Raw genomic sequence first — 56,012 nt, forward strand, 5'->3', positions numbered from 1 at the left:
CGGCGAGCGGCCGTCCCGCCCAGTCGGTGCACGTCACGCTGGCCGGCGCGCACACGGCGTACGCCGGGAGCTGTCCGCCGCCGGACGCGCAGGCACCCGCGTTCACGGCGACGTTCACCGTCGGGCGGCTGCCGGCGCGGGTGGAGTACCGGTGGGTGCTCGCGCACGGTTCGCTCTCCGACCCGGGATGGAAGACGCTGACGTTCCCGGCGGACGGCGGCAGGAGCAGGCAGGCGCGGGTGACCGTCACCGCGTACGCCGACGGAGGGACGGTGGAGAACGGGATGAGCGTGGAGGTGCGTGCTCCGGTGCGGACCACGTCGAACGCGGTGCCGTTCTCGGTCACCTGCACGACTGAGGCGGAGACCCCGTCGGACGGGGCCTCCGCCTCACCTTCGGGCTCGCCCTGAGAGTTCACTCCCACGGGTCGGCCCTGGAGGAGCCTTGGTTGACGGCCTCACCCGCCCGGCTCAGGCCGCGTTGGTGAGCAGCGGCAGATAGCCGCTGGACTGGCCGGTCGCGGTGGGGTGGTACGACTCGCCGATGTCGAGCCAGTTGACGCTGTGGAGCCAGGAGCTGCTGGAGCAGATCTCGTGGCCGGTGAACGTGGTGCGTACGTCACCGAAGACGAAGTTGTGGTCGAGGGCGCGCTTCTGGACGGCGTTGTCGAGGTAGTCGGCCGCGTCGTTGATCGCGGACCGCTTGGTCTCGGAGAGGCCCAGGCACGCCTGCCCGAGCTTGTAGAAGCGGGGGTAGCCGATGACGACGACCCGGGCGGAGGGGGCTCTGGCGCTGATCGCGTCGTACACGGTGTCGAGCTTGCCGGGGAGCGTGGAGTCGACGTACGCCCTGGCGGTGTTGATCTTGGCAAGGCAGGTGCTGTCGGACGAGGTGACACAGGTCGTCATGACGTCGGCGAAACCGGCGTCGTTGCCGCCGATGGTGATCGACACCAGGCCGGTGGAGGAGTTGAGCGAGCCGAGCTGATTGGCCAGCACGTCGCCCGTCTTGGCGCCCGAGCAGGCGTTGAAGGCGAAGGAGGACGGGCTGTGGGCGGCGTTCCACAGGTACGGGTACGCCTTGGTGCTGCGGTCGCAACTGCCGCTGGAACTGATGTAACTGCCCGATCCGACCCCCGAGGAGTAGGAGTCGCCGAGCGCCACGTAGCCGCCGGTCACGGCGGTCGAGGAGGCCTGCGCCGTGGCTGCCCCGGTGAGGGAGAGGCCGGTGGCGAGGAGGAGCGAGGTCACGAATCCGGTAAGTCGGGAACGTCTCATGGAACCTCCCTTTAGCAGGATCTCTGCCGTAACTGTCGTAGCAACTACGCGTGTTGACTGGAAGTGTCCATGCCAAGAACTTTTTCGATCTCAACGACTTCTCACGACCTCTCGACGCAATCGCCCCAGGAAGTTCACCGCCCGGCGTATTGCGCACCCGCGCCGCCCCACCCGCCCGACGGGCCGTCAGCCAGCCCCGCGGGCAGGCCCGGCGCATGCCTCACGGCGGCTCGGGGGCCGCACGCCCGGGGAAGGAGGGCGTCCCGGCGGCACCCCCGAGCGGGGCGCCGTGCCGACGACACCGAGGCCCCCCTCCTGCGCTCATGACGTCTCGTCACGGATGACCGCGACGGTGGGAACCGGGCTCACGGCGGTGGGGGGAACACCCGACAAGGGGTGGAAATGCCGTGCACCGAGGGCATCGGTGCCGGATCATGGCGGCATGTCTGCGAACCCACACGACGCTCTGCCGATCCGGCTCCACGTCGACGACTCCGACTCGCCGTCCGACGTCGTCGACGCGCTGTTCCTCGGCCGCTTCGCGACGGGCGAGCAGCCGTACTCCCACGCGGTGAACATCGACCGCGTGCGCTCCGGCGCGACCCTGCTGCCGGACGGCGCCCGGGTGCTGCGGGCCGCCCGCGACGACGACCGCAGCGCCACCCTCGCCGAGGGCGACGGCTGGACGCTGCTGGTCTCCCGGTGGAACCGGGGCGCGGACATCACGGTGACCGCGACCAGCGCCGAACTGGCGAAGACGGTCCTGGACCGGGCGACGGACGGCGCGGCCGACGAACCCGAGCCGCAGCCGGAGAACGTGACCATGGGCTTCTGGTACGTCTCCCCGCGCCGCGGCCCGCACCGCACCACGCGGCAGATCTCGGCGGGCACCTGGGACGAGGTCCGGCCCAACTACACCGCGCCCGTCGCGGACGCGATGGACCGCCTGATGAAGACGACCCCGGAGGACATCGCCGGCCGTCTGCTCCTGCTGCACGGGCCGCCCGGCACCGGCAAGACCTCCGCGCTGCGCACGCTCGCCCGTTCCTGGCGCGACTGGTGCCAGGTGGACTGCGTACTCGACCCGGAGCGGCTCTTCTCCGACGTCGGCTATCTGATGGACATCGCGATCGGCGAGGAGGACGCGGCGGGCAAGGGCCGCTGGCGGCTGCTCCTGCTGGAGGACTGCGACGAGCTGATCCGGGGCGAGGCCAGGCACACCGCGGGCCAGGCCCTGTCCCGGCTGCTCAACCTCACCGACGGCCTGCTCGGCCAGGGCCGCAACGTCCTGGTCGGCGTCACCACCAACGAGGACCTGGAGCGGCTGCACCCGGCCGTCGTACGGCCCGGCCGCTGTCTGGCCCGCATCGAGGTGGGCCCGCTGACCCGCGCCGAGGCGGTCGGCTGGCTCGGCACCGAGGAGGGCGTCGGCCGCGACGGCGCCACCCTGGCCGAGCTGTACGCGCTGCGCCGGGGCACGGCGCCGACGTCGGTGCCGGGGGCCCGGGAGGGGGCGGACGCGGGGCTGTACCTGTAGCCGGAGGCTCTCCGGTCCCGGCGGACCTGTGGGCGGCGGCCTCCGGTGCTTTGATGGCCGTATGACCGTGTTCGTCGGCACGTCGGGATGGCAGTACAAGGACTGGCGGGACGTCGTCTACCCGGCGGGGGTGCCGGCGCGGCTGTGGCTGGAGGAGTACACGCGCCGGTTCCTGACCGTGGAGATCAACAACGCGTTCTACCGGCTGCCGACCTACGACAACTTCGCCGCCTGGCGGGTGCGGGTGCCGCCGGACTTCGTGGTCGCGGTCAAGGCCAGCCGCTATCTGACCCACATCAGGCGCCTGAAGGACCCCGAGGAGCCGGTGCACCGGCTGATGACCCACGCCGCGGGTCTGGGCGACCGGCTGGGCCCGGTCCTGCTCCAGCTCCCGCCGACCCTGCGCGCTGACCCGTCCCTGCTGGACGCCTGCCTGGCCTGCTTCCCGCCGGGCGCACGGGTCGCCGTCGAGCCGCGGCACGACTCCTGGTGGACGGCCGAGGTGCGCGAGGTGCTGTCGTCCCGGGGCGCCGCCCTGTGCTGGGCGGACGTCCTGGCCCGGCCGGTCACCCCGCTGTGGCGCACCGCCGGCTGGGGCTACGTCCGCTTCCACCAGGGGCGCGCGCATCCGTGGCCGCGCTACGGCAGACGCTCCCTGGAGACCTGGGCGGACCGGATCGCGACGACCTGGCCCGAGGGCGAGGACGTGTACGCGTACTTCAACAACGATCCCGGGGGCGCGGCGGTGCGGGACGCGGTGACGTTCGCGGGGGCGGCGCGCCGGGCGGGCCTGGCGGTGACCCGGACGCCGGAACCGGCGGGGGTGCGCTGACCCGGGGCCCGCCGTCCGGGTCGGGCCGGGGAGACGCCCTCTAGGGGGCGTCTCGCCGATCTTCGTGGATCAGGCCGCGGCGTCCGGTGCGGTGCCTCGGCGTGCGGTCGAGTCGCCGTCGTACCGGGCGTACGTGGGCGGTTCGGGCGTGCGGCGAGGTGCCGTGCCGGACGCCGCGGACCCGCGAAGACCGGGGAGACGCCCCCTAGTCCCCGTAGGCCGCGCGCAGGGCGTCCCGCACCGCGGCCAGGGCGTCCTCCTCGCCCAGCCCGAGCCGGTGCGCCCGCTCCGCGTAGGCCTGGGCGGCCGACGCGGCCTCGCGCACCGCGGCCGGGCCGGCGGCCGCCACGACCGTGCCGTTGCGGCCCCTCGTCTCGATCACCCCGTCGCCCTCCAGCGCCCGGTACGCCTTGGCCACCGTGTTCACCGCGAGCCCCAGCGACTCGGCCAGGCCGCGCACGGTCGGCAGCCGGTAGCCCACCGGCAGGGCCCCGGACCGTGCCTGCTCGGAGATCTGCGCCCGTACCTGCTCGTACGGCGGCGCGCTGTCATCGATGTGGATCTTCAGGCTCACAGGGCCGATTGTCCCGCACCCGGCGGAAAATGGGAGGCACCCCCGGGGCCCCGGCCCGTACGGTGCCTCCCCATGACAGTGATCGTGCGCGACCTGCGCCCCGACGACCCGGCCGACATCGAGGGCTACGCCCGGGTCCGCCATCTCGCCCTGCCGTACATCCTGTTCACCCCCGAGTCGGTCCGCCACCTCGTCACCCACAGCCATCCCGACGCCCGGTTCCGCCCGCTGATCGCCGTCGAGGACGGCGAGGTGATCGGCGTCGCCGGGGTCTCCCTGGCGTACGACAGCCCGGAGCCGGGCCAGGGCCTCCTCAACGTCTACGTCCGCCCGGACCGGACCGGCAGGGGGGCCGGCCGGCTGCTCGTCCGCGCGGCCGAGGAGCACCTCGACGCCGTCGGCGCGACCACGCTGTACACCTGGGTCCTCGACGAGCCCGCCAACCGCGCCTTCGCCGAGCGGAACGGCTTCACCGTGGGCCGCCCGGCCCACTTCCTCCGTCTCGACCTGACCGACGGCACCCTCCCGCCGATCCCGGAGGCCCCGGCGGGCGTCGAGCTGCGCACGGCCGCGGACTTCGCGGACGACCCGCGCCCGCTGTTCGAGCTGGAGGCGGCGACGGTGGCCGACGAACCGGGCATGGTGCCCATCGAGTTGAGGGACTACGACGCCTGGCTCGAGCAGAACTGGCGGCATCCGCTGCTGAACCACGAGCTGACCACCGCCGCGGTCGTCGACGGCCGGCCGGTCGCCTTCACCGTGGCCTACACCGACGGCGGCGGCCGCTACGTGACCGCGATGACGGGCACCCTGCGCACCCACCGCGGCCGCGGCCTGGCCAAACTGGCCAAGATCCACTCGCTGCACCGGGCCCGGGCCGCCGGCGTCACCGAGGCCTTCACGGGCAACGACGCCGGCAACGACCCGATGATCGCGGTCAACAAGTGGCTCGGGTACGAGATCTGCGCGACGGAGGTGCGCTATGTCCGCCCCGCCGGCTGACCCGGCCGGCCGGGTGGAGGTCGTCCTGGTCAAGGGCGGCCGTACGAAGATCCGTTACCCGGCGGAGCTGCTGCACGAGGACGGCGTCCGCGTCTCGGTACGGGCCCCGTGGGCGGGCGAGGGCGTGCGCGACTTCGGGTTCGTGGGCTTCGAGCCGGGCGACGTGTTCACCGAGCACTACTGGCTGGACCGGTGGTACGCGGTGAAGGAGGTCCGGGCCGGGGACGGCACCCTGAAGGGCTGGTACTGCGACATCACCCGGCCGGCCGTCCGGTCCGGCACCGAGCTGGTCGTCGAGGACCTCGACCTGGACCTGTGGTGCTCGGCCGACGGCCGGGACGTACGGCGGCTGGACGAGGACGAGTTCGCCGAGAGCGGGCTGGCGGAGCGGGACCCCGGGGCCGCGTCGGCCGCCGTGGCCGCCCTGGACGAGCTGGAGACGCTGGCCCGCGAGGTCGGCTTCGGCGACCTGCCGGCCTGAGAACCGCGAGGGCCCCGCAGGGCCCGCACCCCGCTACACGGTCGCCAGCACCGCGTACCGCTCGTCGTCCACGGCCTTGCCCCACAGCACCGGGTAGCCCGACAGCCGCTCCACGCGCGCGCCGGAGGTCAGCGGCTCCAGCAGGGACACGAGCCGGGCGGCGGGTATGCCCACCGGGCTGAGGGTCCCCCAGACGCCCTCGACCAGCACGAACCGCCCTCCGGGCCGCAGCAGGGTGCGCCAGTGGCGCAGGACGCGCGCGGGGTCGGGCAGCGTCCACAGCACATGCCGGACGAGGACCACGTCATGGCTCCGCTCGCCCACCGGCGGTGACGCGGCGTCCCCCCGGAGGACCGCCGCGTCGCGCCCGGCGAGCTTGGCGCGGGCCAGGTCGACCATGGCCGGGGAGCTGTCCACCCCGGTCACCCGGTGTCCCTGCTCGGCGGCGAGGAGCGAGAGGCTGCCGGTGCCGCAGCCGAGGTCGAGGACGTCGGCGGGGTCTCCGGGCAGCCAGCCGCGCAGCCGGTCCGCCCAGGCGGCACGCACCTCGGGGGCCCGCAGCCCGTGGTCGGGCTCGTCGTCGAAGGCGGCGGCCTGCGCGTCCCAGTCCGTCCCGGTGTCCGTCGCGGCCCGTCGCTCACTCTCGTTCGTCATGTACCGCAGAGTGACATCCGCCACTGACAATCCGGCATAGATGAGCAAGTCTCCCCAAAAGTGCCTGTCTCCGTGGCGACGCGGAACCCGGTGGGCACCGTGAGGAGGCAGCCATGCGCCGTGTGACCGTGCAGAAGCCGCTGAAGAGGACGGACAGCCGCCGGCTCCGGGAAGAGGCGGAGGAGCGCCCGGCGGGGCGTCCCGAGGTGCGCAAGGACATCGCACGCACCTGGTGGCCCGACGGGTAGCCGGCCCGCCCCCGCCGGCCCGGCGGACGGCGGCGGCCTCAGAACCTGGGTTCGGAGAACTGGACCTGGACGAGCTCGGCGGCCTCCTCCTCCGTCTCGACGGAGGGCGGGGAGCCGGCCAGCGGCTCGTTGGCCGTCTCCTTCATGCACAGGACGGCGACGACGCCCACGAGGGCGGCGGCCGTGGCGTAGTAGGCCGGCATGAGGTTGGTGCCGAAGACGCCGATCAGTGCGGTGATCACCAGCGGGGTGGTGCCGCCGAAGAGCGACGTCGAGATGTTGTAGGACACCGCCAGGGAGCCGTAGCGGACGTGGGTGGGGAAGATCGCCGGGAGCGCCGCCGACATCGTGCCGAGCATCGCCACCAGGGAGAGGCCCATCAGGACCAGGCCCAGGGTGATGAGGACGACGCCGCCCTGCCGGATGAGCAGGAAGGACGGCACGGACAGGAGCAGGAACCCGAGCATGCCCGTCATCAGCAGCGGCTTGCGCCCGAACCGGTCCGAGAGCCGTCCGACCTGGTTGATGACGCACATCTGCAGCACCATCACCACCAGCAGGATCAGCAGCCCGTGGTCGGTTCCGTAGCCGAGCTCGTCGGACAGGTACGTCGGCATGTACGACAGCAGCATGTAGTCGGTGATGTTGTACGCCGCGACGAGCGCGAGGCACAGCACCAGCGGCCGCCAGTGGCGGGTGAAGATCTTGCCGAGGTCTCCGGCGGCCGAGGTCTCCACCGCGTCGGCGGCCTCGCTCGCCTTGACCTGGCCGCCCTCCAGCTTCTGGAAGGCGGGCGTCTCGTCCAGCCGGAGCCGCAGGTACAGGCCGATGAGGCCGAGCGGAGCCGCGACCAGGAAGGGGATGCGCCAGCCCCAGCTCAGCATCTGGTCGTCGCTGAGGAGACTGGTGAGGACGACGACGAGACCGGAGGCCCCGACGTACCCGGCGAGCGTGCCGAACTCCAGGAAGCTGCCGAAGTAGCCGCGCCGCTTGTCGGGCGCGTACTCGGCGATGAAGGTCGACGCGCCGCCGTACTCCCCGCCGGTGGAGAACCCCTGCACCAGCCGGAACAGGATCAGCAGGGCCGGCGCCCAGAGACCGATGGCGGCGTGCGAGGGGATGAGGCCGATGGCGAAGGTCCCCACCGCCATCATGATCATGGTCGCGGCGAGGATGCGCTTGCGGCCGAGCTTGTCGCCGAGCGGGCCGAAGACCATGCCGCCGAGCGGGCGTACGAGGAAGGCGACCGCGAAGGTCGCGAACGAGCTGAGGAGCTGGGCGGTACCGCTCGCGGAGGGGAAGAAGACCTCGCCGATGGTCGAGGCGAGATAGCTGTAGATGCCGAAGTCGTACCACTCCATCGCGTTGCCGAGTGCGGCTGCCTTGGTGGCGCGCTTGACCGCGGCCTCGTCGGTCACCGTGATGTCGCTGCGGCGGAGCTTCGGATGCCGTCGTCGCTCGATCGCGCGGAACAGCGTCCGGTGACGCCTGACCGCAGCGTGGTCCACGGACTCGTCGTGGTCGGTCGCCGCCATGAACATGTTCCTTTCGCCGTCCTACCACCTCCGCCTGCACCGATCTCCCGCGCTCAAACGACCCGCTTCGCCGCGCGTTCACCCGGTCGCCCCGCGTCATGGCCGCGCCGGCGCCGGGCGGTTACCTGAGCCCAGCCTCAGCACTCCCTTAACGCCGCCATAAGGATCTCCCGGAACGGCTCCCGGCAGGCGATTGCGCGGCGTCCCGGGGCTAGCTTCGGAACACCCCCACGGGATCCGCCACCCCCGGACGACCGTTCCAAGGAGCCCCCGCATGCCCGCACGCCGCAAGGCCGCCGCCGTCACCGTCGCCGCTCTCGGCATGACCGCGCTCGCCGCGGTGCCCGCGTCCGCGCACGGCTCGATGGGCGGCCCGGTCAGCCGGGTCGCGCAGTGCTACGCCGAGGGCCCGGAGAGCCCGGTGTCGGCCGCGTGCCGGGCGGCCGTCGCGGCGGGCGGCACCCAGGCGCTCTACGACTGGAACGGCATCCGGATCGGCGACGCCGCCGGCCGCCACCGGGAGCTGATCCCCGACGGCGAGCTGTGCAGCGCCGGGAACGAGGAGTTCAAGGGGCTGGACCTGGCCCGCGCCGACTGGCCGGCGACCGGCGTGCACAGCGGGGCGTACACCTTCAGGTACCGGGTGACCGCACCGCACAAGGGCACCTTCACGGTGTACGCGACCCGGTCCGGCTACGACCCGGCGAAGCCGCTCGCCTGGTCCGGCCTGGACCTGGCGCACCCGGTCGCGACGGTCACGGACCCGGTTCCCTCGGGCGGCTTCTACACGTTCACCGGCACCCTTCCCGAGCGCACCGGCAGGCATCTGCTGTACGCGGTCTGGCAGCGCTCGGACAGCCCGGAGGCCTTCTACTCCTGCTCCGACGTGGACTTCGGCGGCAGCGGCACCGGCACCGGCGGTACCAGTACCGAGGGCGCCACCGGCAGCGACGCCACCCCCGCCCCGAGCGCCTCCGCGCCCTCCGACGAGCAGATCGAGGCGGGCTCCGGCAGGTCGACGGTCGAGCACCACGGGCACGGGGACGACGACGCGAGCACGTCCGCACGGCCCACCGCGGCGGTGGCCGCGGCGAGCCGGCCCAAGGCCGCCGGTGGCGCGCGGAACCTGGCCGAGACGGGCGCCGCCACCCGCACCTCGTACGTCGCGGTCGGCGGGGCGGCGGCACTGGCGCTCGGCTCGGCGGCGCTGTTCCTCTCGGTGCGGCGGCGCGCGGCGGGCGGCCGGCCGGGACGCTGAGCCGGCGAGGACTCCGGGGCCCGTCCGGCGGCTCAGGCCGGACGGGCCCCGGCGGCACGTCAGTTGAAGACCGACGCGCAGGTGGTGGCCGTGGCGTGGGCCGGGTCGAGGGCGTTGGCCACCTCGTGGAAGGCGATCCGGTCGACCAGCGCGATCGCCACGTGCTCGGACAGGTCGAGCGGGCACAGGTCCTGGAGCAGGACGTTGCGCACGTCCGGGCCGCTCAGGTACTGGTTGCGCCAGGGAGTGGCCACCTCGTCGTACTTGGTGGCGATGACGGTGTAGCGCACTCCGGGGACGGTGTCGCCGCCCGCGTTGAGCTTGGTGAGGAAGGCGGAGCCGGCGATCTGGTCGGCGAGGCCGGGGGTGTTGGACTTGATCAGGTCCGCGGCACCCGGGAAGTAGGGCAGCAGGTTGGTCAGTCCGCTCAGGTCGGTGCCGTGGTTGTCGGGGGCGAGGCCGACGAGGGCGTTCACCTTGGCGGCGCCGCCGAGGAACTTCAGGTAGTAACGGGGCATCATGCCGCCCTGGGAGTGCCCGACGAGGTCGGCCTCGGCAGCGCCGGTGGCGGCGAGCACCTTGTCGACGTAGGCGGCGAGCTGCTCGGCCGACTTGTCGATGGGGCCGAGGCCGTGGAAGAGGGGGACGCCGGGCAGCTGGCCGTAGTCGAGGGAGAAGACGCAGTACCCGCGGTGCTTCAGGTACGGGGCGAGGGAGAGCCAGTTGTCGACGGAGTTGCCCAGGGTGCCGTGGACGAGGACGACCGGGCGGGGATGGGCGGCGGAGGGCTTGCAGGAGTAGTCGTTCCAGCCCGAGCTGGGGGCGGTGTCGGCGTGCGCTGCGGCGGCGGGGACGACGGCGACGGCGGCGGTGAGGAGCAGCGCGGTGAGGGGTCTGAGCACTCGCTTCCAGGGCAGCATCGTGTGATCTCCTTGCGGCTCAAGGGAGGTGGGGTGGACGACCTGTCCCTGTGATCCGGATCACGAGGATGCTGTTCACTCGTCAAGTTACGGGCGAGTAGCTCACGTGTGAAGTTACGCGTCAGTAAAAACTTCCAGTGGTAACCACGGGCGCACCCCCGGACCCCCGCACCCCGCACTCCCGAGCCGACGGACCGTCACCAGGCAGGCCGCACCGGGCCGTGGGGCGCGATCCGCAGCAGGCGCTCCCGCAGTGCGGCGATCTCCCCCTCGCCCAGCCGCTCGGCCCACGCCCCCACCACCTCGGCCGCCGCCGCCTCCGCAGCCCGGGTGCACTCCCGGCCCCGCCCGGTGAGCACGACGAGCCGGGCCCGCGCGTCCACGGGATGCGGGCGCCGCTCGGCGTACCCCTTGCGCACGATCTCGTCCACGAGCTGACTGGCGGCCTGCTTGGTCACCCCGAGGTGCGCGGCGAGGTCGGTGACGGTGGCGCCGTCCGGCGCGAGCCGCGCGAAGGCGAAGCCGTGGGCGGGCCGAAGGTCCGTGAAGCCGCGGGCCACGACCCCGTCATGGATGCGCTGGGTGAGGTCGCCCGCGACGGCGAGCAGGGCGGCGGACAGGGCCATGGCTTCGGAGTTCTGCACGCAGGCATTGATACACCCTTGACGAACAGGTCAAGCAGATTGACCATATAGTCAACCTGCTTGACCATTTGAAACGGAGACCACCATGCCCGTAGTCCGCTCGTCCGAGGCCGTGACCCACGAGATCCACGGCGCCCGCTTCGTCTCGTACGCCACCCCGCTCACCGGGAGCAGGGAGCTGTGCGCGTGGCGGGGCGAGATCCCCGCCGGGACGAGGGCGCCGGCCCACACCGTCGACCGGGAGGAGATCTTCCACCTGCTCGTCGGCGAACTGCTGATCACCCTCGACGGCGAGAACGAGCGCGTGCGCGCCGGTGACACGGTGATCGTCGGTGCCGGCGCGACCCTGACCGTGGAGAACCCCACCGACCACACCGCGCTCTCCTGGGTCACCACCTCGGTGGGCCTCACGGCCCGGCTGGCCGACGGCACGGTCATCACCCCGCCGTGGGCCAACTGAGGCGGTGACGCCGGGACCTCAGGCAGCCAGCGTCCCCGGCATCACCGCCCGGGGCCCGAACTTCGCCCGGGCGCGGTCCGCGACCTCCTCGATGCGGCGGACCTTCTCGTCCACGGGGTCGAAGGTGAGCTGGCGGGCGGCCTGATCGGCGGAGGTCAGGCCCTCGGCGCGCAGGGTGAGCGCGCGGACCCGGGCGCGCTGCAGGCCGAGCGCCTCGTACATGCCGTAGGCCGCCCTCGTCAGGGCCGCGGAGTGCGCGGTCGGTTCCGCCAGGGTGCGACTGCGGGTGGTCGAGGTGCGGTCGGCGTAGCGCACGGTGAGGGTCAGGGTGCGGCAGACCTTCTCCACCGCGCGCAGCCGGGCCCCGATCTCCCCGGCCGCCGACAGCAGCGCCCTGCGGTGCCGGCCGGGGTCCAGCTCGTCGAGGTCGAAGGGGCGTTCGGCGGCCAGGGACCGGGAGACCGTGTTCGGCACGACCCGGCCGCGGTCGACGCCGTTCGCCTTCTCCAGCAGTTCACGGCCCGCCTTCGCGCCGATCAGCCGCTGGAGCGTGGACAGGGGCGCGCCGGCCACCCGGCCCAGCGTGTCCAGGCCGTACTCGCACAGGGTGCGGGCGGTCGCCGGGCCCACGCCTGGCAGCGCGGCCACGGGCCGGCCGGCGAGGAACTCCGCGACGGCGTCCGGCTCCCCGGGGACGGCGCGGGTCACCCCGGGGCGGGCGTCGCGCAGCGCCATACGGGCCAGCATCGGGCCCGGTCCGGCGCCGATCACGCAGTCGACACCGTGCAGCGCGAGGGCGCGGACCCGGATCACCGAGGCCAGTTCCACCGCGCTGCGCCCGAAGTAGCGTTCGGCGCCCCGGAGATCGGCCAGCGCCCCGTCCGGTGGCAGCGCCTCCACGACCGGGGTGAACTCCTCCAGCAGCCCGAGCAGGCCGGGCAGGGCCGCCTCGTACATCGGCGGCAGCTGGAAACGTACGCAGAGGATGGTCATCCCGCACTCCCCGGACTCTGGTGCCACAACTTCCTTCCCACCGCGGGCCCTTCGCCCGCGGGGCGCAGATCGGCCCAGGGGTGCATCTCGTACCCCGTGGGCATGCGGATGGTCCGGCCCTCCATCGGGTCGCGGGCCGCCGAACCGGCCGGCCGGGGCGGTCCGTCCGAACCGGCGGTACGGGCCCGGGAGGGATCGCCACCGTCCTGCGGCGCGGGGCCGTCCGCGGCGCCGCCGGGCGGCCCGGCGAGGAGGGCGGCGACCCCGTCGAGGCCCTCCTCGCGGCGCACCTCCAGCAGTTCGGCGAGGTTCCAGGCGGCCGAGCCCACCACGCTGAGACTGCGCGGACCGCGCCGCTGCACCACGCCGCGCACCAGCAGCAGCCAGGAGTGGAAGACGGTGTGCGCGCAGGCGTCGTGGGAGTCGTCGAAGAAGGCGAGGTCGACCAGGCCCGTGCCGTCGTCCAGCGTGGAGAAGATGACCCGCTTGCCGGACCGGACGGGCGGGGTCTGGGTGGCCGCCTTGGCGCCCGCCACCAGCACCGTCTCCCCGTGCCGGGCATCGCGCAGCCGGCGCGCGGACACCACGCCCAGCTCCTCGAGGAACTCCCGGTGGTCGTCCATCAGATTGCGCGAGGCGTCCATGGACAGCACACCCAGCTCGGCGCTGAGCCGCTCCTCCGGTGTCAGGTCGGGCAGGCCCGCCGGGGCGGTCTCGCGGCCGCCGGCGAGCGGGAGCTGGCCCCCGCCGCCGCCCCGGGCGCCCCGGTGCAGCTCGGTCAGGTGCAGTTGCAGGTCACGGCGGTTGGCGCCGAACGCGTCCAGCGCGCCCACCTGGGCCAGCCGCTGGGCGAGCGGTCGGCTCGGGCGGGCCCGCTCCCAGAAGTCCAGCAGGGAGGCGTACGGCTGCCCGGCCGCGATCCGCTCCGCCTCGGCCTCGCTGATGCCGTGCACGTCGCAGAGGGCCAGCCGCAGTCCCCACACCCCCGATTCAGACACCAGTTCGATCCTGTGTGCGACTCCGGACACGTTCACGTCCAGCGGCAGGACCGGCACCCCGCGCCGCCGCGCGTCCGCCAGCAGCAGCCGCTTGGGGTACATCCCGGGGTCGTGCGTGAGCAGCCCGGCGTAGAAGGCGGCCGGGTGGTGCGCCTTCAGCCATGCAGACTGGTAGGTCGGCACGGCGAAGGCGACGGCGTGTGCCTTGCAGAAGCCGTAGGAGCCGAAGGCCGCGACGATCTCCCAGGTCCGCCGGACCGTTTCCGCGTCGTACCCGTTCGCCGTCGCGGTCTGCGTGAACCACACCTTGATCCGCCCCTGCGACTCCGGGTCGGACAGCCCGCGCCGGACCCGGTCCGCCTCGCCGCGCCCGCAGCCGGTCAGGACGGAGACGATGTCGATGACCTGCTCGTGGAAGACGACGACCCCGTAGGTACCCTTCAGCGCCGCCTCCAGGTCCGGGTGCGGGTAGCGGACGGGCGCCCGACCGTGCCGCGCCTCGATGAACGGCCGCACCATGTCGGCGGCGACCGGTCCCGGCCGGAAGAGGGAGATGTCGACCACCAGGTCGTGGAAGGTGCTCGGCTGCAGGCGGCCCACCAGGTCCCGCTGGCCCGGCGACTCGATCTGGAAGCAGCCCAGCGTCTCGGCGGACCGGATGAGCCCGTACGTCGCCGGGTCGCCCGGCGCCACCGCGTCCAGGTCGATCCGCTCCCCCGCGGCCCGCTCCACCTCCGCGACCGCGTGCGCCATCGCCGACTGCATCCGCACACCCAGCACGTCCAGCTTGAGCAGTCCGAGGTCCTCCACGTCCTCCTTGTCGAACTGCGACATCGGCAGCCCCTCGCCGCTGGTCGGCACCACCGGCGTGCGGGCGAGCAGCGAGGCGTCGGACAGGAGCACCCCGCACGGGTGCATGGCGACTCCGCGCGGCAGCGCGTCGAGTCCCTCGACCAGCTCCCAGAGCCTGCCGTACTTCTCCTTCTCCCCCGCCAGCGCCTTCAGCTCGGGCAGTTCCTCCAGCGCCGCGCGGGCGTCCCGGGCCCGGATGTGCGGGAAGGACTTGGCCACGCGGTCGATCTCGGCCGGGTCCATGGACAGCGCGGCCCCCACGTCCCGGATGGCGTGCCGCACCCGGTAGGTCTCGGGCATGGAGACGGTCGCGACCCGCTCGGTGCCGAACCGGCCGATGATCGCCCGGTAGACCTCCAGCCGGCGCGCGGACTCCACGTCGATGTCGATGTCCGGCAGGACCACCCGCTCCTTGGACAGGAAGCGCTCCATCAGCAGCCCGTGCTCGACCGGGTCGGCGTGCGCGATGCCGATGAGGTGGTTCACGAGGGAGCCGGCGCCGGAGCCCCGGGCGGCCACCCGGATCCCCATCCCCCGCACGTCGTCGACCACTTGGGCGACCGTGAGGAAGTAGGAGGCGAACCCGTGGTGGGCGATGATGTCCAGCTCGCGGTGCATCCGCTCCCAGTACTCGCGCCGGCCGCCGTGACCGAGCCGCACCATCCCGGCCGCCGCCCGCGAGGCGAGCGCCCGCTGGGCGGTGCGGCGGCCGGCGCCCACGAGATGCGCCTCGGGGAAGTGGACGGTGCCGATGCCGAGGTCGTCCTCGGGGTCGACCAGGCACTCGGCGGCCGTGGCCCCGCTCTGCTCCAGCAGCCGGTGCGCGGTGTCGCGCCGGTAGCCGGCCGCCTCCACGACCCGCTCGGCTACCGCCAGCATGGCCGGCGCGTCCTTCAGCCAGGCCTCACCCGGGTCCAGCTCCCCGCGGGGGTCGATCGGCACCAGCCGGCGGGCGGCGTCCAGGACGTCGGCGACCGGCCCCTGACCGGGGTCGGCGTAGCGGACGGCGTTGCTGAGCACCGGCCGGACCCGCTGCTCGGCGGCGAAGCCGACGGTACGGGCGGCCAGTCGCAGGGAGCCGGGTCCGGTACCGGCGCGGCCGTGCCAGACGGCCTCCAGCCGCAGCGCGTCACCGTAGACCTCGCGCCAGGGGGCGAGCAGCCTCGCGGCCCGGTCGGGGCGCCCGGCGGCGAGGGCGCGGCCCACGTCCGAACCCGGCCCGAGCAGGACGGTCAGGCCGTCGCCGTGGTTGCCGGACCAGGGCAGCAGCGGTGCGCCCTCGGCCTCGTGCGCCGCGGTGACGATCCCGCACAGGTCGGCCCAGCCGCGGGCGCCGTCCCGGGCGAGGAAGGTCACCCGGGGGGCCGACTCGTCGACGAAGGCACCGCCCCGCACCGGAGTGCGGCGCCTCTCCCGCCGGGCGGTCTCCGGCCCGGCCACCGCCAGGTTCACGCCGAACAGCGGGCGGACACCCTCCCGGGCGCATGCCTTGGCGAAGCGGACCGTCCCGGCGAGGGTGTCGCGGTCGGTGAGGGCGAGGGCGTCCATGCCCCGCTCCCCGGCGCGCCCGGCCAGCCGCTCCGGGTGGGAGGCGCCGTACCTCAGGGAGAACCCGGAGACGGTGCGCAGATGCGCGAAGCCCGGCACACGCACCTCCCGCACTCGTGAGCCCCGAACGGCTCTCGAACATCAGTTCCCTACTCCGTCACCCACCATACCCCTATTCTCGAACAAGTGTGCGACATCGCGAGGACCCCCTCCCACCTGCGCAAACACCTGCGACCGGGCGTCGGAAGCACGAAGTCCCGCCCCCTCGCGCGCGGGGGCGGGACTTCGACGGCGGACGCCGTGCGGATCAGCCGATCTGCGAGCCCGTGGCGGACAGCGCCTCGGTGACCGGCTGGAAGAAGGTCTCCCCGCCGGAGGTGCAGTCGCCGCTGCCGCCGGAGGTCAGGCCGACGGCCTTGTCGCCGGAGAACAGCGAGCCGCCACTGTCCCCGGGCTCGGCGCACACGTCGGTCTGGATCAGACCGCTGACCGTGCCCTCGGAGTAGTTGACGGTGGCGTTCAGGCCGGTGACCGTGCCGTCGTGCACCTGGGTGGTCGAACCGCTGCGGGTGACCTTCATGCCGACGGTGGCCTCGGCCGCGCCGGTGATCTGCTGGGCGGAGCCGTTGTAGAGGTCGACCTCGCTCGGGTGGTCGACCTGGGCCGTGTACTTGACCAGGCCGAAGTCGTTGCCCGGGAAGCTGGACTGCTCGTTCTGGCCGATGACGCCACCCGAGGAGTCGGACCAGCTGGAGATGGACTCGGTGCAGTGCCCCGCGGTCAGGAAGTACGGCTGACCGCCCTTGACCACGTTGAAGCCGAGCGAGCAGCGCCCGCCCCCGCCGCTGATGGCGTCGCCGCCGGCGATGAAGGGCTTGTACCGTCCCTCGGACCGCTTCAGCTCGGCCTTGCCGCCGAGCCCGTCGACGACCTTGCCCAGCCTCGTCCACTCGGCGCCGGACACCGTTCTGTCGGCGGTGACGACGACCTTGTTGGTGACCGGGTCGGTCGCCCAGGAGGTGCCCGGGATGGTCGCGTCCCGCTTCAGCGTCGAACGCGCGCCGTCGAGTGCGGCGAGCGAGTTGGCGACGACTCTGGCCTTGGCGCCGGCCGCCTCGACGGTCCTGGCGGCCGTGGCGTCCAGCACGTTGACGACGAGGCTCTTCGCCCGGGCGTCGTAGTAGCTGCCGGCCGTGCCGGAACCGAGGTCCCGCACGAGCGTGGAGGCGAGCTTTCCGGCCGCCGGGGCGGACAGGATCCGCGCCTGCGGGGCGGACTTGGCGGGCTCACTGGCGTTCGCACTCTGGAAGGTGACACCCGCGGCGACCAGTGCGGCGATTCCCGCGCCGGCCACGGCGATCCGCCGCCTGGGTATGCGTCGGTGCTTCAACTCACGTCCTCCTGTGGGGGATCGGCTCCGCGGATTGTGGGGACCGCGCGGGCCGGAAGGCTGGTTGACGGGCGCCCACTCTTCCGAACGGCACAGGGAGCACACAAGGTCGACTTCAGGACGCGCGCGCGGAACACGCTTACGCTCCGGCTCGCTTGAGGGTTCACGATCACCCCAGGGAATTCGCACTGCAAACACCCGGTGCGAGCAACGGCTCTGCGCACAGTGACCGTTGCCCGTGGCCGGAATTCGATCCTCCGCATCGCGGCCGCCGGAGGCGGGCAGACGAAAGCCCCCGCACGCGGGAAGCGTGCGGGGGCCCGGTACCGTCACGTCGCCGTCACGGCCGCGTCCGGCCGTGGGGACACGGAAGGCCGTCCCGTCCTAGTAGACGTGGACTCCGTAGGCGCTCAGCGCCTCGGTGACCGGCTGGAAGAAGGTCGTGCCGCCGGAGGTGCAGTCGCCGCTGCCGCCCGAGGTCAGACCGTACGCCGTGCTGCCGCCGTACAGCGGGCCGCCGGAGTCGCCGGGCTCGGCGCAGACGGTGGTCTGGATCAGACCGTAGACGATGTCGCCACCGCCGTAGTTGACCGTCGCGTTCAGCGCGGTGACGCGGCCGCTGTGGGTGCCGGTCGTGGATCCGCGGCGGTAGACGGTCGTGCCGACCGAGGGCGTCGCGGCGCTGGTGATGTCCTGGCTGCCCACGGCACCCGACTTGGTCACCGAGCTGTTGGTGTAGCGCACGATGCCGTAGTCGTTGCCGGGGAAGCTGGAGCCGGCCGTGGAGCCGAGCGTGGTCGAGTGCGAGGAGTTCGACCACCAGGTGCCCGCGCCGTCGGTGCAGTGACCGGCGGTCAGGAAGTAGTAGTTGCCGCTGGAGTCCTGGACGTTGAAGCCCAGCGAGCAGCGCCAGCTGCTCGCGTAGATAGCGTCGCCGCCGGAGATCAGCTTGTTGAACTTGCCGGCCGTGTGCTTGACGACGAGGGCGTCCGAGTTGCTGCCGGCCTGCCGCTTGATCTTGGCGATCTCGGCCTGGGACACCGTGCTGTCGACGGTGACGACGACGCGGTTGGTCTTGGCGTCCACCGCCCAGGCCGTGCCGGGGACGTCGGCCTGGAGGACGGAGTCGCTCGCCCTGGTGAGCTGGTTGGCGCTGAACGTGTGGGCGTCGCTGGCGTTCGCGGTGGGGGCGGCGAACGCTGCCGCGGCCAGGAAGCCGGTCGCCACGGCGGTCAGCCGGGTCCGTCTTGCGATACCGCTGCGGGGAGTGGTGCGCTTGATCCTCACGTTGCATTCCCTCCCAGGGGAAGTCGAGGGCCCGCGTGGGGTCGGGGCCCGGTGAGGCGCAGTCAGGGACTCGTTCGGGGTACCGAACAACGCTCATGACCCTGACAAGCGCTGAGGGGGAGTATTCGGCCGAACGGCCGGTCGGCACAAGGGTGCCTTTCGGCCGTCAAGCTTTGAACCACCTATGCGCGGCCGCCCCTTGACACCGGGTCAGGGGCCGGACCGCCGGCGCCCGACGCCCCCGGCCCGGCACCGGCGGAACGGAGCCGGTTTCGGCCAGGGTGAAGGCGGGTTCACCGGCGGGTACGAGGCCGGGCCCGGACCCGCCGGCGTCATCCCTCCACTGCCGGGCCGCCGGACACCGGCGGCGGCGAACACCTCACCGTCACCATCGGCCGCCCCTGTCCCGGGCATGGCCGGAATTCATCCCTCCGGATGGTCCCCTAGCAGTCGCAGCACGAACAGCACTCGCAGCACTCGCAGGCCTCGCAGCACTGGCAGGCCTCGCAGCACGAGCAGTCGCAGTTGCCGCACCAGCCCTCGCGCCTCTTCCGGGACCAGGGGCCCTCGTACTCGTCGGCGCAGCACACCTTGCAGGTGCAGCACAGCCCCAGGGCGGCGGCACACCCGGCCCAGAAGCCCCGCTTGTCCGGACGCGGCGGCCCGCCCCCGAAGGGGTTGCCGTACGGGTTGCCCGGCGCCGGGGGCACCTGGTGCCCCGGGGGCGGCCCGAAGGAGGCCTCCGGCGCGTGTCCGCACGCGTGGCCGCCGAACGCCCGGTCCACCGAGCGGCTCAGCTCGTGCGCGAGCAGCAGGTGGACCAGCCTGCCGTCGGCGAACTCCGCCTCGCGCAGCGCCAGCCGGATGCCGTGCAGGGCGTCGTCGGCGAGCCGGCGGGCCTCGGTGAGGGAGGTGCCGGTGGCGGTGAGCGGGTTCCAGGCGCCGGAGCGCGCGTCCGCCTCCCGGTCCTCCACGGCGTCCAGCAGATGGGCGAGGCGGCCGAAGAGGCGGCCGGCCTCGGCGAGCGGCCCGGCGTTGCCCGGCCGCCCGGCCAGCACGGCGGTGTGCGCGAAGGCGGCCGCGGTCGCCGTCTCGGTCGGCTCGGTGACCGTGAGCAGCGGGGTGCCGTGACCGGCCAGGGCCTCGATGCCGGTCTGCCGGTCGACGGCGTCGACGAGGACGCCGGTGTCGAACCCGACGGCGGCGCCGCTGTGCGCCCCGGCCCTCCCCCAGCTCGCCGCGACCCGGCGCGCCGCGAGGGCGACCGGCCTGCGGGCCAGCAGCCCGTCCCGGTCGGCGACGTGGTCGCGCACCTTGGCGGAGGCGAGGACCAGTGACACGGCGGCGGCGAGCCGGGCGCCCTCGCCCTGGGCGACGGACGCCGTCCGCATGCCGCGCAGCGCGCACGGCCCGGCGGTGCGCCGGGACCCCTCGACCGGCCCGGCCTGAGCCTCCGTCAGGACGGATATCAGCAGGCCGTCGTAGTTGGTCACGACACGCGCGAAATGTCCGTGGTCACGGCGCAGGGCGAGACACAGCCCGCACAGGTGCGCCATCCACTGGGTCCTCAGACCCTCCCCCAGCCGATGACTGCACGGCCGTACGATTCCGAACACGTCGATCCCCCGTGATGCGCCGCGATGTCGAGCCGGGGCATCGTATCGGCCGACTGTCGGCTCGTATCAGGTATGCCGTTCACCCATACGCTCCGTGCATCACCCGTCCGCCGACGACAATCATATTTCACTCACAGTCAGCAGCCGTATGAGTCACAACCCTTGGGGTACCAGGGCTCTCGACGTATCCGCTGTGCACCAGTACCGTCACAAACCCCCCGCGCGGCGTCTATCCACTTGGCGCACCGTCCGCATCATGGATGACCATAGGGATGCCGAAAGCAAGAAGACCGCTGTGAGAGGAGGCGTCCATGGGATCGGTACGCAAGGCGAGTGCGTGGCTCGGCCTCGTCGACGACAACGATGACGAGCGTTACTACGACGACGACTACTCCGAGGGCACCGAGTCCGCGGACGCCTGGGTCACGGACCCCCGGGTGAAGGTGGCCACGGACACGGCCGAGGAGAAGGGCCGCCGGATCGGCACGGTCACCCCGGACAGCTTCCGGGACGCCCGCGCCATCGGTGAACTGTTCCGGGACGGCGTCCCGGTCATCATGAACCTCACGGCGATGGAGCCCTCCGACGCCAAGCGTGTGGTCGACTTCGCGGCCGGGCTGACCTTCGGCCTGCGGGGCACGATCGAGCGGGTCGCGAACCGGGTGTTCCTGCTGACGCCCTCGAACACCGAGATCGTCAGCGGTGAGCCGGCGGCACGCCGCGAGGACGGTTTCTTCAACCAGAGCTGAGGCAGGGCCGCTCACCGGCCCTGCCTCCTCCGGAGGCTCACCGGAAGGCGTCGAGCCCGGTGAGCGCCTTGCCCAGCACGAGCTGGTGCATCTCGACGGTGCCCTCGTAGGTGAGCACCGACTCGAGGTTGGTCGCGTGCCGCATGACGGGGTATTCGAGGGAGATCCCGTTGGCACCGAGGATCGTCCGCGCCGTACGGCAGATCTCGATGGCCTCGCGGACGTTGTTGAGCTTGCCGAAGCTGATCTGCTCGGGACGCAGGCGGCCGGCGTCCATCCGCCGCCCCAGATGGTGGGCGAGCAGGATCCCCTTGTGCAGTTCCACCGCCATGTCGGCGAGTTTCGCCTGGGTGAGCTGGAAGCCGCCGATGGGCCGCCCGAACTGCTCCCGGGTCTTCGCGTACTCCACGGCCGCCTCGAAACTGCTGCGCGCCGCGCCCATGGCGCCCCAGACGATGCCGTAGCGGGCGTGCGAGAGACAGCCGAGCGGCCCGCGCAGACCGGTGACCTCCGGCAGCACCGCGCCCGCGGGCAGCCGTACGTCGTCCATGACCAGCTCGCTGGTGACGGAGGCGCGCAGCGACCACTTGTGCTTGATCTCGGGCGCCGAGAAGCCGGGGCTGTCGGTCGGCACGACGAACCCGCGGATGCCGTCCTCGGTCCGCGCCCAGACGACGGCCACCCCGGCCACCGACCCGTTGGTGATCCACATCTTGCGCCCGTTGAGCACCCAGTCGTCGCCGTCGCGCTTGGCGTGGGTGCGCATGGAGGCGGGGTCGGAGCCGTGGTCGGGCTCGGTGAGCCCGAAGCAGCCGATCACCTCACCGGCGGCCATCCGCGGCAGCCACTCCAGCTTCTGCTCCTCGCTGCCGAACCGGTGGATCGCGTACATCGCGAGCGAGCCCTGCACGGAGACCAGGGAGCGGATGCCCGAGTCGGCGGCCTCCAGCTCCAGACAGGCGAGCCCGTACTGCACGGCCGTGGCGCCCGCGCAGCCGTAGCCGGTCAGGGACATGCCGAGCGCGCCGATACCGCCCAGTTCCAGGGCGAGCTCCCGGATGCCGGGCAGCTCGCCCTTCTCGTACCAGTCGGCGACGTACGGCAGCACCCGGTCGGCCGCCCAGCCCCGGACGGTGTCCCGGATCGCCAGGTCCTCCGGGTCGAGCAGGTCGTCGATCCCGAGCGGGTCGGCGGCGTCGAACGGGGGCAGCTTCGCGGACGCGGACATGGGACACCCTCCGGAACACTGGAACTCACCAAAAACTAGCAGCGCTAGTTACGTCTCCGGGTGACGTTACGGTGCAGTGTCCCGCACGTCCAGAGCGGGAGTCAGGCCGACACCTTCGGCTTCTGCGGCTCGCGCGGGGAGGGCACCGCCCCCACCGCGGGGATCTCGTCCGCGCCCTGCTCGCCGCACTGCATGATCCGCGGCAGCCGCAGCGCCATCAGCGCGCCCAGCAGCAACAGCGCGGCGCTGACCAGCAGGGTCACATGCAGCCCGTGCACGAAGGAGTCACGGGCGGCCCGGCGCAGGGCCTCACCGGCGGGCCCGCCCAGTCGTCCGGCGACCTCGTAGGCCTCGCCGAGCGAGTGGCCGGCCTCCCGCGAGGCGCCCGGGGAAACCCCCGGCACCGACGCGAGGCCCGGCGTGTAGGCCCGGTTCATCACGCTGCCGAGCAGCGCGATCCCGATCCCGGCACCGAGCTGGTACGAGGTCTCGCCGATCGCCGCCGCCCCGCCGGCCTGCTCGGCCGGGGCCTCGCTCAGCATCGACTCGTAGGCGCCGAAGAGGGTGGTCTCCAGGCCGAAGCCGAGCAGGACGAAGCCGCAGAGCAGCAGCCGCGCGTTGTCCTCGCCGCCCATCGCGGTCAGGGTCACCACCGCGGCCGCGGTGAGGCAGAAGCCCGCGGCGACCATCCGGCGCGGTCCGAAGCGGCGCAGCATCCGGGCGCCGGCGAGGCCCGCCGCCATCGCCGCGACGGTCAGGGGCAGCAGCCGCAGGCCCGTCCGCAGCGGCGACAGACCCAGCACCAGTTGCAGGTACTGCGCCGCGATCAGTTCCAGGCCGACCAGCGCGAGCATGGCCAGCACGATGCAGCCCACCGAGGTGCTGAACGCCGGCCGCCGGAACATCCGCAGGTCCACCAGCGGGTGCGGGCGGCGCCCCTGGCGCCGGACGAAGAGGTACAGCAGCGCCGCGCCCAGCAGCAGCGGCGCCACGGTGAACGGGCTCGCGGCGGACTCCCCGCCGCCGAGCCGCTTCACGCCCAGCACGACGCCGAACAGGCCGGCCGCCGCCATCAGCGCGCCGGTGACGTCCCAGGGGCCGTCGCCCTCGCCCCGGGACTCGGGCAGCAGCATGCGCCCGACCGGCAGGCTGACCAGCATCAGCGGGATGTTGACCAGGAAGACCGAGCCCCACCAGAAGTGCTCCAGCAGGAAGCCGCCGAGGAGCGGGCCGACGGCCGCGCCGACGGCGGCCACCGCGCTCCAGATGCCGATGGCCAGCGCGCGCTCACGCCGCTCGGGGAAGACCTGGCGGAGGATCGACAGGGTCGCGGGCATGATCATCGCGCCGCCGACGCCGAGCAGCGCGCGGGCGAGGATCAGGGTCTGGGCGCTCGGCGCGAAGGCGGCGACGGCGGAGGCGACGCCGAACAGGGCGTAGCCGAGGAGCAGCACGCGTCTGCGTCCCACACGGTCGCCGAGCGTGCCGAAGAGGATCAGCAGCGAGGCGCAGACCAGCGGGTAGACGTCGACGATCCAGAGCAGCTCGACGGCGCCGGGTCTGAGGTCCTCGGTGACGGCGGGTACCGCCACGTGCAGCACGGTCGCGTCGAGGGCGACGAGCAGCAGACTGACGCAGAGGACGACCAGGACGACCCAGCGGTTGGCACCGGCACCGGTCCCGGCCTCCCGACGGCGCGACGGAGCGGCGGCCGTGGTCGTCCCGGACATGTACGTACCTCCCAGATGATCCCTCGCGTGCGGCGGATCGGCGGAGCGGGGACTCTCCGTCGTACGGCCGGAGAGGAGCGGGGTCTCCGGCCCACGCAAACCCACGCGGGTGACTCGTCAGCGTACGCGAGTCCGTCCTGGGCACACGTGGCGGACCTCTCACACGCGGGACCGAACCCGTGTGGCGTACGCCACCTCGCACGATGCCGCGCACGCCCGGCGGGCGGCCCGGTTCCGGGCCCGGTCGATAATCGAGCCCGTGACCGACCTTGCGACGCGCGCGGCCCCGGCCCGCGGCTCCCTTCCGCGCCGGGCGGCCCCGGCCCTCCTCGGGTACGCGGCCGTCCGCGCCCTCGGCCTGCTCGTGCTGGCCGTGTGGAGCGCGGCGCGCGGAAAGAGCGCGCTCACCCTGCTGTCCGCGCGCTGGGACTCCCTCTGGTACACCCGGGTCGCCGAGCTGGGTTACGGCTACGAGGTCCGCCTGCCCAACGGCGACGTCCACTCCAACCTGGCGTTCTTCCCGCTGCTCCCCTGGCTGGAGCGGCTGCTGCACGGGATCACGCCGCTGTCGTACGCGCACGCGGGCGTTCTCGTCGCCCTGCTCGCCTCGCTGGCCGCGGCCGGGGGGATCTTCGCGGTCGCGGAGTGGGTGTACGGGCACCGGGTGGGGGTCTGCGCGGTGCTGCTGTGGGCGGTGCTGCCGGTCGGGATCGTGCAGTCGATGGCGTACAGCGAGTCGCTGTTCACCGCGCTGGCCGCCTGGTCGCTGTACGCCGTGCTGACCGGCCGGTGGGTCGGGGCGGGTGTGCTCGCGGCGCTGGCGGGGCTGACCCGGCCGGTGGGTCTGGCGGTGGTCGCGGCGGTGTGGGCGGCGGGCGTGCTCACGTTCCTGCGCGAGCGGGGCGCGCGGGGCGCGCACGACGGCGACCGCACTCTCGGCCCGGCGGCCGGGGTGTGCGCCGAGCGCGTCGCGCGCGCTGACGGCGCACACGAACCGCCGCACGCTCCTTTCACGCCGGAGGGCTCGCACGACGCGGCGCACGCTTCCTCGCGCACCCTTCGCGCCCCTTTCGCGCCCGCGTGGCACCGGGCCCTCGGGCTGCTCCTCGCCCCGCTGGGCGCGGCCGGCTATGTGCTGTGGGTCGGCCACCGCACCGACCGGGGGCCGCTCGGCTACCTCGACGTGCAGGCCGGCTGGCGCAACGGGTTCGACGGCGGCTACGCCTTCGCCGGCTTCGTCGCCGGCAAGTTCACGTCCTTCCCGTCGGCCCTCGCCGGGGCGGGCCTGATCATCGGGGTGGCGCTGCTGATCATGCTGTACGTGACCGGCGTACGGCAGGGTCAGCCGCTCCCGCTGCTGGTGTACACGGGTGTCGTCCTCGCCCTCGCCCTGTGCGCGTCGAGCTACTTCGGGTCGAAGCCGCGGCTGCTGATGCCGGCCTTCCCGCTGCTGTTCCCGCTCGCCCGCGCCCTGGCCCGGCCGCGGACCTCACGATCGGCGCTGGTCACGGCGGGGCTGGCCGTCGCGACGGCGGTGTACGGCGCGTTCTGGCTGAACGGCTCCGGTCCCCCGTGATCGGCTCCGGCGGCCGATGAGCAAGCCCTGAATTCCAGCCCATGATTCGGTGAACGAATTCATAAGGGCCATATAACCGCCGCCCGGAATGATCAAAGGAATTGCAGGAAGCAGGTTCACCGGATTGCGGAATCGCAGGAATTCGGCGGCTCCTGAGAGGTTTCCCACATCACATCGTCATCACAAAGACGCTGTTTCGACCGGGAACAGAGCGCACTCACTGTAACGTCGATCGGGTGCGTACCGAACTAAACCTCACCCGGCGTCTGGACCGGGTGTTCGCCAGGCTGGACCGTGAGCCGGAACGGCCGGCCCACCTCGACGTGCCGCGGATGAGCCGGCACCGGGTGGTGCTGTTCACCGCGACCCTCGCCTTCTACCTGGCGATCGTCTGGGCCGTGGTGATCACCTCCTGGCTGGTCCGGCTCGACTGGCAGGTCATGTTCTTCCGGCCGTACCAGCAGTGGTCGGAGATCCACTGGTTCGTCGACTACTACGTGGTGCTCGGCCAGCGCGGCCCCACCGCGGTGATGGTCGCCGCCTGGCTGGGCTGGCGCTCCTGGCGGCAGCACACGCTCCGCCCGCTGCTGACCCTCGGCGCCTCGCTGCTGCTGCTCAACATCACGGTGGGCGCCGCCAAGTACGGCATGGGCCGGCTCGGCCCGCACTACGCCACCGTGATCGGCTCGAACGAGATGGGTATGGGCGGCGATATATTTCCCAGCGGCCACACCGCCAACGCCGTGGTGACCTGGGGAATCCTGGCCTATCTGGCCTCCACCCCGACCGCGCGCCGCTGGCTGTCGGCCGTGTCGGCCGTGACCTCGCTGGGCGTCGGGATGGCCACCGTCTACCTCGGTACGCACTGGCTGAGCGACGTGCTGCTGGGCTGGGCCGCGGGCCTGCTGATCCTGCTCGCCCTGCCGTGGTGCGAACCGCTGATCGCCCGCGCCGAGACCGCGATCTTCGATCTGCGCGACCGCTGGCGCGCCCGCCGCGGCCGTACGGTGCCGGCGCCGGCCGTGCCGGTCCCGGTGGTGCTCAAGCCGCGCACCGCGCCCGCCGGGCAGTCCGTTCCGACCCGCGAGCCGGTGGCCTCGGCGCGCGGGTCCCGGGCGCCGATACACCTGGCTCCCGGCCCGCACACGGCGCGTTCGGAGCGCACCCCGGTCACCCCGGCGGGCAGCCGCCGGCCGCCGCACGCCGACCGGCTGCCGCGCGGCGCCTCCCAGCCCGCCCGCCCCGTCTCTGGCGGCTGACACTCACGCAGGCGGGTCCGGTACGCACGACCGACTCCGCCACGGCGAAGGCCCCGCTCCCTCCGGGAGCGGGGCCTTCGCCGTGCGCGAGGGGTGTTCAGCCCTTCCAGGCGCGGGTCACCAGCCCGTCCCGCACCTCGAAGTTGAGCCGGCCCACCCGGTACTCCATGGTGATGACCGTGCCCGGCGGCAGTGACCGTACCGTCGGCCACCCGCGCTGCCGGGCGAGCCGCTCGGCGTTCGGGGCCTCGAGGCCGACGTACCCGTCCGGACTGTCCTGGGGCTCCGCTGGCGGAGTGGGAATCGGTGCCATGCGGCCACGCTAGGCCGCATCGGGCGGCGACGGAAGCCGCGGTGACGGACGGGCCTTCGGTCCCCCTCCTGTCACGCTTCTGTCACAGGTTCCCGAACCCGTTTTCCTCGAACTCCGTCACACGATCGGGGGTTTCCGTACCGTTCGCCGGGGTATTCGAACAGAATTCTCGGGCGCCGGAGCGCCCTCCCGAATTGTCCGGCGGAAAGCGCCGGGGCATCCACCGGGACCGGTGCGACGCGTGATTCCGCGCCGAATCCCGGGCGGTGCCGGGAGGGCTGACACCGCATGGGAATTCACGGTTTCGGGGTGCCGCCGTGCGGTCCCGCCGACCGGGCCAGCGCCCCGTCGAGGCGGTCGCGGATCGCCCTGATCGCCTCGGTCAGCTCCGCGGGCTCCAGGACCTCGAACGGGAAGCCGGTCATCATGATGTGAATCACCATCACCTCCAGGCTCGGCGCGCCGCTGCGCAGGACGCAGGCGTCCGGGCCGTCGGCCTCCAGCGTCCCGGCGGACGGCGAGATCCGCTCGGCGGCCTCGTGCAGCGGCACCAGCAGCCGGACCGCGGACCGCTCGGCGTAGGCGCGCGTGGAGACGCCCTCGGAGACGTGGGCGGCGAGGTCCTCGGCGGGCGGCTCGCGCGGGGTGAAGCGGGGTCCGTGCGGCGGCCTGGGGGTGATGCGGTCGACCCGGAAGGTCCGCCAGTCCGCCCGGTCGACGTCCCAGGCGACGAGGTACCAGCGCCGCTCGGTGCAGACCAGCCGGTGCGGTTCGACGGTGCGGCGGCTCGCGGCACCGTCGTGCGTGCGGTACTCGAAGCGCAGCCGCTCGGCGTCCCGGCACAGATGGGCGATCTCGGTGAGCAGCGCCGGGTCGACCGGGGAGGCCGGCGGGCCGCCGCGCAGCATCGGCACGGTGAAGGCGTTGAGCGCGCCCACCCGGCGGCGCAGCCGGTGCGGCAGCACCTGTTCCAGCTTGGCCAGGGCGCGTACGGAGGTCTCGCCGATGCCCTCGATGCCCTGGCCGGCCGCGGTGCGCAGGCCGACGGCCACGGCGACGGCCTCGTCGTCGTCCAGCAGCAGCGGGGGCAGTTCGGCGCCCGCGCCGAGCTGGTAGCCGCCGCCGGTGCCGGGGCTGGCGTTGACCGGGTAGCCCAGCTCGCGCAGCCGGTCCACGTCCCGGCGGACCGTGCGCGGGGTGACGCCGAGCCGGTCGGCGAGTTCGGCGCCGGACCACTCGCGGTGGGCCTGGAGCAGCGAGAGCAGACGCAGCAGTCGTGCCGAGGTCTCCAACATGGCGCCGAGTCTGCCAGCCGATGCGGACAGCCGCTGTCCTCGACGGGACAGCGGCTGCGGTGCGCGGTTCGCTCAGAGCGCCAGGCGCCGGCCGGGCACGATCAGGTTCGGGTCGTCGCCGATGACGGGCCGGTTGGCGGCGTAGATCCGCTGCCAGGTGGTTCCGTGCCGGGCGGCGATGGTGCTCAGGGTGTCGCCCTCGCGGACGGTGTAGTCGCCGCGGGCGCCGCGGGCCGCGTCGCGGCCGGTGTGGGCCGCCGTGCGCTCGGGCTGCGCCGCCGGCGCCGGCTTCGTCGTCGCGCCGCTGCCGTCCGCCGTGCCCGAGGTGGCCGCCGGGGCGGTCCCGGTGGCTCCGGCCCGGCCGGAGCAGACCGGCCAGGCACCCCAGCCCTGGGCGTGCTGGACCTTGGTGGCGACGGCGATCTGCGCGCTCCTGGAGGCCTGGTCGGCCGTCGCGGCATAGGCGCCGCCGCCGTACGCGCGCCAGGTGCCGGCGGAGAACTGGAGCCCGCCGTAGTAGCCGTTGCCGGTGTTGATGTGCCAGTCGCCGCCGCTCTCGCACTGGGCGATGCGGTCCCACACCCCGTTGTCGGCGGCGGTCGCGTCGCCGGCGGCGGCCGTCAGTCCCAGCGGGGCCAGCAGCGCGGCTCCGGCCAGGGCGGCCGCTGCCGTACGGCCCCTGCGGGGACCGTCGGGGCGGGTGGTGCGGCGGGTGGTATCGGCACAATCGGACATGTAACTCCCTCTCCACGAACCCGGGCTCCCCCGGGCGGAGCGCGCCTCGCCGCGCAGGACCGCGGTTCCTCGCGCCCGCCCCGTCCGCCGCCGCCGGTGCGGCGATCGTGCTCTGCCTGGCCGGCCGGCGGACGTACCCGGGCGGTGCTCACTGCACACGGCGGAGGAATGTAGAGAGAACGGCCGGGCTGTTTCAACCAAGTCGCCGTCGTGCCAGGCCAGTTCGCGGTTACCTCAGGTACCGGCGATTTTCGGCCAGCCGTTTCATGCGCGGATTTCACGATTTTTCGACCACACACACGAGTGGCGCGTGACCCACTTCACTCGTTCAAGTGCCTTGGCGTGACGCGGACTTGACGGTGAGTGTCCGGTTCCGCACCAACGGTGACCCTGTGCGGTGGATGGTTCGATTCCGTCGCCCCCGGGGCGTGACCCCCACCACAGGACGCCCGTTGTCTTCTTCATGAGCCCGGAACCCCGGGGCTCAGCGGCCGGGAGCCACCCGGCCGACCCAGCACCGCATCCCGAGGGAGCCACCGTGCCGCGCATGCTCGACGTCAGTGACGCAGTACGCGCCGAGATCGGCGACGAAGAAGCCGACCGGCTGCTCGCCGGAGAGAACGCCCCGGGCAGTTACGACTGCACGTCCTGCCGCACCCCGGGCGACTCCGAGCAGGAGCGCACCAGCACCGTTCTGTTCGTCGGCGACGAGACCGCCGTCCTCGCCTTCGCCCACGCCGGCTGCCTGCCCTCGCAGGTCGTCCAGGTCACCGAGGAGCAGCTGCAGGGCGCCGTGCGGTCCATCGGCGGCCGCCCCGCCGCCGACGGCGCCCCGGGGCGGTCCGTGCCCGAGCAGGCCGTGCTCGGTGTGACCAGCGGACTGGTCCTGATCGAGGGCGAGTTGCACCCCGCGCTCGTCGTCGAGCCGACGGCGCCCATCGTGCGCCCCGGCTCCTACGGCGCCGGCGACGACTTCCTCCCGCTGCTCATCGAGCAGGGATTCATGCCGGTGATGGAGCTGGCGTCGGTCCCGCCCGTGCTGCACGGCTGGTCGGTGCTGCTGGCGATGGGCCAGCTCCACGCGGTGCTCCAGCCGGGGATGGGCGGCGGTCAGCCGGTCGCCTGGTGGCAGGCGCACCAGCCGCTGCAGGTGACGGACAGCTGGCGAGCGGCCGCGAACAAGCACCAGCAGGTGCTGATGTTCGCCGCGCCGGTGGGGTCCATCGGCCGGCAGCCCCGGGAGGACCTGCTGCGCGACTCCCTCGACCGGGCCGCGGCGAGCGGCAAGCTGGTGGCGGCGGCCCTGCCCCTCGCGGGCACCTGAGGCCCGTCCGACGGTAGGCCGGGAGCGCGCCCCCACTTGTACGACCGCATCCCTTTCCGATTCCGGTCGTTTGGACATACGTGCACGCATATGACACTCCTCCTCCCCGCCGGTCCGCCTTCGCCTACGTTCCGTCCGCACGGGCGGGGGAGAGTTCGGTCGCGCCCTCGGCGACGCCGATCTACGACTCGCTCTACGCGGAGTGGGTCAAGGCCTTCCGTACGCTGCCGGGAGACCGTAGTGGTGAGGAGGAGCTGGGGTTCTGCGCCTTCGGGCACACCCCGCACAGCACCGGCTCGTACCGCGTGAGCTCCTACAGCGCCTACAGCGCGGGGGCGTACAGCGCCCGGCAGGGCGGCGGTCAGCAGCACCAGCCGCAGTGGCAGCGGGTCGGCACGCTGGGGCGGCAGCAGGACACCGGGATGCATCACGTCCCGGCGGGGCTGCCGCCCGCTCCGCGGCGCGGCGCCTGAGGCATGGCGAAGGGCGGCCCCCCGGAGAACCGGGGGGCCGCCCTTCGCCATGCCTGCCTCGGCGGGCCGGTTACTTCTTCTTGCCGCGCTTCTCGCGCACCCGCACGGAGATGTGGATCGGGGTGCCCTCGAAACCGAACTCCTCGCGCAGGCGGCGCTCGATGAAGCGCCGGTAGCCGGCCTCGATGAAGCCGGAGGCGAAGAGGACGAACCGCGGCGGCTTGGTGCCGGCCTGGGTGCCGAACAGGATGCGCGGCTGCTTGCCGCCCCGGACGGGGTGCGGGTGGGCCGAGACCAGCTCGCCGAGGAAGGCGTTCAGCCGGCCCGTGGGCACCCGGGTCTCCCAGCCGTCGAGGGCCGCCTCGATCGCCGGGACCAGCTTCTCCATGTGGCGGCCGGTGCGGGCCGAGACGTTGACCCGGGGCGCCCAGGCGACCTGGCCCAGCTCGGTCTCGATCTCCCGCTCCAGGTAGTAGCGGCGCTCCTCGTCGAGGGTGTCCCACTTGTTGAAGGCGAGGACGACCGCGCGGCCCGCCTCCACGGCCATGGTGACGATGCGCTGGTCCTGCACCGAGATGTTCTCGGAGGCGTCGATCAGGATGACGGCCACCTCCGCCTTCTCGACGGCGGCCGCGGTGCGCAGCGAGGCGTAGTAGTCGGCGCCCTGCTGGAGGTGGACCCGCTTGCGGATGCCCGCGGTGTCGACGAACTTCCAGGTCACCCCGCCCAGCTCGATCAGTTCGTCGACCGGGTCGCGGGTGGTGCCGGCCATCTCGTTGACGACGACGCGCTCCTCGCCCGCGACCTTGTTCAGGAGGGAGGACTTGCCGACGTTCGGGCGGCCGATGAGGGCGATGCGGCGCGGACCGCCGACCGCGGTGCCGAAGGTCTGCTCGGGCGCCTCGGGCAGCGCCTCCAGGACGGCGTCCAGCATGTCGCCGGTGCCGCGTCCGTGCAGGGCAGAGACGGGGTGCGGCTCGCCGAGGCCCAGGGCCCAGAGGTAGGTGGCGTCGGCCTCGCCGCTCGGGCCGTCGACCTTGTTGGCGGCCAGCACGACGGGCTTGCCCGCCTTGCGCAGCAGCCGTACGACCGCCTCGTCGGTGTCGGTGGCGCCGACCTTGGCGTCCACGACGAAGACGACCGCGTCGGCGGCCTCGATCGCGTACTCGGCCTGCGCGGCGACGGAGGCGTCGATGCCGAGGACGTCCTGCTCCCAGCCGCCGGTGTCGACGACCTTGAAGCGGCGGCCCGCCCACTCCGCCTCGTAGGTGACGCGGTCGCGGGTGACACCGGGCTTGTCCTCGACCACGGCCTCACGGCGGCCGATGATCCGGTTCACCAGGGTCGACTTGCCGACATTGGGACGGCCGACGACGGCGAGCACGGGCAGCGGGCCGTGGCCCGCCGCCTCGATGGCGCCCTCGACGTCCTCGATGTCGAAGCCCTCTTCCGCGGCGAGCTCCATGAACTCCGCGTACTCGGCGTCGCCGAGAGCCCCGTGGTCGTACTCGTGCTCAGCCGAGTCGCCGGGCTGGGTCTGGTCGTTCATGAAGTCCGTACCTCGTTGTTCATCGTGGTGATCGGTGGAGCGGCCCTGGTGGGCTGATCCACTACTCAAGTGTCGCCTGCCCTGCCCGGTGGATCAGGCCGGAGGAAATCAACGGTATCCGACCGACGCCGCCGAGCGGGGCCTGGTGCGTCCAGCCGCAAGGCGCAGGAGCGAGTCGACGCGGAGCGTCGGGGACCGACGACAACGCCGCGGGTGGGCGTGCCAGGCCCCGCGTCTCCGGCATGATCCACCGGGCAGGGTTCAGCGCCCGGTGAGGCGCCTGGCGTTTTCCAGGTGGCTGGTGAGCTGCTTCTGGATGCGCTCGGTCGCCTCGTCCAGCGCCCTGCGCGTGCGCCGTCCCGATCCGTCGCCCGCGTCGAACGGGTCACCGAAGACGACGTCGACGCGGGAGCGCAGCGGGGGGAGCGCCTTTATCAACCGGCCGGGCCGCTCGGTGCTTCCCAGTACGGCCACGGGCACGATCGGCGCTCCGCCGCGCACCGCGAAGTACGCGAGCCCGGCCCGCAGCGAGGCGAAGTCGCCCTCGCCCCGGGTGCCCTCCGGGAAGATGCCCAGCACTCCCCCGGCCTCCAGCACACCGAGGGCCCGGGTGACGGCGGTGCGGTCGGCGGAGGCGCGGTCCACCTGGAGCTGGCCGATGCCGGTCAGGAAGGGGTTCAGCGGGCCGACGAACGCCTCCTTCTTGATCAGGAAGTGCGTCGGCCGGGGCGAGACGCCCATGACCATCGGCCCGTCGATGTTGTGCGAGTGGTTCACGGCGAGGATCGCCGGGCCGCTCGCGGGCAGCTTCCAGGCGCCGAGTACACGCGGCCGCCACAGCCCGTACATCAGGCCGACGCCGATGCGCCGCCCGACCTCGGCACCCCGTTCCGACGGAAGGCTCACTTCCCGGCCCGCTTCTCCTCGACCAGGGTGACGACGCACTCGATGACCTGGGCGAGGGTGAGCTCGGTGGTGTCCACCTCGACGGCGTCGCCGGCCTTGGCGAGCGGGGAGGTCTTGCGGCTGGAGTCCGCGGCGTCCCGCTTGATCAGGGCCTCGCGGGTGGCGTGGACGTCGGCGCCCTTCAGCTCTCCGCTGCGACGGGCCGCGCGGGCCTCCGGGGAGGCGGTGAGGAAGATCTTCAGGTCGGCGTCCGGCAGCACGGTGGTGCCGATGTCCCGGCCCTCGACCACGATGCCCGGCTCGGCGCCGGCCGCCAGGGAGCGCTGCAGCTCGGTGATCCGGGTGCGCACCTCGGGCACCGCGCTGACCGCGCTGACCTTGGAGGTGACCTCCTGGGTGCGGATCGGGGCGGCCACGTCGACACCGTCGACCGTGATGGTCGGGGCGGACGGGTCGGTGCCGGAGACGATCTCCGGCTTGCCCGCGACCGCGGCGATGGCGGTCGGGTCCTCCAGGTCGATACCGTTGGCCACCATCCACCAGGTGATGGCCCGGTACTGGGCGCCGGTGTCGAGGTAGCTCAGGCCGAGCTTGGCCGCCACGGCCTTCGACGTGCTCGACTTGCCCGTGCCGGAGGGGCCGTCGATCGCGACGATCACGGACTTGGCGGTCGGGGCGCCGTTTTCCACGGGGGACACCTTCCTGGTGCGGTGCGGGGGGCGGGGGGCCGGAGCGCGAGAGCGCCCTGCACAAGGTTACTGGGTGCCGGTGGCCCGGACGGACGGCCGCCTTCCTACTGCCGCAGCGCCCAGCCCCGCTCGCGCAGCGCCTCCCTCAGCGCGGCCGCGGCGCCGGGCTCCACCATGAGCTGGACGAGGCCGGCCTGCTGCCCCGTCGCGTGCTCGATCCGGACGTCCTCGATGTTGACCCCGGCCCGGCCCGCGTCCGCGAAGATACGGGCGAGCTGACCGGGCTGGTCGTCGATGAGGACGACGACGGTCTCGTACTCACGGGGCGCGCTGCCGTGCTTGCCGGGCACCCGCACCTGGCCCGCGTTGCCGCGGCGCAGCACGTCCTCGATGCCCGAGCCGCCCTCGCGGCGCTTGTCCTCGTCGGAGGACTGCAGGGCGCGCAGGGCGCGGACGGTCTCCTCCAGGTCGGCGGAGACGTCGCTGAGCAGGTCGGCGACCGGGCCGGGGTTGGCGGAGAGGATGTCGATCCACATCCCGGGGTCGGAGGCGGCGATCCGCGTCACGTCCCGGATGCCCTGTCCGCACAGCCGTACGGCCGCCTCCTCGGCGTGCTCCAGGCGGGCCGCGACCATGCTGGAGACCAGGTGGGGCATGTGGGAGACGAGGGCCACGGCCCGGTCGTGGGCGTCGGCGTCCATGACGACCGGCACGGCCCGGCAGTGCGAGACCAGTTCCAGGGCGAGGTTGAGGACCTCGGTGTCGGTGTCCCGGGTCGGGGTGAGCACCCAGGGTCGGCCCTCGAAGAGGTCGCCGGTCGCGGCCAGCGGGCCGGACTTCTCCCGGCCGGACATGGGGTGGGTGCCGATGTAGGCGGACAGGTCCAGGCCGCGTGCCTCCAGGTCGCGGCGCGGGCCCCCCTTGACGCTGGCCACGTCGACGTAGCCGCGCGCGGCGCCGCGGGCCATGACGTCCGCGAGTACGCCGGCGACGTGTGCGGGCGGGGCGGCGACGACGGCGAGGTCCACCGGGCCGTCGGGGGCCTCGTCGGTGCCGGCGCCCAGCGCGGCCGCCGTGCGGGCCTGCTCGGGGTCGTGGTCGGCGAGGTGGACGACGACGCCGCGCTGGGTCAGGGCGAGCGCGGCGGAGGTGCCGATGAGCCCGGTGCCGATGACGAGTGCGGTTCTCACTGGGCGATGTCCTTGCGCAGGGCGGCGGCGGCGCCGAGGTAGACGTGGGCGATCCGGGCGCGGGGCAGGTCCGACTCGATGTGCGCGAGCACCCGGACGACGCGGGGCATGGCGCCCTCGATGTCCAGTTCCTGGGCGCAGATCAGGGGGACGTCGACGATCCCGAGCTTGCGGGCGGCGGCGGCCGGGAAGTCGCTGTGCAGGTCGGGGGTGGCCGTGAACCAGATGCTGATCAGGTCGTCGGCGGTGAGTCCGTTGCGCTCCAGGATCTCGGTGAGCAGCGCTCCGACCTGCTCGTCCATGTGACGGGCCTCGTCCCGCTCCAGCTGGACGGCCCCCCGGACCGCTCGTACCGCCACGGTGCTGCTCCTTGCTGACATGCGTTTCGTTCCTGGCCGGTCCAGCCTAGTCAGGCCCGGGCGGCCGGGCGCGCGGCGCCCGCCCGCTGAGACGCGGGGCCGACCCGGTGAAGGCCGTGTCCGCCCTCCCGCCGCCTGCTTCGGCAGGAGCACCTTTGGTGCGAAGATGTCGCGAATCATGGCTTTTCTTACCGCCGATGTTCGGAGTGACGACATGACCTACAGCACGACGCGCCGCACGGTTCTCGCGACGGGCGCGGCGGCGCTCGCCACCGGCTGCGGGGGCGGCAGCGGTTCGACGGGCTCCTCCTCGTCGCCCGGCGGCATGGAGCTGGCGAGCACCAGCGACATCCCCGAGGGCGGCGGCAAGATCTTCAAGGCGCAGAAGGTCGTGGTCACCCAGCCGTCGAAGGGCGACTTCAAGGCCTTCTCGGCGATCTGCACGCACGAGGGCTGCACGGTGAGCAAGGTGGCCGACGGCACCATCGACTGCCCGTGCCACGGCAGCAGGTTCCACATCGCCGACGGCTCGGTGGCGCACGGCCCGGCGACCCGGCCGCTGCCCGCCGAGACGATCAAGGTGGACGGAAATTCGATCCACCTGGCGTGATCGGCCCGCGTACGCTCCCGGGATGCAGCCCGAGGACCTGGTACGCGACCACACGATCTACGCCTGCGTCATGGGTTCGCGGGCCTTCGGCCTGGCCACCGAGGCCAGTGACACCGACCGGCGGGGCGTCTTCCTCGCCCCCACTCCCCTGTTCTGGCGGTTCGGGAAGCCGCCGGCGCATGTGGAGGGGCCGGGCGAGGAGCGGTTCTCCTGGGAGTTGGAGCGCTTCTGCGAACTGGCGCTGCGCGGCAACCCGAACGTCCTGGAGTGCCTGCACTCCCCGCTGGTGGAGCACGTGGACGACACCGGCCGCGAACTGCTGTCCCTGCGCGGCGCCTTCCTCTCCCGGCAGGTGTACGACACCTTCACGCGCTACGCCCTCGGCCAGCGCAGGAAGCTCGACGCCGACGTCCGCACGAAGGGCGCCCCGCGCTGGAAGCACGCCATGCACCTGCTGCGCCTGCTGGCGAGCGCGCGGGACCTGCTGCGCACCGGGGAGCTGCGGATCGACGTCGGCGACGAGCGGGAGCCGCTGCTGGCGGTGAAGCGGGGCGAGGTCCCGTGGCCGGAGGTGGAGGCCCGCATGGCCCGGCTCGCGGCGCAGACCGAGGAGGCCCTGCGCCGCACCGCGCTGCCGCCGGAACCGGACCGCGCGCGCGTGGCCGGCTTCCTCTTCCGGGCGCGCCGGGACTCAGCCCGCCAGGCGGACACGTACGACGAAGTCGTGCAGGGCGTCGTGCGCGCTGGGGGCGTCGGGCAGGGCTGAGGCGGCCTGCGCCTCGTCCAGCACGGCGTGCAGTCGCTCCACGTCGGCCTCCGCGCGTGCGAGGAGGCCGATGTCGGCGGTGCCGTGCTCGCGCTCGGCCTTGGCGGCGATCAGCTCGGGCAGGTAGGCGGGCGCGTCCACCTGCTCCAGCAGGGTGGGCAGATGGGCCTGGACCTCGCCGCTGCGCATGAGATGGATGCCGGTGAGCAGCACGCGGAACGTGTAGAGCAGCGGCTTGAGTTCGCCGGTCTTGTCGAACAGCCGCCACTGGGTCACCGCGAACCCGCGGTAGTGGTGGGCGTGGTGACCGGTGAGGACGCCCGGGACGAGGGCGGCCAGCTCCCGGTGCGCCTCGGAGGTGTGCGCCACGAGGGGCGACAGGAGCTGCTCCAGCACATAGCCGTTGCGCCGGAGCATCAGCCGGGCGAACTTGCGCACGTCGTGGGTGACGAGGTCCATCTCGACGCCGAACCGCACCCAGGTCCGCGACCGCGTCTCCTCCGGCTCGCGCAGCCCGACCAGGTCCGCGGCGGGCAGCAGATGGGCACCGCGCAGGTCGAGGTCGGAGTCCTCGGAGGGGAACCCGTACAGGTGGGCTCCGGAGACGGTCGCGAACAGCAGGGGGTGGGGCTGCTCGGCGATCACGGGCGTCAGGTCCATGTCGAGGTCGTCGATCATGGGCCTAAGCGTCCCAGAGCGCCCCCAGTGCCAACAGGTCGCCCCGGTACTCGATCCGCTCCGCCCAGTCGGCGGGCCAGGCGTCCGCGCCGAGCCAGGCGCCCGCGAAGGCCCCGGTGAGGCAGGCGATCGAGTCCGAGTCGCCCGAGGAGCAGGCGGCCCGGCGCAGGGCGGTGACGGGCTGGTCGGGGAAGAGCAGGAAGCACAGCAGGCCGGTGGCGAGGGCCTCCTCGGCGATCCAGCCCGCGCCGGTGGCCAGGCAGGGGTCGGTCTCCGGGGAGACCGTGCGCACGGCCTCCTGGAGGCGGGCGAGCATGTCCAGGCACTCGTCCCAGCCGCGGGCGATGAAGTGCTCGGGGCCGGGGTCCTGGGAGCGGGTCCACAGGTCGCCGAGCCAGGTGTGGTCGTAGCGGGTGCGGTTGTCGTAGGCGTAGCTGCGGAGCCGGCCGACGAGACCGGCCGGGTCGGTGCCCCGGGCGAGCAGGTGCACGGCGTGGGCGGTCAGGTCGGAGGCGGCCAGGGCGGTGGGGTGCCCGTGGGTGAGCGCGGACTGCAACTGGGCCGCTCCGGAACGCTGTTCGCCGGTCAGGCCGGGGACCAGGCCGATGGGGGCGACGCGCATGTTGGCGCCGCAGCCCTTGGAGCCGATCTGCGCGGCGTCCTGCCAGGCGCGGCCCTCCTCCTTGAGGAGTTCGCACGCGGTCAGGCAGGTGTTGCCCGGGGCGCGGTTGTTGTCCGGCGACAGGTACCAGTCCACGAACTCCTCGCGCAGCGGCCGCTCCAGCCGCTTGGGGGCGAGGTACCCGCGCTCCACGGCCGTGCGGAGTCCGCGGCCGACGGCGAGGGTCATCTGGGTGTCGTCGGAGACGAGGGCGCGCCGCGGCAGTTCCATCTCCCGCCAGGGGCCGCACTTGGCGAGGATCGAGGGGACGTCGTCGAACTCGGTCGGGAAGCCGAGGGCGTCCCCGAGGGCGAGGCCGAGGAGGGAGCCGGTGGCGGCGCGTTTGCCCGGACGGGTGGTGGTCATGCGGGGTTTCCTTCCCGGGTCGGCCGGAGCAGGGGCGGGTGCAGGGCGGTGGCGGGGCCCGCGCGGTAGAGGGCGGCCGGCTTGCCGCGGCCGCCGGTGAGCCGGGCGGCGCCGGGGACGGGTTCGACGAAACCGGGGGTGGCGAGCACCTTGCGGCGGAAGTTGGGCCGGTCCAGCGCGGTGCCCCACACGGTCTCGTAGACCTGCTGGAGCTCGCCGAGGGTGAACTCGGGCGGGCAGAAGGCGGTGGCGGCGCGGGTGTTCTCCAGCCGGTCGCCGACGCGTTCGTGGGCGTCGGCGAGGATGCGGTCGTGGTCGAAGGCGAGCGGCCCGGCCGAACCGTACGGCAGCCAGCGGGCCTGGGCCGCGTCGCCGCCGCCACGGGGCTCGGGGGGCTCGGGCAGCAGCGCGGTGAACGCGACGGAGACGACCCGCATCCGGGGGTCCCGGTCCGGCTCGCTGTAGGTGCGGAACTGCTCCAGGTCCAGCCCGGAGACGTCGTCCAGGCCGGTCTCCTCGGCGAGTTCGCGCCGGGCGGCCGTCTCCGCGGACTCGTCGGGCAGCAGGAAGCCGCCGGGCAGCGCCCACCGGCCGGCGTACGGCTCCTGCCCGCGCTCGACCAGCAGCACGTGCAGCGCGCCCTCGCGGACGGTCAGGACGGCCAGGTCGACGGTGACGGCGAACGGTTCGTAGGCGTGCTTGTCGTAGCCCCGCAGCACGGACACCCCCTTTTATAGTCACTGAGACTATAAAAGGGGGTGTCCCGGGAGCACAACCTCTCTAGAGGTCGACCTCCTGCATGAGCATCCCGACCTCGGTGTTGGACAGGCGGCGCAGCCAGCCCGACTTCTGGTCGCCCAGGGTGATCGGACCGAAGGAGGTGCGCACCAGCTTCTCGACGGGGAAGCCGGCCTCGGCGAGCATGCGGCGCACGATGTGCTTGCGGCCCTCGTGCAGGGTCACCTCGACCAGGTAGTTCTTGCCGGTCTGCTCGACCACCCGGAAGTGGTCCGCGCGCGCGTAGCCGTCCTCGAGCTGGATGCCGTCCTTCAGGCGCTTGCCCAGGTCGCGCGGGATGGGGCCGACGATGGCCGCGAGGTACGTCTTCTTCACGCCGTACTTCGGGTGGGTCAGCCGGTGCGCCAGCTCACCGTGGTTGGTGAGCAGGATGACACCCTCGGTCTCGGTGTCGAGCCGGCCGACGTGGAAGAGCCGGGTCTCGCGGTTGGTGACGTAGTCACCGAGGCACTGGCGGCCCTCCGGGTCCTCCATGGTGGAGACGACGCCGGCGGGCTTGTTGAGCGAGAAGAACTGGTAGGACTGCGTGGCGACGGTCAGGCCGTCGACCTTGACCTCGTCCTTCTCCGGGTCCACCCGGCGGCCCTGCTCCAGCACGATCTCGCCGTTGATCTCGACCCGGGCCTGCTCGATCAGCTCCTCGCAGGCGCGGCGGGAGCCGTAGCCCGCGCGCGCGAGCACCTTCTGCAGCCGCTCGCCCTCCTGCTCGGCACCGGGGAAGGTCTTGGGCAGCTTGACGTCCTTCTTGCCCGCGTACCGCTCCCGGTTGCGCTCCTCGGTCCGCGTCTCGTACTCGCGCGAGCGAGCCGGGGCGGTACGGCCGCCGCGCTGCTGGGACTGCTTGGGGCCGCCCTTGGCGCCACCGCGCGCGGAGCCGCCGCGCCCGGACTTGGGGCCGTCCTGGGAGGCCCCGGGGCCCACGTCGTAGCGGCGCTCCTCGGGGCGGGGCTTGCGGGGCCGGCCCTGCCCCTGCTTCTGGTCCCTGTCGTTGCCGGCACCGCGGTAGTTACCGCGCCCGCCGCTCTTGCCGCTGCCGCTGCTTCGCATCAAGGTTTCCGTCTTAGTCGTCTGCGTCCTGACCGCCGGGCGCGTCGGGCGCGTCCGGGTCGAACGACGGGACCCCCTCCTGGGTCTCGGCCTCGATCGCCTCCGCCTCCGGGAGGAAGGGCGCGAGTTCCGGAAGTTCGTCCAGGCCGCGCAGGCCCATCCGCTCCAGGAAGTAGTTCGTCGTCCTGTACAGGATCGCACCTGTTTCGGGTTCCGTGCCCGCCTCCTCGACCAGACCGCGCTGCAGGAGGGTGCGCATCACGCCGTCGCAGTTCACTCCGCGCACCGCGGAGACGCGGCTGCGGCTGACCGGCTGGCGGTAGGCGACGACCGCCAGGGTCTCCAGCGCGGCCTGGGTGAGGCGGGCCGTCTGGCCGTCCAGGACCAGCCGTTCGACGGCGGGCGCGTACTCGGCGCGGCTGTAGAAGCGCCAGCCGCCCGCGACGAACCGCAGCTCGAAGCCGCGGCCCTGCACGGTGTAGTCGTCGGCCAGCTCGCGCAGCGCGTCGCCGATCTGCCGCTTCGGCCGCTCGAGGATGCGCGCCAGGTGTTCCTCGGTCGCCGGCTCGTCCACGACCATGAGGACCGCTTCGAGGGCCGGCTTGAGGTCCAGCCCGGCCACGGAGCGCGGCCCGGCGGGAACGTCGGCGGTACCGGCGGGTGCCTCCGCGGGCTCCGTGGCTGCCTGGGTGGTCTCGCTCACGCCTTCTTCTCCTCCTTGGGCGCCTCGGGCGGCCGGTCGAACTCGTCGGTGACCATCGGCGCCTCGTCCGTGTCCCCGCCGGTCCAGCGCACCAGCAGCTCCCCGAGGGCGGCCTCCTGCTCCAGGGCGACGGCCTTCTCCCGGTACAGCTCCAGCAGCGCCAGGAAGCGGGCCACCACGGTGAGGGTGTCGTCGGTGTCCTCCACCAGCGCCCGGAAGCTGACCTCGCCCAGCTCCCTGAGCCGCGCCACCACGATCCCCGCCTGCTCCTGCACGCTGACCAGCGGGGCGTGGATGTGGTCGACGTAGACCTGCGGCCTGGCCTTCGGCTGCATCGCCTTGACGGCGAGCCTGGCGAACCCCTCGGGGCCGATGCTGATGACGACCTCGGGCAGCAGCTCGGCGTGCTCGGGTTCGAGGCCGACGGTACGGGGGTGGCGGCGGGCCTCCTCGTCCAGGCGCTCGTTGAAGATGTCGGCGATCCGCTTGTACGCGCGGTACTGCAGCAGCCGCGCGAACAGCAGGTCCCGGGCCTCCAGCAGCGCGAGGTCGGCCTCGTCCTCGACCTCGGCGGCGGGCAGCAGCCGGGCGGCCTTGAGGTCGAGCAGGGTGGCGGCGACGACGAGGAACTCGGTCGTCTGGTCCAGGTCCCAGTCGGGGCCCATGGCCCGGATGTGCGCCATGAACTCGTCGGTGACCTTGGACAGGGCGACCTCGGTGACGTCCAGCTTGTGCTTGGAGATGAGCTGGAGCAGCAGGTCGAACGGCCCCTCGAAGTTGGCCAGCCGCACCTTGAAGACACCGTCGGCGGCGGCCTCGCCGTCTTCGGCCGGCCCGGCTTCGGACACGGCGGCGTCGCGGTCGGACGCCGGTTCCCTCCCGGCCTGCGGACCGGACCGGTCCGGGACCGCGGACGGCTCGGGGGCCGCGTCCGGTTCCGGGGGCACGACCGGCTCCGGGACCGCGGACGGCTCAGGGGTCACGTCCGGTTCAGGAGCCGCGACCGGTTGCGGGGCAGCGACCGGCTCGGGGGCCTGCGGGCCGGTCTCGTCGCCGGCCGGGGGTCCGGGCGCGGCCGGGGCCGAGGGCGGAGCGGTGTCCGGCGGGGGCGCCGGTGCGGGCTCCGGCGGAGCCGTGTGCGGTTCGGCGGGCCGGAGGCGGGGGTGGGGCGTGGTGCCCGGTCCACGGCCGAGCGCACGCCTGCGGCCGGCACCGGGGGCGGGGGCGTCGTTCGGGGTCATGGCCGTCGCAGGCTACCGCCTGGCGCCCGCTCGGCCGACTACCGACCCCGCAGCCGCCGCACCAGGATGCTCGCGTCCCCGCGCGCCTCCAGGTCGGCCAGGACCACGGCGACCGCCTCGCGGACGATGCGGCCGCGGTCCACGGCGAGGCCGTGCTCGCCGCGGAGGACCAGTCGCGCGTGCTCGAGGTCCATCAGTTCCTCGGCGGACACGTACACCGTGATCTTCTCGTCGTGCCGTTCCCGCCCGCTGGGCCGCCGGTTCGCCGCCCGCCCGCGCTTGCGCGGCTGCGCGGCCGCGGCGTCCGCGGCGCCCTCCGGTGGCGCCGGGCGCCGGGACGGCCGGGTACGCGACTCGCCGGTCCCGGCCGGTTCCGCGTCCGCCGCGGCGTGCTCCGCGCCCTCTCCGTCACCGCCCTGGACGGGCACCGAGGGCGGCGCGTCCTCGGCGGCCGTGTCGTCGCTCTCCCCCGCGGGAGCCGGCACCCGGGCCTCGCCGTTGGCCCCGCGACGGGGCGTGGACGGCTGGAGCGCCATCCCCCCCGTCGTACGGAACAGTTCGTCGGCCCCGGGCAGACTCACTCGGCGTGACACCGGGCGAGCACCTCCCTGGCGAGCTGGCGGTAGGCGGCGGCGCCGACGGAGTTGGAGGCGTACGTGGTGATCGGCTCACCGGCGACGGTGGTCTCCGGGAAGCGGACCGTGCGGCCGATGACCGTGTGGTAGACGTGGTCGTCGAACGCCTCGACCACGCGCGCGAGCACCTCACGGCTGTGTACCGTGCGCGAGTCGTACATCGTGGCGAGGATGCCGTCGAGCTCCAGGTCGGGGTTGAGCCGTTCCTGGACCTTCTCGATGGTCTCGGTCAGCAGGGCCACACCGCGCAGCGCGAAGAACTCGCACTCCAGCGGCACGATCACCTTGTGCGCTGCGGTGAGCGCGTTGACCGTGAGCAGACCGAGCGAGGGCTGGCAGTCGATCACGATGTAGTCGTAGTCGTCCATCAGCGGCTTGAGCGCCCGCTGCAGGGTCGACTCGCGCGCGACCTCGGAGACCAGCTGGACCTCGGCGGCCGACAGGTCGATGTTGGAGGGCAGCAGGTCCATGTTGGGGACCGCCGTCTTCAGCAGGACCTCGTCCGCCGACATGCCCCGCTCCATGAGCAGGTTGTAGACGGTGAGGTCGAGCTCCATGGGGTTGACGCCGAGACCCACCGACAGCGCGCCCTGCGGGTCGAAGTCCACGAGCAGCACGCGCCGGCCGTACTCCGCGAGCGCGGCACCCAGGTTGATGGTCGACGTGGTCTTGCCGACGCCGCCCTTCTGGTTGCACATCGCGATGATCTTCGCGGGGCCGTGGTCGGTCAGCGGGCCGGGGATCGGGAAGTACGGCAGCGGGCGCCCGGTCGGACCGATGCGCTCACGGCGCTGGCGGGCCGCGTCGGGCGCGAGCGTGGCCGCGTACTCGGGATCGGGCTCGTACTCGGCGTCGGGGTCGTAGAAGTGCCCCTCGGGCAGTTCGTCGTAGTCGGCGAGTTGGTTGTGGGGCGCGCCACTTCCGTCGCCGGCCATGGCGTTCACGTGATGGCCATCCATGCTGTGGTGTGCTGTCCGGACCGTCTGCGGACCCGGAGTCTGGTGGGCTGCGAAGGTGCGCACAGCGACGGAGCCGACAGCCTCGAATCCCGCGGAACCGGCCTGGCCCCGTACCGGCATTCCTGGTTGACCACCCCCGGGAGTAAATGTCGACTCATTCACAAGTCGTCTTACCTCCTTGGTGACCAGGAAACTTCTAGACAAGGTCAGCGTGGCACCATGCCGACGGTTGGCGACTCTATGGCGTGTCGGCGGTCCGCAGCAACACAATCCGCCGGACCCGGCAGGATGTGTCGGCAATGAAACATCCCTCTGTCAAGGGCGTACGGGCGTCGCACGGCAGGTTTCACCGGTGTGCGAATCGGTCGAAGGGTTACGTTCGAGGCGAGTTGACCGCAAGTGGCAAAGTGACCATACACACATCCGGCCGGACCTTGTCGGGCAAGGTCCGGCCGGATGTCCGGTGTTGACGACCCGTGTTGACGAATCGCCTTTCACCGGTTGGCGACTTGGCGACACGCCAGGTCGCGGGGGTCAGCCGAGCAGGGTCTCCAGCTCCACGTGCTCCAGGCCGTGGGCCTCGGCGACCTCCTTGTAAACGACCTTGCCCTCATGGGTGTTGAGCCCCTTGGCGAGCGCGGCGTCGCGGCGCAGCGCCTCGACCCAGCCGTTGTTGGCGAGGGAGACGATGTACGGCAGCGTGGCGTTGGTGAGGGCGTTGGTGGAGGTGTTCGGCACCGCGCCCGGCATGTTGGCGACGCAGTAGAAGACCGAGTTGTGGATGCGGAAGGTCGGCTCGGCGTGCGTCGTGGCGCGGGAGTCCTCGAAGCAGCCGCCCTGGTCGATCGCGATGTCGACAAGGACACTTCCGGGCTTCATGCGCGACACCAGCTCGTTGGTGACGAGCTTGGGGGCCTTGGCGCCCGGGATGAGCACCGCGCCGATGACGAGGTCGGCGTCCAGGACGGCCTTCTCCAGCTCGAAGGAGTTGGACATGATGGCCTTGACCTTGGTGCCGAAGACCTTGTCGGCCTCGCGCAGCTTGTTGATGTCGCGGTCGAGCAGGGTCACGTCGAAGCCCATGCCGACGGCGACCTGGGTGGCGTTCCAGCCGGAGACGCCGCCGCCGATGACGACGGCCTTGGCGGGGGTCACACCCGGCACGCCGCCCGGCAGCACACCGCGGCCGCCGGCCGGGCGCATCAGGTGGTAGGCGCCGACCTGGGGGGCCAGCCGGCCCGCGACCTCGGACATCGGGGCGAGCAGCGGCAGCGCGCGGTTCGGCAGCTCGACGGTCTCGTAGGCGATGGCCGTGGTGCCGGACTCGATGAGCGCGTCCGTGCACTCCTTGGAGGCGGCCAGGTGCAGGTAGGTGAAGAGGATCTGGTCCTTGCGGAGGCGGTGGTACTCCTCGGCGACCGGCTCCTTGACCTTGAGCAGCAGGTCGGCGGCGGCCCACACCTCGTCGGCGGTGCCCAGGATCGCGGCACCGGCGGAGACGTACTCCTCGTCCGTGATCGAGGAGCCGAGACCGGCACCCCGCTCGACGACGACCTGGTGGCCGTTGCGCACCAGCTCGTGCACACCGGCGGGGGTGATGGCCACCCGGAACTCGTTGTTCTTGACCTCGCGGGGGATGCCGACCTTCACGTCGATCACGGTCCTTGGCTCAGAGGGTATGGGGGTGCATTACAAGACGTACCCAGACATGCAGGGGCATACCGGGAGACACCGCGGGAGAACGAGCGGCAGAGCCAGTCTAATGAAGGTGTTCCGACTGTCTAGCCTTTCATTGCATCAATCTTCGCTCGCGACAGTACGGATTTCGCAGGCGTCATCGCCGTATACCGGCAGGACGTCGTTCTCCTGCTCCCCGTTACCCAGCATGCGCTCGGCCGCGGCCCGGTGCAGATGGGCGGCCGCGGGGTCGCCGAGCCGGTCCAGGGTGTCGGCCAGTCTGAGCTGCAGCGCGGCCTGCAGCCGGGCGTCCTGGGCCCGCCTGGCCCACTCCACCGCCTCCCGGCAGGTGTGCAGCGACTCCTCGGGCCGCCCCGCGTACTCCTGCACCCGGGCCACCTCGCTCAACGCCCGCGCGTGGGCGGCCACATCGCCTTCCTTGCGGTACCCGGCGGCGGCCGCGCGCCAGTTCCTGAGCGCCTCTCCGTAGCGGCCCGCGTAGGTGTGGGCGGTGCCCGTGCGGCCGTACAGCCGGGCGGCCTCCGCGCGCTCGCCCCGGGCCAGCCGCTCGGCCAGCGCCCGGCCGAACCAGTCCGCGGCCCGGTCGTAGTCCCCCAGCTCCTGGTGGGCACCGCCTACGGATTCCATCGCGCGGCCGGTCGCGTACGGGTCGTTCGCCTCGCGACCGGCGTCGAGCGCGGCCCGGTAGCGGGCCAGCGCGTCCCTGGTGCGGCCGGTCTGCGCGTCGACGTCACCGAGGTTCAGCAGGGCGGCGGCCCGCTCCCGGTGCAGCCCGCGCCGCTCGGCGACCCCGAGGACGAGGCCGTGGACCTCGTAGAGGTCGGGTGCGGCGGCCTGCGCGCCGAAGTGCGCCGCCATGGCCCTGACGAGCTGGGACATCAGCCGGCGGGCGAGGGTGTCCAGCTCGCCGTCGGCGACGGCCATGCGGGTGGCGGCCAGCAGGGCGGGCCTGCGCACCCGCAGCCACTCGGCGGCCGCGCGGGGCGAGGGGAAGCGCAGTGCCGGGGGCATCTCCCGCAGCCTCTCCCGGGCCTGCGGGCTGTCCGTCTCGGTGATCACCCGGCAGGACTGCAGCAGCCGTACGTTGCGCTCCAGCATCCGGGCCCGCGCGAGCTGGAGCTCACCCGGGCGCTCCTGGCTCTCGGCGCGGGCGCGCAGCAGCGGGTGCAGACAGCCGGGGACGGCGTACTCGGGCAGCGGGGAGTCCACGGCGCGCAGCAGGCCGAGCGCGACGAACTCCTCCAGCACGGCGGCGGCCGTGTCCACCGCGCAGCCGGCCAGGGCGGAGGCGGTGTGCGGGTCGACCAGGCCGGCCGGGGCCAGGCACAGCAGACGCAGTATCCGGGCGGCCTGGCCGGGGAGCTGGTCGTGGACGAGCCGCAGGACCCGGGCCAGCGGCGTGCCCTCGGTACCGTCGTCGGCGTCCGCGTGCAGCCGTTTGGCCAGGTCGGAGACGGCCGCCTGGGGGCGGGCGGCGAGCCAGCCGCCGGCGAGGGTGAGCGCGGCCGGCTGCCCCTGGCAGGCCTCGGCGAGGCTCTCGGCGGAGCGCGGGTCGACGGTGATGCGGACCGAGCCGGTGTAGCGGGCGAGGAGCTCCACCGACGACTTGGTGTCGAGGCCGCCCAGGGTGCAGGGGCGGACGTCGGCGATGCCGGTGAGCGGGCCGCCCGCCACGACGACGGCCAGACAGCCGGGGGTGTCCGGGAGCAGCGCGTCGACCTGCTCGGCGCCGGCCGCGTCGTCCAGCAGGAGCAGCGCCCGCCTGCCGGCGAGGGCGGTGCGCAGCACCTCGGTCAGCTCGTCCTCGGCGGCCCCGGCGGGGGCCGGCACGTCGAGCGCGGCGAGCAGTTCGCGGGCGGTGCGCGCTACCGGCACGGGGGCGCCGCCGGGCTCGCCGAGCCGGGCCCGAAGCACTCCGTCGGGGTAACGCTCGGCTACCTGCCGGGCGAGTTCCGCGGCCAGCGCCGTCCGGCCGGAGCCGGGGCGTCCCGCGATGAGGAGCACGCGCGCGCGGGGTGCCTTGCGGCCGGAGAGGGTGTCCAGGCCGGCCCGCTCGATGTCGGCGCGCAGCCCCTTCAACTCCCGCGTACGGCCCAGGAAATGATCCTCCGCGGGCGGATGCGCGGGCAGCCGCGCGCCGTCTGTGTCCACCGCCTGGTCCGCCACGGGCCACACTCCCGTCCCACCGCACGCGCAAGCCCGCCGGGTCCTCCCGGAACAGGCATTTCCAGAGCCTAGTTCACGCTCTGCGACGTTCCGGTGGGAGCGCGGCGGGTACGTCCCCCGATCGGATCAGGCGATCGTCACACCAATGCGCGGACGGATGTGGCCGGGCCTCGGAGGAGGCCGGGGCGGGACAGGGGCGAGCGGACCCCGGGACGGCCGCTGCGGCCCTTCCCGGGACGGGGGGCTCAGGACTCGAAGGGGCGCGCGGGCCAGGGCGCGTCGGCCGGACGCAGGCTCTCCAGGCCGTCCCCGCCCCGGGCGGCGACCAGCGAGAGGACGCCCACCACGAGGCAGTTGTTGTGCACGTCGCCCGCGAGCACCCGGCGCACCAGTTCGCCGAGGGGCACGCGCGCGTGCTCCATGTCGGTCTCCTCGTGCTCCGCCTCGAACCGCTCGCCCTCGGCCTCCGAGAGGTCACGGGCCAGGAAGATCCGCACGGCCTCGTCGCAGCCGCCGGGGGTGGTGTACACGTCGGTCAGCACCCGCCAGTCCTCGGCCTTGACGTGCGCCTCCTCGTACAGCTCGCGCTGGGCGGCGTGCAGCGGGTTCTCGCCGGGCACGTCGAGCAGGCCGGCCGGGATCTCCCAGAGCTTGTGCCGCACCGGGTGCCGGTACTGGTTGATGAGCAGCACCCGGTCCTCCTCGTCCAGGGCGAGCACGGCGACCGAGCCCGGGTGCACCTGGTAGTCGCGGCGGACCACCGAGCCGTCGGGCATGACGACCTCGTCCGTGCGCACGGAGGTCTTGTTGCCCGTGAAGGGGGTCTCCGTCGCCCGGATCTCCCACTCCGCGGGGGTGTCCTTGATCGTCATGCCCTGTCCTTCCACACGTGCACGAGCGGCCGGGGCGCGATCCATCTGAATGGGCGCGCCCCGGCCACCGTACAACCGTTGTGTTACTTCGAGATCTTCCGCTCGACCGCGGCCTTCACCAGCCCGGCGAAGAGCGGGTGCGGACGGGTCGGCCGCGAGCGCAGCTCGGGGTGCGCCTGCGTGGCGACCAGGTAGGGGTGGACGTCGCGCGGGTACTCCACGTACTCCACGAGCTTGCCGTCCGGCGAGGTGCCCGAGAAGAGGATGCCGGCCTTCTTCTCCAGCTCCGCGCGGTAGGCGTTGTTCACCTCGTAGCGGTGGCGGTGCCGCTCCTCGACGTACTCCCGGTCGTCGTACACCTCGCGGACGATGGAGCCCTCGGCCAGCTTCGCCGGGTACATGCCGAGCCGCATGGTGCCGCCCATGTCGCCCTCACCGGCGACGATGTCCATCTGCTCGGCCATCGTGGAGATGACGGGGTGGGCGGTGGCCGGGTCGAACTCGGTGGAGTTGGCGTCCGGGATGTCGGCCAGGCTGCGCGCGGCCTCGATCACGATGCACTGCAGGCCCAGGCAGAGGCCGAGCAGCGGGATCCTGTTCTCGCGGGCGAAGCGGATGGCGCCGACCTTGCCGAGCACACCGCGGTCGCCGAAGCCGCCGGGGATGCAGATGCCGTCGACGTCGCCGAGCTGCGCCTTGGCCCCGGCCGGGGTCTTGCAGTCGTCCGAGGTGACCCACTTGATCTTGACGCGGGCCTTGTTGGCGAAGCCGCCGGCGCGCAGCGCCTCGGTGACCGACAGGTAGGCGTCGGGCAGGTCGATGTACTTGCCGACCAGGGCCAGGGTGATCTCGTGGTCGGGGTTGTGGACGCGGTCCAGCAGGTCGTCCCAGGTCGTCCAGTCGACGTCCCGGAAGGGGAGGTCGAGCTTGCGCACCACGTAGGCGTCCAGGCCCTCGCCGTGCACGGTCTTCGGGATGTCGTAGATCGAGCGGGCGTCCGGGCAGGCCACGACGGCGGCCTCGTCGACGTCGCACATCAGCGAGATCTTGCGCTTGATGGCGGTCGGCACCTCGCGGTCGCAGCGCAGCACGATGGCGTCCGGCTGGATACCGATGTTGCGCAGGGCGGCGACGGAGTGCTGGGTCGGCTTGGTCTTCAGCTCGCCGGAGGGGCCGATGTACGGCAGCAGCGAGATGTGGACGACGAAGACGTTGTCCCGGCCGACCTCGTGGCGGACCTGGCGGACGGTCTCCAGGAACGGCAGCGACTCGATGTCGCCGACCGTGCCGCCCACCTCGGTGATCACCACGTCCACCTCGTCCGTCGCCATGCGGCGGATGCGGTGCTTGATCTCGTTGGTGATGTGCGGGATGACCTGCACGGTGTCGCCCAGGTACTCGCCGCGCCGCTCCTTGGCGATCACGGTCGAGTAGACCTGACCGGTGGTGACGTTGGCCGATCCGTCCAGGTCCCGGTCGAGGAAGCGCTCGTAGTGGCCGATGTCCAGGTCGGTCTCGGCGCCGTCGTTGGTGACGAACACCTCACCGTGCTGGAAGGGGTTCATCGTGCCCGGGTCGACGTTGAGGTACGGGTCGAGCTTCTGCATCACGACGCGCAGGCCGCGGGCCTTGAGCAGCATGCCCAGGCTGGAGGCGGTGAGGCCCTTGCCGAGCGAGGAGGCGACACCCCCGGTGACGAAGATGTGCTTGGTCGTCGTAGATTTCGGCGGCATGGCCAAGAGGGGGCTCCCGTGGTCGCTGTCTGTCGTGCGGTGCGGCTGCCGGTCCGGAGTCTCCGGGGGTCGCCGTCGCTGCGGTTCGGGGCTTCTTCCACCACCGGTCCACGGGCTACCAGCGTAACAGCGCCCGGAGGAGATGGCTCCCGGCCACGCTCCGCGCCCGGTCCTGCACGCAGTGGTCGGGTTCCGGGGCTCCGCCGTGCACACCCGTATACACACGTGCTCATTCGTCACACGCTCATCACCCGCTGCTCACTCGTTCGGCCCACACGGGTTGCCGGGAGCGGCACGCAGATCATCTACGTGCGTCGTATCCTGCTCGGACACTCACCTGCCGAGCCCGTCCGGAACGACGGCACACCCCCGCCCGCAGCACCCGGAACAACGAGAGCGCGGCAGTTCGTTGAGCAAAGACTGTCGTTTTGCCCCAGGGCTCGGCGGGCTGCTTTGCTTCACCGCTCAACGACGCACAACAAACGACCCCTTGACCGCACTAGCGACAGCCCCCCTGCGCGGGGGTGACGTGGCCGTTCGACTGGAGTTGCACGTGGCCGGGCGCATCGAAGACTACGCACTCATCGGAGACATGCAGACCGCTGCCCTGGTCTGCCGGGACGGCACAGTCGACTGGCTGTGCCTGCCCCGCTTCGACTCGCATGCCATCTTCGCCGGCCTGCTGGGCACCGAGGAGCACGGCTTCTGGCGGCTCGGCCCGGCGCACGCGGCCGACTCCGAGCCGCCCACGGCCGCCCGGCGCAGCTACCGGGGCGACTCGCTGATCCTGGAGTCCGAGTGGGACACCCCGCGCGGCACGGTGCGCGTGACCGATTTCATGCCCCCGCGTGACGGCGCCCCGCAACTGGTCCGGATCGTGGAGGGCGTCACCGGCCGGGTGCCGATGCGCTCGGCGCTGCGGATGCGGTTCTCCTACGGCCGGGTCGTGCCCTGGGTGCACAAGCACGAGGGCCGCACGGTGGCGGTCGCCGGACCCGACTCGGTGTGGTTCGACACCGAGGCCGAGACCTACGGCAAGGCGCTGACGACCTACGCCGATTTCACCGTCGCCCCGGGTGACCGGATCGCGTTCACGATCTCGTGGCAGCCCTCGCACAAGCAGCCGCCGCCGCTGCCGGAGCCGGAGACGTCGCTGGAGGCGACCGAGGACTTCTGGCGCGAGTGGGTCGAGCACTGTACGTACCACGGTCCGTACCGCGAGGCGGTGGTCCGCTCGCTGATCACCCTGAAGGCGCTGACCTACGCCCCCACCGGCGGCATCGTCGCGGCCCCCACCACCTCCCTGCCCGAGGACATCGGCGGCGTCCGCAACTGGGACTACCGCTACACCTGGCTGCGCGACGCGGCGATCACCCTGTCCTCGCTGCTGCGCACCGGGTACCGCGAGGAGGCCCGCGCCTGGCGCGAGTGGCTGCTGCGCGCGGTCGCCGGCGACCCCGAGAACCTGCAGATCATGTACGGCATCGCGGGCGAGCGCGAGCTGGGCGAGGCCGAGCTGGACTGGCTGCCGGGCTACGAGCACTCGGCCCCGGTCCGGGTCGGCAACGGCGCCGCGCACCAGCTCCAGCTCGACGTGTACGGCGAGGTCACCGAGGCGCTGCACCTGGCGCACATGACGGGCCTGGCCCGCAACGACTACGCGTCCCTGCTCCAGCTGAAGCTGATCCGCTACCTGGAGGACCACTGGCAGGAGCCGGACGAGGGCATCTGGGAGGTGCGCGGCCCGCGCCGGCACTTCGTGCACTCCAAGGTGATGGCCTGGGTCGCGGTGGACCGCACGATCAAGCTGATCGAGTCCGGTGACGCGGACGGCCCGCTGGAGCGCTGGAAGGAACTGCGCGACGACATCCACCGGGACGTGTGCGAGAAGGGCTACGACAAGGAGCGCAACACCTTCACGCAGTCCTACGGCTCCCGGGAGCTGGACGCCTCCCTGCTGCTGATCCCGCAGATGGGCTTCCTGCCGCCGGACGACAAGCGGGTGATCGGCACCATCGAGGCGATCCAGCGCGAGCTGTCCACCTCGGACGGCTTCATCCTGCGCTACCCCACCGAGGGCAAGGACGAGGGGGTGGACGGCCTCCCCGGCGACGAAGGGGCCTTCCTCGCCTGCTCGTTCTGGATGGCGGACGACCTGGCGATGATCGGCCGCGTGGACGAGGCCAGGAAGCTGTTCGAGAAGCTCCTCGCGCTCCGCAACGACCTCGGGCTGCTCGCCGAGGAATGGGACCCGCGACTGCAGCGCCAGGTCGGCAACTTCCCGCAGGCGTTCAGCCACGTGCCGCTGATCGACACCGCACTGCGGCTGACGGCCTCCGGGGCGTACGGCGGCTGAACGCGACCGGGTGAACCGCGCCGCCTACGCTGGAGAGGCACCATTGCCCCTTTCCGGAAGGGGGCGGCCATGGCTTCCCCTTCGAAGGCGGGCGCGGCCCTGGCCGCGCTGCGCGAGGACCTCGCCGGCGACGTGTTCGCCCCCTCCGACCCGGGCTACGACGACGCCCGCGCCGTCTTCAACGCGATGGTCGACCGGCGGCCGGCCGTGATCGCCCAGTGCGCCGGCCCGGCCGACGTGGTCCGCACCGTACGGTTCGCCCGCGACCTGGACCTGCCGGTCGCGGTGCGCGGCGGCGGGCACAGCGTGGCCGGCACCGCCCTGGGTGACGGCGCCGTGGTGGTGGACCTGCGCCGGATGCACGGGGTGACCGTGGACCCGGCGGCCGAGGCGGTCCGGGTCGAGGGCGGCGCCACGATGAGCCATCTGGACCGGGCCACCCAGCCGCACGGGCTCGCCACCACCGGCGGCCGGGCCTCGACCACCGGCGTCGGCGGTTTCGTCCTCGGCGGCGGCACCGGCTGGCTGGACCGCGCCTTCGGCTACGCGGCCGACAACCTGCTCGGCGTGGAACTCGTGACCGCGGACGCCGAGCGGGTGCACGCGAGCGCCGACGAGAACCCGGAGCTGTTCTGGGCCCTGCACGGCGGCGGCGGCAACTTCGGCGTCGCCACCGCGCTCACCCTGCGGCTGCACGAACTGCCGGAGTTCTCCATCGCCCTGCTGCTCTATCTGCCGCAACTGGGCCAGGACGTGGTCCGCGTCTTCCGCGAGATCGTCACCACCGGTCCCGACGAGGTGAGCGGCGCCGTGCTGTATCTGACCGGCCCGCCCGAGGAGTTCGTACCGGCGGAGCTCGTCGGCAAGCTGGTGTGCGCCGCGCTGCTGACCTACGCCGGCGGCGCGGACGACCTGCGCAAGCTCGCCGAGCCCCTGCTGGCACTGCCGCACGAGGCGGAGATCGGCGGCGCGATGCCGTACGCCGACGTCCAGTGCATGCTCGACGACCCGCCCGGGCAGCGGAACTACTGGTCGGCGGAGTACGTGACCGGCCTGCCCGACGAACTGGTGGACGTCTACTGCGCCCGCGCGGAGAGCATGCCGGTGCCCACCAGCACCCAGCACCTGCTGTTCCCGCAGGGCGGCGCGATCGCCACCGGACCGCACGAGTACCCGGTGCCCTACCGGGACGCGCCCTGGGCGGTGCACCCCTTCGCCATCTGGCAGGACCCGGCCGACGACGACCGGGCGGTCGCCTGGGTGCGGGAGGTGCGCGGCGACGTCCGGCCGTGGAGCACCGGCGCCGTCTACCTGAACTTCATCGGCGACGAGGGCCGGGACCGGGTCAGGGCGGGACTGGGCGAGGGGAACCTGCTGCGGCTGGAGAAGGTGAAGCGGGCCTTCGACCCCGACAACGTGTTCCGCTTCAACCACAACATCCGTCCGGTGTAGCCGGGACACACGCTGTCGTCCGGGCGTTTGCGCAGGTAGCGTCCGCTGCATGGACAGCGGTACGGAGAGCAGACTCGCCACTCAGGGCGCCGGGATCACCGTTCAGCGGGCGCTGGAGCTGCCGGGGCTGCGCAGCGGGCTGCCCGAGATCCTGGCGGGCGGCGACCGGCTGGGACGCACCGTGCGCTGGGTGCACGCGGGCGAGGTGCCGAACATCGCGTCGCTGCTGAAGGGCGGCGAGCTGCTGCTCACCACCGGCTACGGACTCGGCACCCGGCCCGCCGAGCAGCGGGCGTTCGTGCGCACCCTCGCCGAGCGGGGGATCGCCGCGCTGGTGGTGGAGCTGGGGCCGCGGTTCACGCGGCTGCCCGCGGCCCTGGTGGACACCGCGCGCGCCGCCGGGCTGCCGCTGGTCCAGCTCCATCGCGAGGTGCCCTTCGTGACGGTCACCGAGGAGATCCACACGGAGATCGTCAACGGGCACTACGCGCTGCTGCAGCGCGCCGAGGAGGTGCACCGGCGGTGCACGGAGGCGCTGCTGGGCGGTGGCGGGGTGCCCCAGGTGCTCGGCATCCTGGCCGACTTCTGCGCCAACCCGGTGTTCCTGGAGACGGCGGACGGCCGGCTGCTGTACGCCGCCGGGTCGGGGCCGGAGGGCGCCGACCCGCTGCAGGTGTGGGAGGGACTGCGCGGCCCGCACAAGGACGCGCCGCCGCCCGCCGGTTCGGTGCTGGTGGACGTTCCCGGCGGAGGGCCCGGGGCGGGGGCGGGTTCGGTGCGGGCCCGGCTGGTGCTGCTGCCGGTCCGCTCTCCGCTGGCTCCGGTGCACCGGATGGCCGCGGAGCGGGCGGCGGGCATCGTGGCCGTGGTGCTGATGCAGGCCCGGCAGGAGGAGGAGCTGGCCGCGCGCGGCCGGGGCGACTTCCTCACCGACCTGGCGGAGGGCCGGATCACGGCGGAGGACGCCCCGGCGCAGGCCCGCGTCCTCGGGTTCAAACCGGGCGGCAGCCCGCTGCTGCCGGTGGTGATGCGGGTCGGGGACCCGCTGTCCCCGTCGGGGGGCTGGGCGGTGCTCGCACGCGCGGTCTCCGAGGAACTGGCCTCGGTGGGGGTGCCGGTGCTGCTGGGCGTCCGCCCGGTCGAGGGGCGGGTGCTGGTCCTGCTCGGGCTGCGCGCGGAGCCGGAGCGGCCGGCGGTCGCGGACCGGGTGGCGGCGGCGCTGCGGGCGGGCGTGGAGCGGGCCGGGATGCGGCGGCCGGGCGCGGCCCCGCCGGTCGTGGTCGTCGGGGTGGCCGGCGGCTGGGCGGCCGCGTCGGCCGGGCTCCGGCACGCGGCGGAGACGGCGACGGCGGCGCAGGGCCTGACCGACCGGCCCTGGTACGACGCCCGCCGTCTCGACATCGACCTGCTGCTGTGGCGGCTGCGCGACCACCCGGACCTGGCGGCGTTCGTGGACCGCGCGATCGGTCCGCTGCGCGACCACGACCACCGCTCCAAGCCCCCGCTGCTGCCCACCCTGGAGACCTATCTCGCGCACGCGGGCCGCAAGGCGGAGACCGCCCGCGAACTGCACCTCAACCGCCAGACCCTCTACAACCGCCTCGCCCGCATCGGCGAGTTGCTGGGCACCGACCTGGACGACCCGCAGACGGTACTGGCCCTGAGCCTGGCGCTGCGCGCCCGCCGGCATACGCCCTAGGTGTATTGACCTGAAGCGTTGTTCACGCGGCTGATCGGTGGGTGTCCGTCGAGTGCGGTGTGGCAGCGGTGGTGGTTGTAGGTGTGGAGGA

The 56,012-nt window shown here is 72.9% G+C and carries 50 protein-coding genes and 1 pseudogene (1 of these 51 running past the window's edge); 18 read left to right on the forward strand and 33 right to left on the reverse strand.

The genetic code is table 11. The features are described 5' to 3' along the window. Positions 1 to 410, forward strand: partial view of a serine/threonine-protein kinase gene (locus tag ACWCPN_RS11720; RefSeq protein WP_451204455.1) — the end only. The gene continues 1,207 nt to the left of window position 1, outside the view; only the last 410 of its 1,617 coding nucleotides appear in the window; its start codon lies off the left edge, out of view; the stop codon is at positions 408 to 410. 60 nt (positions 411 to 470) lie between these two features. Here the strand turns inward: ACWCPN_RS11720 and ACWCPN_RS11725 are convergent, their stop codons facing one another. Next, positions 471 to 1,277 carry an SGNH/GDSL hydrolase family protein gene (locus ACWCPN_RS11725; protein ID WP_451204457.1) on the reverse strand — a complete coding sequence of 269 codons (807 nt, stop codon included), beginning with the start codon at positions 1,275 to 1,277 and terminating at the stop codon, positions 471 to 473. A gap of 442 nt (positions 1,278 to 1,719) precedes the next feature. Between ACWCPN_RS11725 and ACWCPN_RS11730 the strand changes: the two genes are divergently transcribed. Beyond that, entirely contained in the window at positions 1,720 to 2,814 is a 1,095-nt protein-coding gene (locus ACWCPN_RS11730; protein WP_451204459.1) for a DUF5925 domain-containing protein, read from the forward strand. A 61-nt stretch (positions 2,815 to 2,875) separates the two neighbouring features. Next, on the forward strand, positions 2,876 to 3,646 hold the full coding sequence (locus ACWCPN_RS11735) for a DUF72 domain-containing protein (RefSeq protein ID WP_451204461.1): 771 nt from the start codon (positions 2,876 to 2,878) through the stop codon (positions 3,644 to 3,646). Positions 3,647 to 3,851: 205 nt separating this feature from the next. On the opposite strand, the gene ACWCPN_RS11740 is transcribed toward ACWCPN_RS11735, so the two are convergent. Continuing rightward, positions 3,852 to 4,220 carry a GntR family transcriptional regulator gene (locus ACWCPN_RS11740; RefSeq protein WP_199209980.1) on the reverse strand — a complete coding sequence of 123 codons (369 nt, stop codon included), beginning with the start codon at positions 4,218 to 4,220 and terminating at the stop codon, positions 3,852 to 3,854. A 72-nt stretch (positions 4,221 to 4,292) separates the two neighbouring features. Here ACWCPN_RS11740 and ACWCPN_RS11745 point away from each other — a divergent pair, with 72 nt between their 5' ends. Both ACWCPN_RS11745 and ACWCPN_RS11750 read left to right on the forward strand, forming a co-directional pair. Further along, positions 4,293 to 5,222: an N-acetyltransferase family protein gene (locus ACWCPN_RS11745; protein ID WP_451204463.1), complete on the forward strand. Its 930-nt coding sequence runs from the start codon at positions 4,293 to 4,295 to the stop codon at positions 5,220 to 5,222. Next, positions 5,203 to 5,703 (forward strand): DUF402 domain-containing protein, encoded by a 501-nt coding sequence (locus tag ACWCPN_RS11750; RefSeq protein WP_451204465.1) that lies wholly within the window; start codon positions 5,203 to 5,205, stop codon positions 5,701 to 5,703. Before ACWCPN_RS11745 ends, ACWCPN_RS11750 begins: the two co-directional genes overlap by 20 nt. Before the next feature lie 33 nt (positions 5,704 to 5,736). Here ACWCPN_RS11750 and ACWCPN_RS11755 read toward each other — a convergent pair whose 3' ends face one another. Further along, complete coding sequence (locus tag ACWCPN_RS11755; RefSeq protein ID WP_451204467.1) at positions 5,737 to 6,357, reverse strand: class I SAM-dependent methyltransferase; 621 nt, start codon at positions 6,355 to 6,357, stop codon at positions 5,737 to 5,739. A gap of 113 nt (positions 6,358 to 6,470) precedes the next feature. Between ACWCPN_RS11755 and ACWCPN_RS11760 the strand changes: the two genes are divergently transcribed. Further along, positions 6,471 to 6,605 carry a hypothetical protein gene (locus ACWCPN_RS11760; RefSeq protein WP_365122470.1) on the forward strand — a complete coding sequence of 45 codons (135 nt, stop codon included), beginning with the start codon at positions 6,471 to 6,473 and terminating at the stop codon, positions 6,603 to 6,605. A 38-nt stretch (positions 6,606 to 6,643) separates the two neighbouring features. Here ACWCPN_RS11760 and proP read toward each other — a convergent pair whose 3' ends face one another. Beyond that, positions 6,644 to 8,140: a glycine betaine/L-proline transporter ProP gene (gene proP, locus ACWCPN_RS11765; protein WP_451204469.1), complete on the reverse strand. Its 1,497-nt coding sequence runs from the start codon at positions 8,138 to 8,140 to the stop codon at positions 6,644 to 6,646. Positions 8,141 to 8,414: 274 nt separating this feature from the next. Here proP and ACWCPN_RS11770 point away from each other — a divergent pair, with 274 nt between their 5' ends. Further along, a complete protein-coding gene (locus ACWCPN_RS11770) occupies positions 8,415 to 9,398 on the forward strand; it encodes a lytic polysaccharide monooxygenase auxiliary activity family 9 protein (protein WP_451204471.1) in 984 nt (327 codons plus the stop codon). A gap of 59 nt (positions 9,399 to 9,457) precedes the next feature. Here the strand turns inward: ACWCPN_RS11770 and ACWCPN_RS11775 are convergent, their stop codons facing one another. Together ACWCPN_RS11775 and ACWCPN_RS11780 are read right to left on the reverse strand one after the other, a co-directional pair. Next, positions 9,458 to 10,318: an esterase/lipase family protein gene (locus ACWCPN_RS11775; RefSeq protein ID WP_451204473.1), complete on the reverse strand. Its 861-nt coding sequence runs from the start codon at positions 10,316 to 10,318 to the stop codon at positions 9,458 to 9,460. Between the two features lie 197 nt (positions 10,319 to 10,515). Further along, the gene (locus tag ACWCPN_RS11780; protein ID WP_451204475.1) at positions 10,516 to 10,962 is read right to left on the reverse strand and encodes a MarR family winged helix-turn-helix transcriptional regulator; all 447 of its coding nucleotides are present in this window, start codon (positions 10,960 to 10,962) and stop codon (positions 10,516 to 10,518) included. Positions 10,963 to 11,047: 85 nt separating this feature from the next. Between ACWCPN_RS11780 and ACWCPN_RS11785 the strand changes: the two genes are divergently transcribed. After that, a complete protein-coding gene (locus ACWCPN_RS11785; protein WP_451204477.1) occupies positions 11,048 to 11,422 on the forward strand; it encodes a cupin domain-containing protein in 375 nt (124 codons plus the stop codon). A gap of 18 nt (positions 11,423 to 11,440) precedes the next feature. Here ACWCPN_RS11785 and ACWCPN_RS11790 read toward each other — a convergent pair whose 3' ends face one another. From ACWCPN_RS11790 to ACWCPN_RS11810, 5 genes are all read right to left on the reverse strand, one after another. Beyond that, complete coding sequence (locus ACWCPN_RS11790; RefSeq protein ID WP_451204479.1) at positions 11,441 to 12,415, reverse strand: DNA polymerase Y family protein; 975 nt, start codon at positions 12,413 to 12,415, stop codon at positions 11,441 to 11,443. Then, positions 12,412 to 15,912 carry a DNA polymerase III subunit alpha gene (locus tag ACWCPN_RS11795; RefSeq protein ID WP_451204481.1) on the reverse strand — a complete coding sequence of 1,167 codons (3,501 nt, stop codon included), beginning with the start codon at positions 15,910 to 15,912 and terminating at the stop codon, positions 12,412 to 12,414. The genes ACWCPN_RS11790 and ACWCPN_RS11795 overlap by 4 nt, the downstream gene beginning before the upstream one ends. Positions 15,913 to 16,120: 208 nt before the next feature. Beyond that, positions 16,121 to 17,203, reverse strand: coding sequence for a S1 family peptidase (locus tag ACWCPN_RS11800; RefSeq protein ID WP_451204482.1), 1,083 nt, complete (start codon positions 17,201 to 17,203; stop codon positions 16,121 to 16,123). A gap of 384 nt (positions 17,204 to 17,587) precedes the next feature. Next, a complete protein-coding gene (locus ACWCPN_RS11805) occupies positions 17,588 to 18,490 on the reverse strand; it encodes a S1 family peptidase (protein WP_451204484.1) in 903 nt (300 codons plus the stop codon). 443 nt (positions 18,491 to 18,933) lie between these two features. Continuing rightward, positions 18,934 to 20,106: a DUF5685 family protein gene (locus ACWCPN_RS11810; protein WP_451204486.1), complete on the reverse strand. Its 1,173-nt coding sequence runs from the start codon at positions 20,104 to 20,106 to the stop codon at positions 18,934 to 18,936. Between the two features lie 311 nt (positions 20,107 to 20,417). Between ACWCPN_RS11810 and ACWCPN_RS11815 the strand changes: the two genes are divergently transcribed. Beyond that, positions 20,418 to 20,855 (forward strand): cell division protein SepF, encoded by a 438-nt coding sequence (locus ACWCPN_RS11815; RefSeq protein WP_199209989.1) that lies wholly within the window; start codon positions 20,418 to 20,420, stop codon positions 20,853 to 20,855. A gap of 37 nt (positions 20,856 to 20,892) precedes the next feature. On the opposite strand, the gene ACWCPN_RS11820 is transcribed toward ACWCPN_RS11815, so the two are convergent. Next, positions 20,893 to 22,083 carry an acyl-CoA dehydrogenase family protein gene (locus tag ACWCPN_RS11820; protein WP_451204488.1) on the reverse strand — a complete coding sequence of 397 codons (1,191 nt, stop codon included), beginning with the start codon at positions 22,081 to 22,083 and terminating at the stop codon, positions 20,893 to 20,895. Positions 22,084 to 22,184: 101 nt separating this feature from the next. Continuing rightward, the gene (locus ACWCPN_RS11825) at positions 22,185 to 23,813 is read right to left on the reverse strand and encodes an MFS transporter (RefSeq protein WP_451204490.1); all 1,629 of its coding nucleotides are present in this window, start codon (positions 23,811 to 23,813) and stop codon (positions 22,185 to 22,187) included. A 259-nt stretch (positions 23,814 to 24,072) separates the two neighbouring features. On the opposite strand from ACWCPN_RS11825, the gene ACWCPN_RS11830 reads away from it, so the two are divergent. Both ACWCPN_RS11830 and ACWCPN_RS11835 read left to right on the forward strand, forming a co-directional pair. Then, on the forward strand, positions 24,073 to 25,389 hold the full coding sequence (locus tag ACWCPN_RS11830) for a mannosyltransferase family protein (RefSeq protein ID WP_451204492.1): 1,317 nt from the start codon (positions 24,073 to 24,075) through the stop codon (positions 25,387 to 25,389). Between the two features lie 236 nt (positions 25,390 to 25,625). Continuing rightward, positions 25,626 to 26,648, forward strand: a complete 1,023-nt coding sequence (locus ACWCPN_RS11835) for a phosphatase PAP2 family protein (RefSeq protein WP_451204494.1) — start codon at positions 25,626 to 25,628, stop codon at positions 26,646 to 26,648. 97 nt (positions 26,649 to 26,745) lie between these two features. Here ACWCPN_RS11835 and ACWCPN_RS11840 read toward each other — a convergent pair whose 3' ends face one another. The 3 genes and pseudogenes from ACWCPN_RS11840 to ACWCPN_RS11850 form a co-directional block, all read right to left on the reverse strand. Then, positions 26,746 to 26,961 carry an I78 family peptidase inhibitor gene (locus ACWCPN_RS11840; protein ID WP_199209991.1) on the reverse strand — a complete coding sequence of 72 codons (216 nt, stop codon included), beginning with the start codon at positions 26,959 to 26,961 and terminating at the stop codon, positions 26,746 to 26,748. 323 nt (positions 26,962 to 27,284) lie between these two features. After that, positions 27,285 to 28,256: pseudogene (locus tag ACWCPN_RS11845) on the reverse strand (helix-turn-helix transcriptional regulator); the annotation flags it as partial. 72 nt (positions 28,257 to 28,328) lie between these two features. Then, the gene (locus ACWCPN_RS11850) at positions 28,329 to 28,991 is read right to left on the reverse strand and encodes a transglycosylase family protein (protein WP_451204496.1); all 663 of its coding nucleotides are present in this window, start codon (positions 28,989 to 28,991) and stop codon (positions 28,329 to 28,331) included. 538 nt (positions 28,992 to 29,529) lie between these two features. Between ACWCPN_RS11850 and ACWCPN_RS11855 the strand changes: the two genes are divergently transcribed. Both ACWCPN_RS11855 and ACWCPN_RS11860 read left to right on the forward strand, forming a co-directional pair. After that, positions 29,530 to 30,315 (forward strand): hypothetical protein, encoded by a 786-nt coding sequence (locus tag ACWCPN_RS11855; protein WP_365122439.1) that lies wholly within the window; start codon positions 29,530 to 29,532, stop codon positions 30,313 to 30,315. Positions 30,316 to 30,395: 80 nt separating this feature from the next. Then, positions 30,396 to 30,788: a hypothetical protein gene (locus ACWCPN_RS11860; RefSeq protein ID WP_451204499.1), complete on the forward strand. Its 393-nt coding sequence runs from the start codon at positions 30,396 to 30,398 to the stop codon at positions 30,786 to 30,788. Between the two features lie 70 nt (positions 30,789 to 30,858). Here ACWCPN_RS11860 and der read toward each other — a convergent pair whose 3' ends face one another. The 5 genes from der to aroH all read right to left on the reverse strand — a co-directional run bounded on the left by der (position 30,859) and on the right by aroH (position 35,481). Then, entirely contained in the window at positions 30,859 to 32,337 is a 1,479-nt protein-coding gene (der, locus tag ACWCPN_RS11865; RefSeq protein ID WP_451204501.1) for a ribosome biogenesis GTPase Der, read from the reverse strand. Positions 32,338 to 32,598: 261 nt separating this feature from the next. Then, the gene (locus tag ACWCPN_RS11870) at positions 32,599 to 33,186 is read right to left on the reverse strand and encodes a lysophospholipid acyltransferase family protein (protein WP_451204540.1); all 588 of its coding nucleotides are present in this window, start codon (positions 33,184 to 33,186) and stop codon (positions 32,599 to 32,601) included. A gap of 53 nt (positions 33,187 to 33,239) precedes the next feature. After that, the gene (gene cmk, locus ACWCPN_RS11875) at positions 33,240 to 33,932 is read right to left on the reverse strand and encodes a (d)CMP kinase (protein ID WP_199209995.1); all 693 of its coding nucleotides are present in this window, start codon (positions 33,930 to 33,932) and stop codon (positions 33,240 to 33,242) included. Positions 33,933 to 34,036: 104 nt separating this feature from the next. Then, the gene (locus ACWCPN_RS11880) at positions 34,037 to 35,122 is read right to left on the reverse strand and encodes a prephenate dehydrogenase (RefSeq protein ID WP_365122433.1); all 1,086 of its coding nucleotides are present in this window, start codon (positions 35,120 to 35,122) and stop codon (positions 34,037 to 34,039) included. Next, positions 35,119 to 35,481 (reverse strand): chorismate mutase, encoded by a 363-nt coding sequence (gene aroH / locus ACWCPN_RS11885; RefSeq protein ID WP_365122430.1) that lies wholly within the window; start codon positions 35,479 to 35,481, stop codon positions 35,119 to 35,121. The genes ACWCPN_RS11880 and aroH overlap by 4 nt, the downstream gene beginning before the upstream one ends. Positions 35,482 to 35,695: 214 nt before the next feature. Between aroH and ACWCPN_RS11890 the strand changes: the two genes are divergently transcribed. Both ACWCPN_RS11890 and ACWCPN_RS11895 read left to right on the forward strand, forming a co-directional pair. Continuing rightward, the gene (locus ACWCPN_RS11890) at positions 35,696 to 36,091 is read left to right on the forward strand and encodes a Rieske (2Fe-2S) protein (protein ID WP_365122428.1); all 396 of its coding nucleotides are present in this window, start codon (positions 35,696 to 35,698) and stop codon (positions 36,089 to 36,091) included. Between the two features lie 22 nt (positions 36,092 to 36,113). Next, entirely contained in the window at positions 36,114 to 36,857 is a 744-nt protein-coding gene (locus ACWCPN_RS11895) for a nucleotidyltransferase domain-containing protein (protein WP_451204504.1), read from the forward strand. Here ACWCPN_RS11895 and ACWCPN_RS11900 read toward each other — a convergent pair. The 12 genes from ACWCPN_RS11900 to ACWCPN_RS11955 form a co-directional block, all read right to left on the reverse strand. Beyond that, a complete protein-coding gene (locus ACWCPN_RS11900) occupies positions 36,783 to 37,535 on the reverse strand; it encodes a nucleotidyltransferase domain-containing protein (protein ID WP_451204506.1) in 753 nt (250 codons plus the stop codon). The genes ACWCPN_RS11895 and ACWCPN_RS11900 overlap by 75 nt on opposite strands. A gap of 4 nt (positions 37,536 to 37,539) precedes the next feature. Further along, entirely contained in the window at positions 37,540 to 38,562 is a 1,023-nt protein-coding gene (locus tag ACWCPN_RS11905; protein WP_451204508.1) for an ADP-ribosylglycohydrolase family protein, read from the reverse strand. Then, on the reverse strand, positions 38,559 to 39,287 hold the full coding sequence (locus tag ACWCPN_RS11910) for an NUDIX hydrolase (RefSeq protein ID WP_451204510.1): 729 nt from the start codon (positions 39,285 to 39,287) through the stop codon (positions 38,559 to 38,561). Before ACWCPN_RS11910 ends, ACWCPN_RS11905 begins: the two co-directional genes overlap by 4 nt. Before the next feature lie 55 nt (positions 39,288 to 39,342). After that, positions 39,343 to 40,407: a pseudouridine synthase gene (locus ACWCPN_RS11915; protein WP_365122417.1), complete on the reverse strand. Its 1,065-nt coding sequence runs from the start codon at positions 40,405 to 40,407 to the stop codon at positions 39,343 to 39,345. Positions 40,408 to 40,420: 13 nt separating this feature from the next. After that, complete coding sequence (gene scpB / locus ACWCPN_RS11920) at positions 40,421 to 41,110, reverse strand: SMC-Scp complex subunit ScpB (protein ID WP_451204512.1); 690 nt, start codon at positions 41,108 to 41,110, stop codon at positions 40,421 to 40,423. Further along, complete coding sequence (locus ACWCPN_RS11925; RefSeq protein WP_451204514.1) at positions 41,107 to 42,351, reverse strand: segregation and condensation protein A; 1,245 nt, start codon at positions 42,349 to 42,351, stop codon at positions 41,107 to 41,109. Before ACWCPN_RS11925 ends, scpB begins: the two co-directional genes overlap by 4 nt. A gap of 38 nt (positions 42,352 to 42,389) precedes the next feature. After that, positions 42,390 to 42,944: a hypothetical protein gene (locus ACWCPN_RS11930; protein WP_451204516.1), complete on the reverse strand. Its 555-nt coding sequence runs from the start codon at positions 42,942 to 42,944 to the stop codon at positions 42,390 to 42,392. After that, the gene (locus tag ACWCPN_RS11935) at positions 42,929 to 44,065 is read right to left on the reverse strand and encodes a ParA family protein (RefSeq protein ID WP_365122410.1); all 1,137 of its coding nucleotides are present in this window, start codon (positions 44,063 to 44,065) and stop codon (positions 42,929 to 42,931) included. The genes ACWCPN_RS11930 and ACWCPN_RS11935 overlap by 16 nt, the downstream gene beginning before the upstream one ends. Positions 44,066 to 44,479: 414 nt before the next feature. Further along, positions 44,480 to 45,604, reverse strand: a complete 1,125-nt coding sequence (gene ald / locus ACWCPN_RS11940; protein WP_451204518.1) for an alanine dehydrogenase — start codon at positions 45,602 to 45,604, stop codon at positions 44,480 to 44,482. 138 nt (positions 45,605 to 45,742) lie between these two features. Further along, positions 45,743 to 47,809 (reverse strand): tetratricopeptide repeat protein, encoded by a 2,067-nt coding sequence (locus ACWCPN_RS11945; protein WP_451204519.1) that lies wholly within the window; start codon positions 47,807 to 47,809, stop codon positions 45,743 to 45,745. Between the two features lie 245 nt (positions 47,810 to 48,054). Then, entirely contained in the window at positions 48,055 to 48,681 is a 627-nt protein-coding gene (locus tag ACWCPN_RS11950; RefSeq protein ID WP_199210002.1) for an NUDIX domain-containing protein, read from the reverse strand. An 83-nt stretch (positions 48,682 to 48,764) separates the two neighbouring features. Continuing rightward, complete coding sequence (locus tag ACWCPN_RS11955) at positions 48,765 to 50,414, reverse strand: CTP synthase (RefSeq protein ID WP_451204521.1); 1,650 nt, start codon at positions 50,412 to 50,414, stop codon at positions 48,765 to 48,767. Between the two features lie 553 nt (positions 50,415 to 50,967). Between ACWCPN_RS11955 and ACWCPN_RS11960 the strand changes: the two genes are divergently transcribed. From ACWCPN_RS11960 to ACWCPN_RS11970, 3 genes are all read left to right on the forward strand, one after another. Continuing rightward, the gene (locus ACWCPN_RS11960) at positions 50,968 to 52,770 is read left to right on the forward strand and encodes a glycoside hydrolase family 15 protein (protein ID WP_451204542.1); all 1,803 of its coding nucleotides are present in this window, start codon (positions 50,968 to 50,970) and stop codon (positions 52,768 to 52,770) included. A 69-nt stretch (positions 52,771 to 52,839) separates the two neighbouring features. Further along, on the forward strand, positions 52,840 to 54,222 hold the full coding sequence (locus ACWCPN_RS11965) for an FAD-binding oxidoreductase (protein ID WP_451204523.1): 1,383 nt from the start codon (positions 52,840 to 52,842) through the stop codon (positions 54,220 to 54,222). Positions 54,223 to 54,271: 49 nt separating this feature from the next. Then, positions 54,272 to 55,921: a PucR family transcriptional regulator gene (locus ACWCPN_RS11970; RefSeq protein ID WP_451204525.1), complete on the forward strand. Its 1,650-nt coding sequence runs from the start codon at positions 54,272 to 54,274 to the stop codon at positions 55,919 to 55,921. The last annotated feature ends 91 nt before the right edge of the window (positions 55,922 to 56,012 follow it).

The organism is Streptomyces sp. NPDC002386, assembly GCF_053593175.1.

Excerpts from the sequence above, each read along its gene's own strand:
- ACWCPN_RS11725 (WP_451204457.1), bottom strand. The coding sequence starts at position 1,277 with ATGAGACGTTCCCGACTTACCGGATTCGTGACCTCGCTCCTCCTCGCC.
- ACWCPN_RS11730 (WP_451204459.1), top strand. The coding sequence starts at position 1,720 with ATGTCTGCGAACCCACACGACGCTCTGCCGATCCGGCTCCACGTCGAC.
- ACWCPN_RS11735 (WP_451204461.1), top strand. The coding sequence starts at position 2,876 with ATGACCGTGTTCGTCGGCACGTCGGGATGGCAGTACAAGGACTGGCGG.
- ACWCPN_RS11745 (WP_451204463.1), top strand. The coding sequence starts at position 4,293 with ATGACAGTGATCGTGCGCGACCTGCGCCCCGACGACCCGGCCGACATC.
- ACWCPN_RS11750 (WP_451204465.1), top strand. The coding sequence starts at position 5,203 with ATGTCCGCCCCGCCGGCTGACCCGGCCGGCCGGGTGGAGGTCGTCCTG.
- ACWCPN_RS11755 (WP_451204467.1), bottom strand. The coding sequence starts at position 6,357 with ATGACGAACGAGAGTGAGCGACGGGCCGCGACGGACACCGGGACGGAC.
- ACWCPN_RS11760 (WP_365122470.1), top strand. The coding sequence starts at position 6,471 with ATGCGCCGTGTGACCGTGCAGAAGCCGCTGAAGAGGACGGACAGCCGC.
- proP (WP_451204469.1), bottom strand. The coding sequence starts at position 8,140 with ATGGCGGCGACCGACCACGACGAGTCCGTGGACCACGCTGCGGTCAGG.
- ACWCPN_RS11770 (WP_451204471.1), top strand. The coding sequence starts at position 8,415 with ATGCCCGCACGCCGCAAGGCCGCCGCCGTCACCGTCGCCGCTCTCGGC.
- ACWCPN_RS11775 (WP_451204473.1), bottom strand. The coding sequence starts at position 10,318 with ATGCTGCCCTGGAAGCGAGTGCTCAGACCCCTCACCGCGCTGCTCCTC.
- ACWCPN_RS11785 (WP_451204477.1), top strand. The coding sequence starts at position 11,048 with ATGCCCGTAGTCCGCTCGTCCGAGGCCGTGACCCACGAGATCCACGGC.
- ACWCPN_RS11790 (WP_451204479.1), bottom strand. The coding sequence starts at position 12,415 with ATGACCATCCTCTGCGTACGTTTCCAGCTGCCGCCGATGTACGAGGCG.
- ACWCPN_RS11815 (WP_199209989.1), top strand. The coding sequence starts at position 20,418 with ATGGGATCGGTACGCAAGGCGAGTGCGTGGCTCGGCCTCGTCGACGAC.
- ACWCPN_RS11820 (WP_451204488.1), bottom strand. The coding sequence starts at position 22,083 with ATGTCCGCGTCCGCGAAGCTGCCCCCGTTCGACGCCGCCGACCCGCTC.
- ACWCPN_RS11825 (WP_451204490.1), bottom strand. The coding sequence starts at position 23,813 with ATGTCCGGGACGACCACGGCCGCCGCTCCGTCGCGCCGTCGGGAGGCC.
- ACWCPN_RS11840 (WP_199209991.1), bottom strand. The coding sequence starts at position 26,961 with ATGGCACCGATTCCCACTCCGCCAGCGGAGCCCCAGGACAGTCCGGAC.
- ACWCPN_RS11850 (WP_451204496.1), bottom strand. The coding sequence starts at position 28,991 with ATGTCCGATTGTGCCGATACCACCCGCCGCACCACCCGCCCCGACGGT.
- der (WP_451204501.1), bottom strand. The coding sequence starts at position 32,337 with ATGAACGACCAGACCCAGCCCGGCGACTCGGCTGAGCACGAGTACGAC.
- ACWCPN_RS11870 (WP_451204540.1), bottom strand. The coding sequence starts at position 33,186 with ATGTACGGGCTGTGGCGGCCGCGTGTACTCGGCGCCTGGAAGCTGCCC.
- ACWCPN_RS11890 (WP_365122428.1), top strand. The coding sequence starts at position 35,696 with ATGACCTACAGCACGACGCGCCGCACGGTTCTCGCGACGGGCGCGGCG.
- ACWCPN_RS11895 (WP_451204504.1), top strand. The coding sequence starts at position 36,114 with ATGCAGCCCGAGGACCTGGTACGCGACCACACGATCTACGCCTGCGTC.
- ACWCPN_RS11900 (WP_451204506.1), bottom strand. The coding sequence starts at position 37,535 with ATGATCGACGACCTCGACATGGACCTGACGCCCGTGATCGCCGAGCAG.
- ACWCPN_RS11905 (WP_451204508.1), bottom strand. The coding sequence starts at position 38,562 with ATGACCACCACCCGTCCGGGCAAACGCGCCGCCACCGGCTCCCTCCTC.
- ACWCPN_RS11915 (WP_365122417.1), bottom strand. The coding sequence starts at position 40,407 with ATGCGAAGCAGCGGCAGCGGCAAGAGCGGCGGGCGCGGTAACTACCGC.
- ACWCPN_RS11925 (WP_451204514.1), bottom strand. The coding sequence starts at position 42,351 with ATGACCCCGAACGACGCCCCCGCCCCCGGTGCCGGCCGCAGGCGTGCG.
- ACWCPN_RS11935 (WP_365122410.1), bottom strand. The coding sequence starts at position 44,065 with ATGCCGGTACGGGGCCAGGCCGGTTCCGCGGGATTCGAGGCTGTCGGC.
- ACWCPN_RS11950 (WP_199210002.1), bottom strand. The coding sequence starts at position 48,681 with ATGACGATCAAGGACACCCCCGCGGAGTGGGAGATCCGGGCGACGGAG.
- ACWCPN_RS11955 (WP_451204521.1), bottom strand. The coding sequence starts at position 50,414 with ATGCCGCCGAAATCTACGACGACCAAGCACATCTTCGTCACCGGGGGT.
- ACWCPN_RS11965 (WP_451204523.1), top strand. The coding sequence starts at position 52,840 with ATGGCTTCCCCTTCGAAGGCGGGCGCGGCCCTGGCCGCGCTGCGCGAG.
- ACWCPN_RS11970 (WP_451204525.1), top strand. The coding sequence starts at position 54,272 with ATGGACAGCGGTACGGAGAGCAGACTCGCCACTCAGGGCGCCGGGATC.